General features: G+C 42.9%; 49 protein-coding genes and 1 other annotated feature (2 of these 50 running past the window's edge). Of the genes, 37 read left to right on the top strand and 12 right to left on the bottom strand.

The annotated features are described in order from the left end of the window. From MHH52_RS17615 to MHH52_RS17605, 3 genes are all read left to right on the top strand, one after another. Window positions 1-438 carry the 3' portion of an ATP-dependent Clp protease proteolytic subunit gene (locus tag MHH52_RS17615; protein ID WP_313639269.1) on the top strand. It extends 342 nt beyond the left edge of the window, so only the last 438 of its 780 coding nucleotides appear in the window; its start codon lies off the left edge, out of view; the stop codon is at window positions 436-438. Continuing rightward, on the top strand, window positions 435-647 hold the full coding sequence (locus MHH52_RS17610; RefSeq protein WP_313639268.1) for a YlzJ-like family protein: 213 nt from the start codon (window positions 435-437) through the stop codon (window positions 645-647). The genes MHH52_RS17615 and MHH52_RS17610 overlap by 4 nt, the downstream gene beginning before the upstream one ends. A gap of 78 nt (window positions 648-725) precedes the next feature. Beyond that, window positions 726-3,377: a DNA translocase FtsK 4TM domain-containing protein gene (locus MHH52_RS17605; protein ID WP_340003819.1), complete on the top strand. Its 2,652-nt coding sequence runs from the start codon at window positions 726-728 to the stop codon at window positions 3,375-3,377. Window positions 3,378-3,468: 91 nt separating this feature from the next. Here MHH52_RS17605 and MHH52_RS17600 read toward each other — a convergent pair whose 3' ends face one another. Beyond that, entirely contained in the window at window positions 3,469-4,098 is a 630-nt protein-coding gene (locus MHH52_RS17600; protein ID WP_340009717.1) for an ABC transporter substrate-binding protein, read from the bottom strand. A 133-nt stretch (window positions 4,099-4,231) separates the two neighbouring features. Here MHH52_RS17600 and sleB point away from each other — a divergent pair, with 133 nt between their 5' ends. The 18 genes from sleB to MHH52_RS17510 all read left to right on the top strand — a co-directional run bounded on the left by sleB (window position 4,232) and on the right by MHH52_RS17510 (window position 22,891). After that, a complete protein-coding gene (sleB, locus tag MHH52_RS17595) occupies window positions 4,232-5,098 on the top strand; it encodes a spore cortex-lytic enzyme (protein WP_340003818.1) in 867 nt (288 codons plus the stop codon). A gap of 191 nt (window positions 5,099-5,289) precedes the next feature. Beyond that, window positions 5,290-6,513: a pitrilysin family protein gene (locus MHH52_RS17590; RefSeq protein WP_340009715.1), complete on the top strand. Its 1,224-nt coding sequence runs from the start codon at window positions 5,290-5,292 to the stop codon at window positions 6,511-6,513. Between the two features lie 2 nt (window positions 6,514-6,515). Further along, the gene (locus MHH52_RS17585) at window positions 6,516-7,796 is read left to right on the top strand and encodes a pitrilysin family protein (protein WP_340003817.1); all 1,281 of its coding nucleotides are present in this window, start codon (window positions 6,516-6,518) and stop codon (window positions 7,794-7,796) included. Window positions 7,797-7,835: 39 nt separating this feature from the next. Further along, window positions 7,836-8,564, top strand: coding sequence for a 3-oxoacyl-ACP reductase FabG (gene fabG, locus MHH52_RS17580; RefSeq protein WP_340009713.1), 729 nt, complete (start codon window positions 7,836-7,838; stop codon window positions 8,562-8,564). Between the two features lie 141 nt (window positions 8,565-8,705). Next, window positions 8,706-8,969, top strand: a complete 264-nt coding sequence (locus tag MHH52_RS17575) for a DUF3243 domain-containing protein (RefSeq protein ID WP_313639262.1) — start codon at window positions 8,706-8,708, stop codon at window positions 8,967-8,969. Window positions 8,970-9,146: 177 nt separating this feature from the next. Further along, the gene (locus tag MHH52_RS17570) at window positions 9,147-9,914 is read left to right on the top strand and encodes a DUF3388 domain-containing protein (protein WP_313639261.1); all 768 of its coding nucleotides are present in this window, start codon (window positions 9,147-9,149) and stop codon (window positions 9,912-9,914) included. A 41-nt stretch (window positions 9,915-9,955) separates the two neighbouring features. Continuing rightward, on the top strand, window positions 9,956-10,918 hold the full coding sequence (locus MHH52_RS17565; protein ID WP_340003816.1) for a RodZ domain-containing protein: 963 nt from the start codon (window positions 9,956-9,958) through the stop codon (window positions 10,916-10,918). Between the two features lie 265 nt (window positions 10,919-11,183). Next, on the top strand, window positions 11,184-11,675 hold the full coding sequence (locus tag MHH52_RS17560; protein WP_313639259.1) for a YajQ family cyclic di-GMP-binding protein: 492 nt from the start codon (window positions 11,184-11,186) through the stop codon (window positions 11,673-11,675). A gap of 153 nt (window positions 11,676-11,828) precedes the next feature. Continuing rightward, entirely contained in the window at window positions 11,829-12,416 is a 588-nt protein-coding gene (gene pgsA / locus MHH52_RS17555; RefSeq protein WP_313639258.1) for a CDP-diacylglycerol--glycerol-3-phosphate 3-phosphatidyltransferase, read from the top strand. A gap of 109 nt (window positions 12,417-12,525) precedes the next feature. Next, window positions 12,526-13,812, top strand: a complete 1,287-nt coding sequence (locus tag MHH52_RS17550; RefSeq protein WP_340003815.1) for a competence/damage-inducible protein A — start codon at window positions 12,526-12,528, stop codon at window positions 13,810-13,812. 300 nt (window positions 13,813-14,112) lie between these two features. Beyond that, complete coding sequence (gene recA / locus MHH52_RS17545; protein WP_313639256.1) at window positions 14,113-15,174, top strand: recombinase RecA; 1,062 nt, start codon at window positions 14,113-14,115, stop codon at window positions 15,172-15,174. 109 nt (window positions 15,175-15,283) lie between these two features. Beyond that, window positions 15,284-16,015: a RecX family transcriptional regulator gene (locus tag MHH52_RS17540; RefSeq protein ID WP_340003814.1), complete on the top strand. Its 732-nt coding sequence runs from the start codon at window positions 15,284-15,286 to the stop codon at window positions 16,013-16,015. A 315-nt stretch (window positions 16,016-16,330) separates the two neighbouring features. After that, complete coding sequence (gene rny, locus MHH52_RS17535; protein WP_042128807.1) at window positions 16,331-17,872, top strand: ribonuclease Y; 1,542 nt, start codon at window positions 16,331-16,333, stop codon at window positions 17,870-17,872. Window positions 17,873-18,013: 141 nt separating this feature from the next. Continuing rightward, on the top strand, window positions 18,014-18,808 hold the full coding sequence (locus MHH52_RS17530) for a TIGR00282 family metallophosphoesterase (protein ID WP_313639885.1): 795 nt from the start codon (window positions 18,014-18,016) through the stop codon (window positions 18,806-18,808). A 200-nt stretch (window positions 18,809-19,008) separates the two neighbouring features. Beyond that, window positions 19,009-19,269: a stage V sporulation protein S gene (locus MHH52_RS17525; RefSeq protein WP_019910496.1), complete on the top strand. Its 261-nt coding sequence runs from the start codon at window positions 19,009-19,011 to the stop codon at window positions 19,267-19,269. 148 nt (window positions 19,270-19,417) lie between these two features. Then, window positions 19,418-20,383 carry a membrane dipeptidase gene (locus MHH52_RS17520; protein ID WP_340003813.1) on the top strand — a complete coding sequence of 322 codons (966 nt, stop codon included), beginning with the start codon at window positions 19,418-19,420 and terminating at the stop codon, window positions 20,381-20,383. Window positions 20,384-20,521: 138 nt separating this feature from the next. Further along, window positions 20,522-21,094, top strand: a complete 573-nt coding sequence (locus tag MHH52_RS17515) for a phosphate propanoyltransferase (protein ID WP_042128797.1) — start codon at window positions 20,522-20,524, stop codon at window positions 21,092-21,094. Between the two features lie 441 nt (window positions 21,095-21,535). Continuing rightward, window positions 21,536-22,891 carry a DEAD/DEAH box helicase gene (locus tag MHH52_RS17510; RefSeq protein ID WP_340003812.1) on the top strand — a complete coding sequence of 452 codons (1,356 nt, stop codon included), beginning with the start codon at window positions 21,536-21,538 and terminating at the stop codon, window positions 22,889-22,891. A 140-nt stretch (window positions 22,892-23,031) separates the two neighbouring features. Here the strand turns inward: MHH52_RS17510 and dapA are convergent, their stop codons facing one another. Beyond that, entirely contained in the window at window positions 23,032-23,928 is an 897-nt protein-coding gene (gene dapA / locus MHH52_RS17505; protein WP_340003811.1) for a 4-hydroxy-tetrahydrodipicolinate synthase, read from the bottom strand. A 121-nt stretch (window positions 23,929-24,049) separates the two neighbouring features. Between dapA and MHH52_RS17500 the strand changes: the two genes are divergently transcribed. Both MHH52_RS17500 and htpG read left to right on the top strand, forming a co-directional pair. Then, window positions 24,050-24,925 (top strand): LysR family transcriptional regulator, encoded by an 876-nt coding sequence (locus tag MHH52_RS17500; RefSeq protein WP_313639865.1) that lies wholly within the window; start codon window positions 24,050-24,052, stop codon window positions 24,923-24,925. Window positions 24,926-25,135: 210 nt separating this feature from the next. Then, the gene (htpG, locus tag MHH52_RS17495; RefSeq protein WP_340003810.1) at window positions 25,136-27,016 is read left to right on the top strand and encodes a molecular chaperone HtpG; all 1,881 of its coding nucleotides are present in this window, start codon (window positions 25,136-25,138) and stop codon (window positions 27,014-27,016) included. A gap of 58 nt (window positions 27,017-27,074) precedes the next feature. Here the strand turns inward: htpG and MHH52_RS17490 are convergent, their stop codons facing one another. Beyond that, window positions 27,075-27,539 carry a DUF4362 domain-containing protein gene (locus tag MHH52_RS17490; RefSeq protein ID WP_340003809.1) on the bottom strand — a complete coding sequence of 155 codons (465 nt, stop codon included), beginning with the start codon at window positions 27,537-27,539 and terminating at the stop codon, window positions 27,075-27,077. A 128-nt stretch (window positions 27,540-27,667) separates the two neighbouring features. Beyond that, window positions 27,668-27,929, top strand: a binding site (T-box leader). A gap of 43 nt (window positions 27,930-27,972) precedes the next feature. On the opposite strand from MHH52_RS17490, the gene metG reads away from it, so the two are divergent. Both metG and MHH52_RS17480 read left to right on the top strand, forming a co-directional pair. Next, window positions 27,973-29,619, top strand: coding sequence for a methionine--tRNA ligase (gene metG, locus MHH52_RS17485; RefSeq protein ID WP_340003808.1), 1,647 nt, complete (start codon window positions 27,973-27,975; stop codon window positions 29,617-29,619). Window positions 29,620-29,689: 70 nt separating this feature from the next. Next, window positions 29,690-29,836 (top strand): hypothetical protein, encoded by a 147-nt coding sequence (locus MHH52_RS17480; RefSeq protein ID WP_340003807.1) that lies wholly within the window; start codon window positions 29,690-29,692, stop codon window positions 29,834-29,836. A 257-nt stretch (window positions 29,837-30,093) separates the two neighbouring features. Here MHH52_RS17480 and MHH52_RS17475 read toward each other — a convergent pair whose 3' ends face one another. Together MHH52_RS17475 and MHH52_RS17470 are read right to left on the bottom strand one after the other, a co-directional pair. After that, a complete protein-coding gene (locus MHH52_RS17475) occupies window positions 30,094-32,541 on the bottom strand; it encodes a glycoside hydrolase (protein ID WP_340003806.1) in 2,448 nt (815 codons plus the stop codon). Window positions 32,542-32,569: 28 nt separating this feature from the next. Then, window positions 32,570-34,693 (bottom strand): DUF5054 domain-containing protein, encoded by a 2,124-nt coding sequence (locus MHH52_RS17470; RefSeq protein ID WP_340003805.1) that lies wholly within the window; start codon window positions 34,691-34,693, stop codon window positions 32,570-32,572. A gap of 155 nt (window positions 34,694-34,848) precedes the next feature. Between MHH52_RS17470 and MHH52_RS17465 the strand changes: the two genes are divergently transcribed. From MHH52_RS17465 to MHH52_RS17440, 6 genes are all read left to right on the top strand, one after another. Then, window positions 34,849-35,733: an AraC family transcriptional regulator gene (locus tag MHH52_RS17465; RefSeq protein ID WP_340003804.1), complete on the top strand. Its 885-nt coding sequence runs from the start codon at window positions 34,849-34,851 to the stop codon at window positions 35,731-35,733. A gap of 90 nt (window positions 35,734-35,823) precedes the next feature. After that, entirely contained in the window at window positions 35,824-36,498 is a 675-nt protein-coding gene (locus MHH52_RS17460) for a GntR family transcriptional regulator (RefSeq protein WP_340003803.1), read from the top strand. A gap of 132 nt (window positions 36,499-36,630) precedes the next feature. Further along, a complete protein-coding gene (locus MHH52_RS17455; protein WP_340003802.1) occupies window positions 36,631-37,707 on the top strand; it encodes a mannonate dehydratase in 1,077 nt (358 codons plus the stop codon). Between the two features lie 33 nt (window positions 37,708-37,740). Further along, window positions 37,741-38,397, top strand: coding sequence for an RraA family protein (locus MHH52_RS17450; protein ID WP_313639873.1), 657 nt, complete (start codon window positions 37,741-37,743; stop codon window positions 38,395-38,397). Window position 38,398: 1 nt separating this feature from the next. After that, entirely contained in the window at window positions 38,399-39,394 is a 996-nt protein-coding gene (locus MHH52_RS17445) for a DUF4432 family protein (RefSeq protein WP_340003801.1), read from the top strand. Window positions 39,395-39,411: 17 nt separating this feature from the next. Next, window positions 39,412-40,182 (top strand): glucose 1-dehydrogenase, encoded by a 771-nt coding sequence (locus MHH52_RS17440; protein WP_340003800.1) that lies wholly within the window; start codon window positions 39,412-39,414, stop codon window positions 40,180-40,182. An 81-nt stretch (window positions 40,183-40,263) separates the two neighbouring features. Here MHH52_RS17440 and MHH52_RS17435 read toward each other — a convergent pair whose 3' ends face one another. The 6 genes from MHH52_RS17435 to MHH52_RS17410 form a co-directional block, all read right to left on the bottom strand. Then, window positions 40,264-41,724: an ABC transporter substrate-binding protein gene (locus MHH52_RS17435; RefSeq protein WP_340003799.1), complete on the bottom strand. Its 1,461-nt coding sequence runs from the start codon at window positions 41,722-41,724 to the stop codon at window positions 40,264-40,266. Between the two features lie 51 nt (window positions 41,725-41,775). Further along, on the bottom strand, window positions 41,776-42,528 hold the full coding sequence (locus MHH52_RS17430) for a response regulator (protein WP_340003798.1): 753 nt from the start codon (window positions 42,526-42,528) through the stop codon (window positions 41,776-41,778). Continuing rightward, window positions 42,506-44,257, bottom strand: a complete 1,752-nt coding sequence (locus MHH52_RS17425; RefSeq protein WP_340003797.1) for a histidine kinase — start codon at window positions 44,255-44,257, stop codon at window positions 42,506-42,508. The genes MHH52_RS17430 and MHH52_RS17425 overlap by 23 nt, the downstream gene beginning before the upstream one ends. Window positions 44,258-44,395: 138 nt before the next feature. Further along, entirely contained in the window at window positions 44,396-45,895 is a 1,500-nt protein-coding gene (locus MHH52_RS17420) for an ABC transporter substrate-binding protein (RefSeq protein WP_313639879.1), read from the bottom strand. 69 nt (window positions 45,896-45,964) lie between these two features. After that, window positions 45,965-46,891 carry a carbohydrate ABC transporter permease gene (locus MHH52_RS17415; protein WP_313639880.1) on the bottom strand — a complete coding sequence of 309 codons (927 nt, stop codon included), beginning with the start codon at window positions 46,889-46,891 and terminating at the stop codon, window positions 45,965-45,967. Window positions 46,892-46,902: 11 nt separating this feature from the next. After that, a complete protein-coding gene (locus tag MHH52_RS17410; RefSeq protein WP_076286258.1) occupies window positions 46,903-47,853 on the bottom strand; it encodes an ABC transporter permease subunit in 951 nt (316 codons plus the stop codon). 507 nt (window positions 47,854-48,360) lie between these two features. Between MHH52_RS17410 and MHH52_RS17405 the strand changes: the two genes are divergently transcribed. The 3 genes from MHH52_RS17405 to MHH52_RS17395 are packed head-to-tail and all read left to right on the top strand — an operon-like array spanning window position 48,361 to window position 51,900. After that, window positions 48,361-49,308: an ABC transporter permease subunit gene (locus MHH52_RS17405; protein WP_149646179.1), complete on the top strand. Its 948-nt coding sequence runs from the start codon at window positions 48,361-48,363 to the stop codon at window positions 49,306-49,308. 16 nt (window positions 49,309-49,324) lie between these two features. Next, window positions 49,325-50,233, top strand: a complete 909-nt coding sequence (locus tag MHH52_RS17400) for a carbohydrate ABC transporter permease (protein ID WP_076286257.1) — start codon at window positions 49,325-49,327, stop codon at window positions 50,231-50,233. A 35-nt stretch (window positions 50,234-50,268) separates the two neighbouring features. Next, a complete protein-coding gene (locus MHH52_RS17395) occupies window positions 50,269-51,900 on the top strand; it encodes an extracellular solute-binding protein (RefSeq protein ID WP_340003796.1) in 1,632 nt (543 codons plus the stop codon). A gap of 93 nt (window positions 51,901-51,993) precedes the next feature. Here the strand turns inward: MHH52_RS17395 and MHH52_RS17390 are convergent, their stop codons facing one another. Continuing rightward, window positions 51,994-54,255, bottom strand: a complete 2,262-nt coding sequence (locus MHH52_RS17390; protein WP_340003795.1) for a helix-turn-helix domain-containing protein — start codon at window positions 54,253-54,255, stop codon at window positions 51,994-51,996. A gap of 212 nt (window positions 54,256-54,467) precedes the next feature. On the opposite strand from MHH52_RS17390, the gene MHH52_RS17385 reads away from it, so the two are divergent. The 3 genes in view from MHH52_RS17385 to MHH52_RS17375 are tightly spaced (at most 29 nt apart) and all read left to right on the top strand, a layout consistent with a single transcriptional unit that may run on beyond the window. Next, the gene (locus MHH52_RS17385; protein WP_340003794.1) at window positions 54,468-55,856 is read left to right on the top strand and encodes an alpha-L-fucosidase; all 1,389 of its coding nucleotides are present in this window, start codon (window positions 54,468-54,470) and stop codon (window positions 55,854-55,856) included. A 27-nt stretch (window positions 55,857-55,883) separates the two neighbouring features. Continuing rightward, the gene (locus MHH52_RS17380) at window positions 55,884-57,170 is read left to right on the top strand and encodes an alpha-L-fucosidase (protein ID WP_340003793.1); all 1,287 of its coding nucleotides are present in this window, start codon (window positions 55,884-55,886) and stop codon (window positions 57,168-57,170) included. Window positions 57,171-57,199: 29 nt separating this feature from the next. Beyond that, on the top strand, window positions 57,200-57,671 hold the 5' portion of the coding sequence (locus MHH52_RS17375) for a carbohydrate-binding family 9-like protein (RefSeq protein WP_340009712.1). The gene runs 554 nt beyond the window's last position; only the first 472 of its 1,026 coding nucleotides appear in the window; it begins with the start codon at window positions 57,200-57,202; the stop codon falls past the right edge of the window.

The raw sequence follows: 57,671 nt of genomic DNA, 5'->3' as shown, positions 1-57,671 counted from the left end.
ATCTCTTCGCTCTCTAAACCAACGGTAACGGTGGTCATTGGTGGGGGTCATAGTATTGGCGTTCCGATCGCAGTATCTTCAACTTATTCGATTATTGCGGAAAGTGCTACGATGACGATTCATCCGATTCGTATGAATGGTCTAGTAATCGGAGTACCACAGACGTTCGAATATATGGAGAAAATGCAGGAGCGTGTAGTTAAATTCGTTACCTCTCATTCACGTATTTCTGAAGAGCAGTTCCGGGACCTCATGTTTAAGACGGGTGAGCTCAATCGTGATATTGGAACAGCTGTCGGGGGACTCGATGCCGTAAAATTTGGCTTAATGGATGAGGTGGGGGGAATTGGAGCGGCTCTTGCACATCTTAATCGTATGATCGGTGGGGATTTCTCTGCAGCGCCTACAGCAACGATTTCAGGAGGGATTACCCAATGACACTTTATACAGTGATGTCGATGGAACAGGTGTGGGAGGGGGCGTTTAATAATTACGCTACAACGCGAGAAGTAAGTGTTCAAGGGATGCTGATGCAAGTTGAACCTATGGAGGAAGGACGCGCACGTATAGTGAGATTGCTGGATTGTCCATTGGAGCGTTATTTGGATCCGTCGTTCTCTCCTGGAGCGATAATTACGTTAACATAAAGATTCATTTTCTGACAAAAGAGAACATAGGTACGCCACGCCATTATATGGTATAATATTGTTCCGGGGGTGGCTGGCGTGGCTAAACGAAAAAAGAAAAAGAAAAAAGCGCTGCTCGGCAGCGTTTTAAAATATGAAATTTACGGAATTTTACTAATAACGATCTCCGTTATTGCTCTGTCCGGTGAAGCCGCGGTTGGGCGCTCACTTTCAAGTATGGCGGGTTATTTATTAGGGAGATTTTATTTTGTGTTGCCGCTTGTCGGCATTTTTTATGGTCTTATGGTTATGATACATCGAAGATGGCCTTCTTCTTGGAACAGTCGGCATACAGGCGTGCTTCTGCTTCTGCTGTCTATGTGCCTTATGAGCACTATTTCTGCAATGGAGCAGAAGCTTGGCCCGTTGTCCATGCTCCATCCAGGCAACGTGATGACACAAATACATAATGATCTTTCGGGATCTCTTTCACCTGGTGTTAACAATAGCAATGTCTACATGCTGGGTAAGGATATTAGTGGTGGATATGTCGGCGGATTGGAGTATGCTGCGCTGCTGTGGCTCTTTGGTAGTCTGGGAGCTAAGCTGCTCATGATCGTCATGCTTGCAATCAGCTTTATGTTAATTACAAACCTATCTTATGTGGAGATTATTACTCTTTTGCGAGTTCGTACGGTTAAGTTTGTGGAGGGGATTCGGCTCCATGCAGCAAATCGACCGAAGGCTGTCCCGGTAGCGGCGAGACCTTCCAGAACGACTGGATCATCAAGGGTGCGGCAAGTGCAACAGCCCGACGACGATGAAGATTATGTAGACGAGCAATCTTTGCCTAATCGCAAGCAACCCTTCCTTTTGAAAAAGATATCTGGATGGTTCTCGGGTTCAATACGTTCAGATGTTGGAGTTGATGAAGAAGATGAGGATCATGGTTCCATTTTGACAAGTGCTCCTAATGGGCCGATCATTTCGGGACTCGTAGCAGATAGTCGTATAACTCCGTTAGAAGATATTGATCATGATTTTGATGATGCTGATATGGATATGGAACCTGTGACTCCAATTATTCGCGACTTTTTTGAGCATATCCGCTCAGAAGGTCTGAATGCGGAGGATCGGGAGGAATGGAGTGAATTCTCTCCTGCGGCTCGTGGTGTTGCTGCCAAAACTCCTGTAGTTGGGGCTAATCCAGTTAGTCAACAGCCTTCAGATGATCTTGAGGAGAATGTGAACATAGACTTGGATGGGCTGCTAAGTGCCACTCCTGAAGGAGAGATAATCCCTGCTCCACCAGCACCACCTCCACCAAAGCCCTATAAGTTGCCATCTTTCCGTCTTCTAGCCAAACCTAACAACAGTGGTAAAGCTGGCGATCAGAATGATTATATGCAGACAGCCCGTAAGCTAGAAGCTACACTGGAGAGCTTCGGTGTAAGAGCGAAGGTGCTTGAAGTTGTTAGAGGACCAGCAGTTACTCGGTATGAGATTCAGCCGGATATTGGTGTTAAGGTTAGTCGGATTGTTAATCTGACGGATGACATTGCGCTTGCACTTGCAGCCAAAGATATTCGTATGGAAGCGCCAATTCCGGGTAAATCAGCCATTGGGATAGAGGTGCCGAATTCCGAAGTGTCTATTGTTACCATGCGTGAAGTTATGGAAACACAGATCTTTCAGGATGCTGAATCCAGATTATCTATTGCCTTTGGGCGTGATATTTCGGGACAGACGATTATCGGTAATTTAGCTAAGATGCCCCATCTGTTGGTGGCTGGTGCAACTGGTTCTGGTAAATCTGTGTGTATTAATGGGATTATAACGAGTATCTTATACAAAGCTAAACCTAATGAAGTCAAATTCCTTATGGTGGACCCGAAGATGGTGGAGCTGAATGTCTATAATGGGATTCCCCATCTCCTGGCTCCAGTCGTTACCGATCCGAAGCGGGCAAGTTTAGCTTTGAAGAAGATCGTTGTGGAAATGGAGAAAAGGTATGAACTCTTCTCCAAATCAGGAACGCGGAACATGGAAGGTTATAATAAGCTGATGGCAGAGAATCCAGCAGCTATACTTCCGTATATTGTTGTTATTGTGGACGAGCTTGCGGATTTGATGATGGTTGCTGCTAATGATGTTGAGGATGCTATTTGCCGGCTTGCACAGATGGCGCGGGCAGCAGGTATTCATCTAATTATCGCTACTCAACGTCCATCAGTAGATGTCATTACAGGTTTGATTAAGGCTAATATTCCATCTCGTATCGCTTTTGGTGTATCGTCCAATGTAGACTCTCGGACCATTCTGGATATGCCAGGTGCGGAGAAGCTGCTAGGTCGAGGGGACATGCTGTTCTTACCGATGGGAGCTTCTAAACCGATTCGTGTACAGGGTGCTTTTATGAGCGATGAGGAAGTTGAGACTATCGTTCAATATGTCAGCAGTCAAGGTGAAGCAGAATATGATGAGTCCATTGTGCCAGAGGTAGATGACACAATTACTGAGGATCAGGAACCGCAGGATGAATTATATGAGCAGGCCGTACAGATCGTGCTGGAAGCGAAGCAGGCTTCAGTCTCGCTACTCCAGCGCCGGATGAGGGTTGGTTACACCCGTGCAGCGCGTTTGATTGACTCTATGGAGGCCCGTGGGGTCATTGGGCCGTACGAGGGAAGCAAGCCGCGTGAGGTGCTCGTGTCTCTAGAGCAGTATCAGCATAACAAAATCAGTTCTTAAACTGGACAAGCCAATTCAAACCCTCAATAGACAGTAAAAAGAGATGGCCACTTTATTTAGTGGACCATCTCTTTTTATTATCTCAGCGGATTTATTTGACTCTTGGAGCGGCAAGCAAAGCTTCAACAATATAATCCAACTGCACATTAAGTGAATATATATCACTGTAATAACCTAATCCAAAATCAATTTCCATCAAACGACCTTCCTTCACGGCAGGGATATTGTTCCAAATTGGATTTTGGGTCAAATCAGCCATACCATCATAAGAGGAGCGGAATATATAATCACCGCTGTATTTGGCAAGGACTTCAAAGGATACGGATTCGCCATCAGCACCTGTCGCTGTATCTATTTTTTGTTGAATGATATCCGACGCTTTCATCCCTAAGTATTCATAAATGATTTGCGAACCACGTCCGAATTGCTTGCTCGCCACAACAGCCATACAATTGTCTTTTCCACCTTCCATGATGGAGATCGTGTGATTCACAGTATCAGCTTCCTGCAGCTTTTGTTTGCTTTCCTCTACTTTTTTGTGAAAATCAGTAAACAGATCTTTTACTTGATCCTCTTTGCCTACGATTTGTCCTATAAAGGACACCCGTTCTTCTGTTGTCATTTTTTCATATGGAACTAACACTGTAGGCGCAATTTGGTGAAGGGCTTCATAAGTTTCCTCTGAGGGTACGATGATAAGATCGGGATTAAGTGCAGTTATAGTTGATAATAATTCTCAATTATAATGGAAAGCTATTTCTTCTTTTTTAGTAATGCATAGGATGTACTGACAGTCGTCATAATAACTTTAGCCATCCATGCAGAACTTACAAAAGAAAGGTAGAGCGAACCCTATGAAGAAACAAAAGATGTGGATATTTGCTGCTTTAACTCTTGCACTTGCTGCCGCGCCGTTTGCAGGAACGTTTTTCAAGGGGAATGGCAATGTTCAGACCAAGCAAAGTGCTGCTGCGTCATTTGTCCACGAGTTAAATAAGCCTGATGAAGAAGCCTTGCCGGCTTTCAGCACGACACCCATTAAACTTGGGTCAACGGGTCAGGATGTCTATGAATTGCAGGGACGTTTAAAGCATTTGGGTTATTATGCCGGGAAAATAGACAGTCATTTTGGTCCGAAAACGAAGAATGCGGTAACCTGGTTTCAATGGAAATTCGGAATGAAGTCTGATGGCATTGTAGGTGCCAAAACCAAGCTGAAGTTGTATAACGCGACTAAGAACTGGAAGCCTACTGAGCCTTCTTCGGGAACGGGAAATAAGACAGCACAGAATAACACTAGCAATAAAACAAATACGACAGATAAATCGAATTCTCCAGGATTGTCTTCAGGTAATACGATGGGCTTATCGGAGAATGATCTGAAGATCATGGCCAATGCCGTGTATGGAGAAGCCAGAGGTGAGCCTTTCGAAGGTCAGGTTGCTGTGGCTGCGGTCATTTTAAACCGTGTAAAAGCACCTAGCTTCCCGAATACGCCGTCTGGCGTTATTTTTCAACCGGGAGCATTTACAGCTGTGGCCGATGGTCAGATCTATCTGGAGCCAAATGAGCAAGCACGTAAGGCAGTGCAGCAAGCGCTCAATGGTTGGGATCCTTCCGGAGGATGTTTGTATTACTTCAATCCTAAAACAGCGACCTCTAAATGGATTTGGACCCGTCCTCAGGTCAAGACGATTGGTCAGCATATTTTCTGTATGTAGAAAAGAAGGATAGAGAATTCAGAGAGCAACCGGGAAGAGGCTTCCGGTTGCTTCCTTACTTTGGAATGGTTTAGAATGGTTATTAATTCATAAACATGATATAGAGCAACTATCCACGCCGTAAAGGAGTTTTGGACTTGACTAATAATGTATTTCAACATGGCAACGTTGGAGGCTTGCGTATTCACGTGATGCCTACCAAGGCGTTCAAGACATACGCGATCTCACTTTATGCCGGTATCCCACTTGATGAGAATACGGTGACCTCTACAGCACTTGCTCCATTCGTGCTTCGCAGAGGTACCGCGACTTATCCGGAGACCACGCAATTCCGCGAGCGTTTGGAGGAACTGTACGGCGCTGGATTTGGGTTTGATATTTATAAAAGAGGCGATTATCAGATTGTTCAGTTCCGCATGGATACCATAAATGACTCTTTCGTACAAAGCCAGGAGAGTTTGCTTGAACAATCCTTTGCTTTCTTAGGTGAGGTGCTGACACGTCCATTGGTTGAAGACGGTAGCTTCCGACCTTCGTATGTTGCAACGGAGCGTGAAACAGTTCGCAAGAAGCTGGAGTCCATCGTTAATGACAAGATACGTTATGCTGCTGAACGTTGTATTGAGGAAATGTGCCGCAACGAGCCATACCGTCTTCACCCTCTGGGGCAAAGAGCGGATCTTGATCGCATTACCCCGAAAAGTTTGTATGAATCCTATAATTCTTGGCTGGATGAAGCCATTCTTGATCTCTATGTAGTGGGAGACACAACAGCTGAGGAAGTAGAAAAGCTGGTACAGCTTCATTTCGGTCGGGTTCAGTCCGAGGTGGGCTTATATAGCTCTAAGTTTATACCTGTATCCGTTAATGAGGTGCGGACGGTAGAAGAGAAGCTGGATGTCAATCAGGGCAAGTTGAACATGGGGCTGCGTACCTCTATTACTTATAAGGATGATACATACGCGTCCGCGCTTATGTACAACGGCATATTAGGAGGGTATCCACACTCTAAACTTTTCGTTAACGTACGTGAGAAGGAAAGCCTTGCATATTATGCTTCGTCTCGATATGACGGTCACAAGGGCATCGGAACGATTCAATCAGGCATCGAAGCGCAAAATTACGGCAAAGCCGTGGAAATTATTGAGAAGCAACTGGAAGAGATGAAAGCTGGCGACATCAGTGACTTGGAGCTAAGTCAGACCAAAGCCATGATCCGCAACCAGCTTTCCGAAATTCAGGATTCTGCGTTCGAGATGATCTCATTTGATTTCAACCGCCAGTTGTCAGGAAAAGAACGGACAGCGGATCAGCTTTTGCAACAGGTGGAACAAATTAGTGCTGAAGATGTAAAAGCCGCCGCCGAAACCGTTCAGTTGGATACGATTTATTTCTTGACAGGGAAGGAGGAATAACGATGGAACAGATTCATTACGATAGACTTCAAGAGACCATTTATCATGAGGTTATGGATAACGGGCTTCAGGTATATGTGCTGCCGAAACCAACATTCAAAAAAACCTATGCTACATTTGCTACTAAATACGGTTCCGTTGACAACCATTTTCATGTCGCAGGTGGAGAAGAGACCACTGTTCCTGATGGAATAGCTCACTTTTTAGAGCACAAGATGTTCGAAGAGCCGGAAGGAGATATTTTTGCTACCTTTGCTTCAAATGGTGCCTCGGCCAATGCCTTTACAAGCTTTGACCAGACGGTGTATCTTTTCTCAGCAACAGAGAATATAGAGACCAACCTTAGTACGCTCGTTGATTTTGTTCAGCGACCTTATTTTACAGACGAGAATGTTGAAAAGGAAAAAGGGATCATTGGTCAAGAAATCAATATGTATGCTGATAATCCGGACTGGCGCGTGTATTTTGGCCATATTGAAGCGATGTATTCGAAGCATCCTGTTCGGATTGACATTGCTGGTACGGTAGAATCGATTAGTACGATCACGAAGGAAACGCTGTACACTTGCTATAACGCTTTTTATCATCCTAGTAATATGCTGTTGTTCGTGGTTGGTGGTGTGGACCCGGAGAAGGTGTTCTCCTTGATTCGCAGTAACCAGAACGGAAAAACTTACGATAAGCAGGGTGAAATCAAACGTATTTTTGAGGATGAACCAGAACAAGTCGCTTCAAAACGCCTAGAAAGTAAACTTGCCGTCTCGATGCCAAAGATCATGTTTGGTTTCAAGGAAAAGGTAGATGGTCTAACTGGTGAAGCTGCTCTGAAACGCGACCTGACAACCAAGCTAATGCTTGATTTGTTGGTAGGTAGTAGCACTGCTTTGTATCAAAAACTATATGATGAGGAATTGATCTCAGACAGCTTTGGACATGAGTTTAATAGTTCTCCGCAGTATGCTTTTTCTGCAATGGGTGGGGACACTAAGGACCCGGATTTGCTTTTAAAACGAATTAAAGAGGAAATAGATCTGATCTTAAACTCTGGCTTTGCTGAGAAGGATTTCGAACGGGCACGGAAAAAGAAAATAGGCGGATACTTACGCATGCTGAACTCCCCTGAAAGTATCGCACATGAATTTACTCGTTACCAATTCCGCGGTGGTGACCTGTTTGAAGTTCTGCCTATTTACGAATCGATTACTTTAGCCGAAGTGAACGAGCGTTTACATGCCCATGTAGATTGGGAGCAGCTGGCTGTTTCGCTAGTGGTGAGTCCTTAGGTGGCACTTTTGGGAGAGAGTAGCAAACCATTAGGTGAAATGACGGTCCTTGTGACAGGGGGCAGCGGCGGGATCGGCGGGGCCATTGCAGAGCGGTTTGCCTCTGTAGGGATGAATATTGTTATTCATTACAAGCACTCACATGAAGCTGCTAATGATGTCGCTCGGCGTTGTATGGCCCTTGGAGCTAAGGTGATGACAGTAAATGCGGATATGAAGGATCGCAGTCAGATTGTACGTATGGCTGAAAAGCTTGAGAGTAATGGGATGCAGCCGGATATCCTTGTCAATAATGCCGGTAAATCGCATTACGGAATGCTGGCTGATGTGACCGAAGAAGAATGGGATGATATTATGTCCATTAACTTGAAGGGAACCTTTATGTGCAGTCAGATTTTTATGCCTTACATGGTGTCTCAGCGATACGGTCGAATCATCAACGTTTCTTCCGTATGGGGAATAACCGGAGCTTCTTGCGAGGTAGCATATTCGGCCAGTAAAGGTGGAGTGAATGCCTTTACAAAGGCTTTAGCCAAAGAGCTGGCTCCATCAGGCGTAACCGTTAACGCGGTAGCTCCAGGAGCGGTTAATACGAACATGTTGTCCAATTTACAAGCGGATGAAGTCCGTATGCTAGAGGATGAAATTCCAGCAGGACGTTTGGCTACTCCTAATGAAATATCTTCACTAATTTATTTTTTGGCTTTGCCTGAATCCGGGTATATTACTGGCCAAATTATTAGTCCGAACGGTGGATGGATTACTTGATGATTATGTTGATTGGAGAAAAGCTCCAGCATAAGAACTTAGCGTCTGAGACATATTATAAGTGTTGTTTTTAAATCTCACGTAAGGCGGCTTACAGCCTGTATGCAGGTGTTTGACCGTAACCATGAAGGAGGATTTAAGATGACACCAGACGCAAGCATACTCAAAAATTTCGACAGCTGGAAGAAGTTTTTAGGCAATCGGGTCGTACAGGCGGAGAAACTTGGGATGAGTGAAGACACGATCTCAAAGCTGGCTTTTGAAATCGGGGAATTTCTCGATCAAAAAGTTGATCCAGCAAACTCTCAAAACCGGGCGATTAAAGAGCTATGGGATGTCGGCAACGATGAAGAAAAGCAGACGATTGCTAAACTCATGGTCAGGCTGGCGAAAAACAACGCCTAAGCTTGCGGAAAAGCTCCCCTTGTGGGAGCTTTTCTGCAATTATTACAGGACTGACCTTGCCTTTCATTTTTATTTTATATATCATTAACATGACCCGTGTTTCAGACCGCTTTGTCTGAACGGCATTTTTTTGATGTATATCAAAGTGCAGGGAAAAGGAATCTATGAGGTGTACAAGTGGAATATAAACAATGGTATATGGAATACAAGATTCACAAGAACAGACCCGGTCTGCTTGGTGATATCGCTTCAATGTTAGGGATGCTAGAAGTCAACATTCTGACGATTAATGGCGTTGAAGGAAAAACTCGCGGAATGTTGCTGGAGACTAATGATGATGACAAAATAATGCTAATGGGCGAAATGCTCAAGAAAGTTGATAATATTACAGTTTCAGCTCTGCGGTCACCAAGACTTGTAGACAAGCTGGCTGTGCGCCATGGGCGATATATTGAACGGGATTCAGATGATCGGAAGACGTTTCGGTTTACCCGGGATGAGCTTGGTCTATTGGTCGATTTTCTCGGGGAACTGTTTAAAAAAGATGGAAATCAGGTAATAGGACTTCGAGGTATGCCCCGTGTAGGAAAGACGGAATCAATTATTGCTGGCAGTGTCTGCGCGATGAAGCGGTGGACATTTGTCTCTTCGACACTATTACGTCAGACGGTACGCAGTCAATTGGCAGAAGATGAGATGAATCCACATAATGTATTTATTATTGATGGTATAGTTAGTACAATTCGCTCTAATGAAAAGCATTATAATTTATTACAAAATGTTATGAGCATGCCAAGTACGAAAGTTATTGAGCATCCAGATATTTTCGTGCGGGAATCTGAGTACAGTTATGATGATTTTGATATTATTATCGAGCTTCGCAATAATCCAAATGAAGAAATATTGTACGAGTCATTCACGACGAGCTACAGTGATGATCTATAGAACACAAATGATGATTCATGAAACTTACAGGAGGTGATGGTATGTCGGAACTGGGCCGGCAATTGAAAGAGGCGCGTCTGCAAAAAGGGATGAGTCTTGACGATGTCCAGGAAGTAACGAAAATTCGCAAAAAGTATTTGGAAGCCATCGAGTCTGGAGACTATAAGGTGCTTCCAGGAAGTTTTTATGTTAGGGCGTTTATCAAAACGTACGCAGAGGCAGTAGGTATTAGTCCTGACGAACTGCTCGAGGAGCATGGAAATGTACCTGCACCTCCCGCAGATACGGCCATGGAGACGGTGATTCAAAAACGCAGCCGTAGACCAGAAACAGAACGGAATGCAAAATGGCTGCCAACGGTGCTAATGTGGACATTCCCAATATTGATTATTGTTGTGATTTACATTTATGCTTCTAGTTTGAACAAACCGGATCCTGCTCAGATTGATCAGACGAATCTGACGAATGAACAGCAGGACCCTACGACAGCACAAACATCCCCACCAGCTTCGGGAGGAGGAGTTGTGGCGCCAACTTCTTCGGCAGGTGAAGAGGCAACAACTGAGCCTACTGCAGAACCTACGCCAGTACCGACACCAACGCCTTCCCCGCAATCCATTACAGTTACACCGGATGGGAAGTCAGGTAAAACAACAAAATTCAAGGTTTCAGCTCCGTCTGGAAGCGAAGTTAAGGTTGAGATTTCTGCTACTGGGGTAAGCTGGCTTGAGGTATATAAAGGTGAGAACTCTAAAGGTGAGAAACTCTCATTTGGTAATACAGCGGCAGGAGATCGTATGAGCTTTGTTCTTGGAAGTGAAGGAATCTATATAAAATCTGGTTATTCACCAGCTACTGAGATTACTGTCAATGGACAAGTGCTTACAGATGAAAAGACTTCTTCCCGACTACTGCTTAAACTGGATGATGGCACTGGAAGTAAAGCCACTCAGAATGAAGGAACCACTGATACTGCCGGCCAGACTAATGGAACAGGCCAATAAGAAATACGGGGCATAGACTTTGGCTTTGCGGAGATCATAAGATTGTTTCCAGTGCTTAGCCAAAGTGAGGTGTACATTCTTATGATCGTTAGTTGGATTGTAGCTGGACTAGGGGTTATGATGAACAGAACTCATTTCGAAGGAAAAGCTCCACTTTGTGGGGCTGTTTTCTGTGTCGGGTGAGGTACATATTATCCAAAATTAGACTTAAGGGTACCATTCTTTTATAATAGTAGCAGACTAAAAGTACAAAGGACGTGGAATTATGAGTTCAGAAAGTTCATTTGATATTATATCTAAAATGGATATGCAGGAATTAACTAATGCTATCCACCAAACTGAGAAAGAAATTGACAACCGCTTTGACTTTAAGAACAGTAAAAGCAGTCTGAAGCTGGAGAAGGACGCACTTATTATCGCCTCTGAGGACGAATATAAGTTAAATGCTGTTATTGATATTTTACAATCGAAGATGGTGAAAAGAGGCATCACGCTGAAGAACTTGGACTTCGGAAAAGTAGAGCCAGCATCCCTGGGAAGTGTTCGTCAGCGCTTAGGACTTAAGCAAGGGATTGATCAGGAGAATGCGAAAAAGATTAATATCCTGATTCGTGACTCAAAATTGAAGGTGAAGAGCCAGATCCAAGGAGATCAGATCCGCGTAACCGGTAAGAGTCGCGACGATTTGCAGCAAATTATCCAGATTTTGCGTAAAGCTGATTTGCCGCTGGACCTGCAGTTCAACAACTTAAAATAGAATTTTGTACCCCGCAGTGCTCATCAGCACCATTATGCGGGGTGCTTTGTATTTTTTTTGACACTTATTTATAGCTATAATATACTTGCTTAAGTAGAAATAGATGAGCCTGACTCAGGCAATTTGTATGTACGATTTAGGGGAGGAACTTCAGTGAATTTGCCCAACCGCATCACGCTAGCACGTATTTGCCTGATCCCGATTATGATGTTTTTTTTACTGGTGGATTTCAATTTTTATCCAGAACCGATACATTGGGGCTCGTTTCAGCTATCTGTTAATCATTTGGTAGCCGCTGTGATCTTTTTGCTTGCAGCCAGCACGGATGGAATAGACGGCTACATAGCTAGGAAATATAATATGGTCACCAATCTCGGTAAACTCCTTGATCCGCTAGCGGACAAGCTGTTAGTTTCCGCAGTTCTGATTTCACTCGTGGAACTGGGCAGATGCGATTCATGGATCGCAATTGTTATCATTAGTCGTGAGTTTGCAGTAACCGGGCTTCGCCAGATAGCACTGTTAGAGGGAAAAGTGGTTGCCGCCAGTAAATGGGGTAAGATAAAGACGGTTGTACAAATTGTAGCGATCTCACTGCTGTTGTTGAACAATTTCCCGTTTCAATTCGTCAGTATTCCTGTAGACGATATTGCCATTTGGGCCGCAGCCTTGATCACTATTTACTCTGGGGTTGATTATTTTGTGAAGAATAAGGATCTGTTACAGCTGCATAATGCTTAAGTATTTTAGGTATCCATATATAGGAGAGGTAATAGGTGAAGTACCTATTACCTTTTTTAAACCCTAAAAGCAGTGTGTCTACATTATAACGAGGAGGCGAAAGTCAGGTATGAAAGCGGAGATTATTGCAGTAGGCACGGAGCTTTTGCTCGGTCAAATCGTGAATAGTAATGCCCAGTTTTTGTCTATAGAGCTAGCTGCTATTGGGATCGATGTATATTTTCAAACCGTAGTTGGTGATAACAGTAGTCGCCTGCAGCAAGCCATCGAGATCGCTCAAAGTAGAGCTGATGTTATCATTTTTACAGGTGGAATTGGTCCGACAGAGGATGACCTTACGAAAGACGCACTGGCTGCTGCTTTAGGTCGAACGCTCCATATAGATCGTTTGGCAATGGATCATGTGCAACGTTTCTTTGATGATCGAAAGATCGTAATGACGGAGAATAATCGTAAACAGGCACTTATAATTGAAGGAACAACACCTTTGCCAAATGAGATCGGTCTTGCTGTTGGCATTGCTTTTGAACATGAAAAGAAATATTATATTGTGCTTCCTGGTCCGCCTCGTGAGATGAAGCCGATGTTCGTAGATAATGCTGTACCGTGGCTTCAGCAGCACGCACTGACGACCGAAATGCCACTTTATTCTAAAATGCTTAAATTTGCTGGTATCGGAGAATCGCTGCTTGAGGATAAGCTCATTGATCTTATTCATAGTCAGACGGATCCAACAATAGCTCCATATGCTAAAGAGGGAGAGGTAACCGTCCGTATTTCGACAAAAGCGCCTTCCGAGCATGAAGCTTTCAAAAAGCTGGAGGTTCTGGAGAAACAAATCAAAGAGATTTTACCAGATCATTTGTATGCGAATATTGATGTGCCACTGGAGCAATTGATTGTGGATTGGATGGCGGATGCAGGTCTGACTTTAAGTGCGGCTGAGAGTTGCACCGGAGGTTTGCTGATGGAGAGTATAACCAACATCCCAGGCAGTGCTTCAATGTTTGCAGGAGGAATCGTCTGTTATTCGAACGACTTAAAGAAAAAACTTCTGAATGTGCCAAGTGCCTTTTTGGAGGGACCAGATGCTCCTGGGGCGGTTAGTCGTGAAGTTGCCGAGGTATTAGCTGATCAGGTGAGAATGATCGCGGACAGCGATTTCGGTTTATCTGTAACAGGTGTAGCAGGACCAGGGTATTCTGAACGTAAACCAGTTGGACTTGTATTTATTGGCCTAGCTGAACGGGGGCGTAAGACAGAGGTATATGAGCTTAATCTTAAAGGTACACGTGAAAATATCCGACTACGTACTGTTAAAGCTCTGCTGTATCGATTATGGCGCAGACTTGAGGAACGCAAGGTGGAGACACCTCTTGAGGGTTCAGACTTGTAATGGGAGATTAGCCCAGTTATAATTGAAACATACGGAAGAACCGTGGCACTGAGATTTCTTTGCTGCGGTTTTTTGTATATCTGCAGAGATTTTGATCACTATTTTCGGTTATGATCATAAGTCGTTGATGTCCGGTGAAGTGAAGAAATTAGTTAACTTCTATATCCGGAGGGAGGCTTACAATAAAAGGGATAATTAACGTCGAAGACAAAAAAAACGAATGTATGTTCGAAAAAAAGCTTGGCAAGACCTCAAAAACACGTTATTATATTATTATAAACAGTGAAGGAAGTGGTCTGATTGTCAGATCGTCGTGCAGCGCTTGATATGGCGCTTCGTCAAATAGAAAAACAATTTGGTAAAGGTTCGATCATGAAACTGGGAGAATCCACTCATATGCAAGTGGAAGTTGTACCTAGCGGATCTTTGGCACTTGATATTGCGTTAGGTATAGGCGGACTTCCAAAGGGACGTATTATTGAAGTGTACGGACCAGAATCCTCCGGTAAAACAACTGTTGCTCTTCATGCTATTGCAGAAGTGCAAAAACATGGAGGACAAGCCGCATTTATCGATGCTGAGCATGCGCTCGATCCGAAGTATGCACGTAACTTGGGCGTAAACATCGACGAATTGTTGCTTTCCCAACCGGATACGGGTGAACAGGCACTTGAGATTGCTGAAGCACTTGTTCGTAGTGGCGCTGTAGACATTATTGTCGTTGACTCCGTTGCCGCTTTGGTTCCTAAAGCCGAAATTGAAGGCGATATGGGTGACTCTCACGTCGGGTTGCAGGCTCGCTTGATGTCTCAAGCGCTTCGGAAGCTATCAGGTGCCATTAGCAAATCGAATACGATTGCTATCTTTATTAACCAGCTTCGTGAGAAAATTGGTGTTATGTTCGGTAACCCTGAGACAACTCCGGGTGGTCGGGCGCTGAAATTCTACTCTTCCGTACGGTTGGATGTACGTCGTGTCGAAAGTATTAAAATGGGTAACGACGTCGTAGGTAACCGCACAAAGATCAAGATTGTGAAGAATAAGGTAGCACCTCCATTTAAGCAAGCAGATGTTGATATCATGTATGGTGAAGGGATTTCCAGAGAAGGAAGTCTTGTAGATATCGGTACTGAAATGGACATCGTGAATAAGAGCGGTGCATGGTATTCCTATGAGGGCGAACGTCTGGGTCAAGGACGTGAGAATGCCAAACAGTTTTTGAAGGAACATCAAGATATTGCACTCATCATTGAGAACAAGATCCGTGAAGCAAGTAATTTGTCCACTATTGTTGCTGCACCGAATGAAGCAGAACTCATTGCAGAACAAGAAGAAGAAAAGCTGCTTCTCGAAATAGAATAATTTATTAAGAAATAGGACGCCCTGTGATTGATTGTTGCAGGGTGTCTTTTCTTAAAAGTGCAATGAATGAAAGAACACAACTGATATAGCTACGAGGTGACAAGCCACTATGGTAATACAACTGGATATGGATTTTGAATCTGAAGCGCAGGACGAACAGGTCCTATCTGATTTTCCTGATGGTGAACTTTTAGAAATTACTAAGGTAGAGCGTCAGAAGAAATCGGACCACCGTTATATCATACATTTCGGAGCCTATAACATGACTGTACACGAAGACGTCATGATTAAATATCGGATGATTACTGGAAATTCTTTTATGAAGGCTGATTTGGAGGAAATTGTTGTAGCTGATGAGCGTCAACGAGCTTATGTAGAAGGGCTTCGTTATCTAGAACGAAAGCCACGAACCGCTATGGAAATGACTCGCCGTTTACGTCAGAAGGAAATAGGGGAGACTATTATTGCGGAAGTGGTGCAACGGCTACAGCAGGAAAGATTTCTTGATGACCCCTTGTATGCTAAGCAGTGGGCGGAGCAACGCATTACGAACCAGCGAAAGGGGAAAATGTGGATCCGCCAAGAGCTACGTGAGAAAGGAATCGACAAAACCTTGATCTCGGAAGCACTGGAGAATGTTAGTCCTGAACAAGAACTAGAGAGTGCACTTCAGACTGGACGTAAGAAATGGAATCTCATCCGTGGTGAAGCCACAGATAAACGAAGAAAGACTGGAGCCTTCTTAATGCGGCGTGGATTTTCGGGCGATATGGTGCGACAAGTGATCAATACTTTACTTGAGGAAGACAATTATGAGGGTGAAGATGAGGAATTTTACTAGACTCACTGATTCTCTTGACATTAATGCGCATATCGACTCTCTTGACAATGTCTTTTTATAAATAATAAAATATAACATGAGTCGGCATAAAGTAAGAATCCTTTTTCCTTCCCAAAAAGGAGACTTTTTAAACGGTTCGCGTACAACTCATATGAAATGTAATCGCCGGATAAGGCGGGCAGTGTGCATGTGCAGCATGTGCAGTATGGCAATCGGTTATTTACCGGTTTTTTGTATGGTGATGAACGGATAGTTTAACAACTGCACAATTCCCAGGGATATACCTTGGAGAGGAACCAACGAGGAGGTGAACAGATGCAAGCATGGATCTGGGTCATTATCGTTCTCGTTGTAGCTGCATTATTCTTTGGGTTCGGTTATTTTATTCGTAAATCCCTTGCAGAAGCTAAAATTCAAAGCGCAGAAAGAGAAGCCGTAGTCATCGTGGAGAACGCGAAGAAAGACGCAGAGGCGCTGAAGAAAGAAACGGTATTGGAAGCTAAGGACGAAGTCCATAGAATCCGTACTGAAGCTGAGAAAGAAACTCGTGAACGTCGGAATGAAATCCAACGGCAAGAGAGACGTTTGCTGCAAAAGGAAGAATCTCTGGATAAAAAAATGGAATCGCTTGAAAGAAAAGAAGAACAAGTAGCTAACAAAGAGAAACGAATTGATGAAACCCAACAGCAAATTGATGTTATTTACAAAAACCAAGTCACTGAATTGGAACGTATTTCCAATTTGAGCATCGAAGATGCAAGAAGTATTATTCTTAGCAATGTTGAGCAAGAAGTTCGCCATGAAACGGCTCAAATGATCAAAGAAATTGAACAGCAGGCGAAAGAGGAAGCGGATAAGAAATCCCGCGAAATCATCACACTCGCTATCCAACGCTGTGCAGCTGATCACGTAGCGGAAACAACGGTTTCAGTTGTTACGTTACCGAACGAAGAGATGAAAGGTCGGATTATCGGTCGTGAAGGCCGTAATATTCGTGCATTGGAAACTCTTACAGGTATCGACCTCATTATTGATGATACGCCGGAAGCAGTTATTTTGTCGGGATTTGATCCAATCCGCCGTGAAGTGGCCCGTACGGCACTTGAGAAGCTAGTGGCTGATGGACGTATCCATCCCGCTCGGATTGAAGAGATGGTGGAGAAATCCCGCAAAGAAGTGGACGAACGGATTCGCGAATATGGTGAGCAAGCTACTTTCGAAGTGGGTGTTCACGGATTGCATCCAGATTTGATCAAGATTCTGGGTCGTCTGAAATTCCGTACGAGCTATGGTCAAAATGTATTGAAGCACTCCATGGAGGTTGCTTATTTAACTGGACTGATGGCCGGTGAGCTTGGGGAAGACATCGTGCTTGCAAAACGTGCAGGATTGCTCCATGATATCGGCAAAGCGCTGGATCATGAAGTAGAAGGATCGCACGTTGAGATCGGCGTTGAACTAGCGAAGAAATATAAGGAACATCCGGTTGTTATCAACAGTATCGCGTCTCATCATGGAGATTGCGAAGCTACCTCGGTTATTGCTATGTTGGTTGGTGCAGCTGATGCATTGTCGGCAGCAAGACCTGGCGCTCGCCGTGAAACACTGGAAACGTATATTAAACGTCTAGAAAAACTGGAAGAAATCTCAGAGTCGTTCGAAGGCGTTGAGAAATCATTTGCTATTCAGGCGGGCCGTGAGGTACGCGTGATGGTACAGCCAGAGAAGATTGACGATGCAGAGGCATTCCGTCTTGCTCGCGATATTACGAAAATGATTGAAAGTGAACTGGATTATCCAGGACATATCAAAGTTACCGTTATTCGTGAGACACGGGCTGTTGAATACGCTAAATAGGTGGAATATAAGGTTAAGGGATAAGATGTAACTTATACTTTCTTATATTTGATGAAAATTGGCCCCTAAGCGGGGCCTTTTTTCTTTCAATATGAGGTCTTATCCATTAGATATAGCGGTTAAGATTAGGGGGAGAGAATCATTAAAGTACTATTTATTGGAGATATCGTAGGTAATGTTGGCAGAAAGGCTCTTCGTGAGATGTTACCCTCATTAAAAAGTAAATATCAGCCACATATTATTATTGTTAATGGTGAAAATTCTGCTGCCGGTAGAGGGATCACCAAGGCGATCGCTAATGAATTTTTTAACTGGGGCGTTCACGGTATAACCATGGGGAATCACACATGGGACAACAAAGATATTTTTGAGTTTATCGACGACGAGGCTCGGATTATTCGTCCAGCCAATTTTCCGCCAGGAACACCAGGAAGAGGTTATACAGTTGTTAAAGGTAACGGTAAAGAACTGGCTATAGTAAATTTGCAAGGGCGGACGTTTTTACCCGCTATTGATTGTCCTTTCCGTGTTGGAGAAGAAATTGTTGAAGAACTTCGTAGAGATCATAAATGTATACTCGTTGATTTCCATGCAGAGGTCACTTCTGAGAAAATCGCCATGGGGTATTTCATGGATGGTCGCGCATCGATTGTAGTAGGGACACATACTCACGTTCAAACGAATGATGATGTTATTTTGCCAGGAGGAACTGCGTATTTGACCGATGCGGGAATGGTTGGTTCAAGCGAAGGAATTCTGGGTATGGAAAGAGATGCGGTACTTTATAAGTTCACTACTCAACTACCGGCACGATTTGTTGTCGATGAAGGCAAGTGGCAGCTTCACGGTTTATTTGCAGAAATAGATGAGAGTACTGGTGCGGCAACTCGTCTGGAGAAGATACGTCTTCGTGAAGATGAATGGGTTATGAGCTAAGAGTAGGATAGAGTGAAGTTTAATCCGGGTAATTTCGCCGAGTTAGGGTAAAGTGTGATATTTTTTATATCGGAAAAGAGTATCTTTTATACCATTTTTGGAAGACGTGGTCCGTAAAAAGAAGGAATTATTTCTTCTCTCGCGAATAACATCTAAAGTAGTGGAAGAACACCATTATTTTCCCAGGGGAGGTACTTACTATGGATGTATTAAAAGTATCAGCTAAATCCAATCCAAATTCCGTCGCCGGCGCATTAGCAGGTGTTCTTCGTGAACGTGGATCGGCTGAATTACAAGCTATTGGAGCTGGAGCACTGAATCAAGCAGTCAAAGCAGTTGCCATTGCCCGGGGATTTGTTGCACCAAGCGGAGTTGATTTGATCTGCATTCCTGCGTTCACAGACATCGTGATTGATGGAGAAGATCGAACCGCGATTAAACTGATTGTAGAACCCAGATAATAGACCTATAGAACGGATGAACCTGTTTACTTTTGTAAACGGGTTTTTTGCTTTTGATTTATAGTCTAACGTTTTTTTGCATAGTATCTGAAATAGGCATTTGGAAATGAAATGAACGGCTGGAACTGCGAGAAAGTGAGGTTGTAGAATGAGGGTTGATAAGCTTAAGGTAGCGGATTTCCATTGTGATGTGCTAAGCAAAATGCAAGCCTCTCCGGATATTAATTTTGACAATGATCCTCGATTAGATGTTACTGCAGAGCGGCTGGCTTCTGGTGGAGTGGAGTTGCAATGTTTTGCAATATATCTTTCAACTACCAGAGGTAAACCTAGCTTTGAACATGTTCTAGGGCAAATTGATCTCTTTAGACAAAAGATAGTGAACACAGATGGGCTTCAGTGGTTACGGTGGAAGGAGCAAGTGGGGAATCGATTAGTAGGCGCATCTCCACAAGCAATGCTCTCTCTGGAGGGCGTAGACGGCTTAGAAGGGAACTTGTTTTATGCTCAGCTCTGTTTCGAACTTGGAGTAAGGTTTCTTGGTGTGACTTGGAATTATGCGAACTGGGCAGCAGATGGTGTGCTAGAGAAGCGTAATGGTGGATTTACGGAAAAAGGGAGAAAGCTGATAGAATGTTGCAACGAAAGTGGAATGCTGCTGGATGTGTCGCATTTGTCGCAAGCGGGGTTCTGGGAGTTGGCTCATTTAAGCAATCGTCCGTTTATTGCCTCCCATTCGAATGCTGCAGCTATATGTGGGCATGTTAGAAATTTAAATGATGAACAGATTAAAGCTTTGATTGCAATGGATGGAAGAATGGGACTGACCTTTTATCCGTGGTTTGTAAGTGATGATGGAACAGCTCGTATTGAAGATTTGTTAAAGCATATTGAACATGTATGTAGCCTTGGTGGAGAGAAGCATATGATGTTTGGTTCTGATTTTGACGGGATTGATACTTGGGTAGAGAAGTTGGAGCACCCGGGAAAATACCCTGAACTTATAGAGCAGCTACTTCGTTATTATCCGGAGGATGCTGTAAAAGGCTGGATGTATGAGAATGCGTCATCTTATTTAGGCACAAACTTGCCCTCTCAGGTGTCTAAACCATGACAATCTTGTTCAAAAAACATAAATTGTCGAAAAAAAGGCCTTCGTTATGATGCAGGCCTTTTTATTTTGGGGTAATAAGATGTATAATGATTAATGGCTTGTACAGATACTAGAGAAAATACAAGGAGTGACTTTACTATGAGTAAGACTGTACCCGTAGGTGTGTCGGCTAGACATATTCACCTTACGCAGGAGCACGTGGAGGCTCTGTTTGGCCCAGGATATCAATTAACTGAGTTCAAACCACTTTCCCAACCAGGACAATTTGCAGCAAACGAACAAGTAGCAGTTATCGGTAGCAAAGGTAAATTTGACAAGGTAAGAATTTTGGGACCTGCTCGTCCGGCTTCCCAATTAGAAATTTCCCGTACTGACTCCTTCGCACTTGGCGTGAAAGCTCCAGTTCGCGAATCTGGAAATATTGAAGGAACACCTGGCATTACGCTTAAAGGACCTGCTGGTGAAGTTGAATTAGAACAAGGCGTTATCATCGCAGCTCGTCACATTCACTTCCACACTTCTGAAGCTGAAGCTTGGGGCATTGCGGATAAGCAATTGCTTAAAGTTCGTCTCGGTGGCGACCGCGGTCTCGTATTGGAGAACGTAATTGCTCGTGTATCCGACAGCTTCAAACTTGATATGCATATTGATACTGACGAAGCTAATGCTGCTGGTGCCAACAATGGCGACACTGCTGAAATCGTAGACTAGTCTTCATACGAATGATAAGAAGCGGGGGAGAAATCCTTCGCTTTTTTTATTTATCCTGCGGTCGAAAAAACTTTGCGTGTCTTATCTGCTTGAACGTATCGGAATGCATAGCTCTTATTGTCTTATATCCATACTGATTTGGGCTTCATTTTCATGAATAGCTGCAACTGAGTCCGATAGCGCGGTAAAAAGTCACGAATCCCCAAAATAAGGGCGTCTGAGTCCAATCACTCAATAAGAGATCCCCTCAGAAGAACACGAGAAGTATACTGCTGTTGTATGAGTATAGTGGATGTATGCTGAAATGGATTTTTAATGAAAATTGGTGTGATGATAAAGAATATCTATTATTACGTGACTAATTGTGTTATGATTATTGTTTATGACGTGACAAAAAGATTTATTGTTAAGAATATATGTATTAGAAATTAAGGAGACCCAATGACATTTAACGAACTGAATATTATGCCTGCGATTTTAAAGGCTTTAAGCAAAGAAAACTATACATCACCTACACCAATACAGGAACAATCGATTCCAGCTGTATTAGAGGGTAGAGATTTACTTGGATGCGCCCAAACGGGAACAGGAAAGACAGCTGCATTTTCCGTACCCATCATTCAATTATTGAGCGAGCAATCAAGTCCAAACAAAACCAATAATGTGCGACGCATTCGCTCGTTGATCTTAACACCTACAAGAGAACTAGCGATTCAAATAGCTGATAACATAAAGGCTTATAGCCAATACACAGATATCCGCTCTGCTGCCATTGTTGGCGGTGTGTCACAGAAAGTGCAGGAGCGTGCGCTGAATCAAGGTGCTGATATTCTTATTGCAACACCAGGTAGACTCATCGACTTAATTAATCAAAAACGTGTGGATTTGCAGTATGTCCAAATTCTTGTCTTAGATGAAGCTGACCGGATGCTAGATATGGGCTTTATCCATGATGTGAAGAGAATTATCGCCAAAATGCCTACGAAGAAACAAACACTGTTCTTCTCGGCAACGATGCCTACTGAAATTTCCAAATTGATCAAAACATTGCTTGTGAATCCAGTAAAAGTAGAAATCACACCTGTCTCATCTACTGCGGAGAGAATCAACCAATCAATCTATTTATTAGAGAACGGAAATAAGCAAAATCAATTGAATCTTTTGTTACAGGATAAATCCATCATTTCTGCTTTGGTGTTTACTCGGACTAAACGTGGTGCGGACCGTGTTACACGCGATCTAGCGAAGGTGAACATTTCTGCTCAAGCCATTCACGGCAATAAATCTCAGAATGATCGGCAGAATGCATTACGGAATTTTAAAAGTGGCGCAACCCGCGTTCTTGTAGCTACGGATATCGCTGCACGAGGAATTGATATTGATGAGCTATCTCACGTAATCAATTTCAATTTACCAAATATTCCAGAAACCTATGTGCACCGAATCGGTCGTACCGGTAGAGCGGGATTGAGCGGAACAGCAATATCTTTTTGCGAATCTGAAGAGCTTCCGTTCCTTAAAGATATCGAGAAATTGATCGGAAAATCGATTCCTGAAGTGAAGGATCATCCGTATCCGATGTCTCGCAAAACGCAAATGAAGACAGAACGATCTTCGAAACCGTCAGGTTCGAAATCAGTAGCTTCTAAACCATCGAATTCCAGACCATCAACAGCTAAACCATCAGCATCAAAATCAGTGGCATCTAAACCAGCCAAAGCAAAGCCTAAGTCTAACCCTCCATTGAAGCCAAAATCCGAGTGGTTCACAAAAGGAAGACAAACGAGCAGCAGATAAGTTGATTTTGAACGCTGAACGTTCTTAATAGTAAGGTCTCAAAACCGTCAGAGAATTCTGATGGTTTTTTTACTGAGAATTTACAACAAAAAACAGCCGCTAAACAGTTCCTCACTGAATAACGGCTGTTGTATTTTCTCTTATGCGGTCGCTTCGATCGTGCTGTCCTGAACATAGGAGCTGAGTTCTTGCTGAAGCGCTGTGCTGATGGAAGTCATAGGAAGGCGAAGCGTATCTGATGCGATTAGGCCATTCTGGCTAAGCATCCATTTGATTGGAGCGGGATTGGACTCCTTGAATAAGAGGCGGATGATTGGCAGCAGTTGTTCAAAGTTTTCTTTTGCCAAGTCTAATTGACCCGATTTGAAGGCTTCGTATATACGGACACATTCTGCAGGATAAACGTTCGCAGTAGCCAACATGCCTCCAGCTGCTCCGCAGCTAAGCATTTCATAAAAGAGTGAATCGTCGCCGCCAAGCACAGGTTTGGAACCCGTACGGACTAACTCGGTAACCATTTTAGTGCTGCCAGAGCAGTCTTTTAAACCGACAACATTATTCATTTCTAAGATTGTGCGTGCAGTATCTATGGTCATAGCGGTACCTGTACGACTTGGAATGTCATAAGCCATGATCGGAATGCCTACTTCTGCTGCTTTGCGGAAATGTGCAATGATGCCCTCTTGCGAAGGACGACTATAATAAGGGACGACTACTAGTGCGCAATCAGCTCCAAGGTTAGCTGCGATCTCAGTGCGTGCTACTGTAGAAGCTGTGTCATTGGTTCCTGTACCGACTACTAAGGGGATAGATGTAGATTGTAAAAGCTCACGGGAAGTGTTTACTAGAAGCTGCATTTCATTTACGGTTACAGTTGGCGATTCACCGGTGGTTCCATTAACGACCAGACCTTGTATGCTGTTGTTAATAATGTTCTTTACATAACGCTGGTACGAATCCAAATCAACTTCACCAGCAGCATTGAACGGGGTAACCACGGGGACATAAATTCCATAAATCTGTTGTTCTGTAAGCATAAATTATCGGCCTCCAAAATATTTTAATTCCTCTACATACACTTTACCATGGAATGTTGCATCGTCGTTAGCTATAATAAATGATGTGGATCATCAAAAATATTGATGTTAGGGTGAGGTTATGGATTTAACCTATTTACGAACATTCCGTGAGGTGGCTAAACGTCAGAGCTTTACACGTGCTGCTGAAGAGTTAGGTTACGCCCAGTCGAGTGTTACGATGCAAATACAGAAAATAGAGAAGGAATATGGAGTGCCTTTAATAGAAAGGCATGGTCGACAGCTGCGTCTTACCCCGCCTGGAGAAGAGCTTTTGAAGCTGTTCGTGGAGATTTTGGATCTGTATGATCGTTCTAAAGAAACCATCGCCCAGCAAATAGGAGGCACGCTAACCATTGGTACGATAGATTCTTTAGCTGCATTCTACTTGCCACCTTACCTACAGCAGTTAAGGACGAAATTCCCGAAACTTGATATCCATCTGCAAACTATGCAGGAAGCTAACCTTGTAGCCAAAATAAAAGATGGGGAAGTAGACATCGGCTTGATGCTCGATCGGACCACAGCTGATTCTTTACTGGAGCGTACAATTATCAGAGAGGAACCGCTTGTATTAATAGCACCAGTCAATCATGCGCTTGCTCAAAAGGATGTTGTAACTTTACAGGATCTGAATAATTGTGAATTGATTGTCTCTGAGGAAAGCTGTATTTACCGGAGTCTGTTCGAGAATTTGTTAAAAGAGCACGGTATTATATTCCGCATAGGTTTTGAGCTTTCGAATCTGGAGGCGATTAAACGTTGTGTCATGAATGGTCTTGGGATTGCATTATTGCCGAAAATTGTTGCAGAGGAAGAAATTGAGCGGGGGAACTTGGCCGAGCTGCCCTTCGCACATCCGGAAATTCACTTTGATCTGCAGCTTCTGATGCACCCTAAGAAATGGAAGTCTCAACCGTTGCAATTTCTAACCCAAATGCTACTTGCAAATCATTAGTTAACTCCCGTCAGGGGTGGATCGTTAATTAACGATGAAATTCTAAATTTGTATGCAAAAGATAGCATTATGTAAAGAAAATCGCTGTAAATATTGACATTCAAAATCAGTTTATGTTATATAAAAAGAAGAATTAGCACTCAACACATTGGAGTGCTAATCACTCTGTGTTGGACAAGATGGTTATTTTGAAAGGAGATCTATTTATTCATGGCCAAAAAAGAGTTTAAAGCCGAATCGAAAAGATTGCTGGAAATGATGATTAACTCCATTTATACACAACGGGAAATTTTCTTGCGCGAGCTAATTTCCAATGCAAGTGATGCGATTGATAAGATTTATTACAAAGCATTAGCCGATGAAGGCCTGGTCTTCAATAAAGAAGATTATTATATTAAAGTGACAGCCGATAAGGCGAACAGAACCTTGACGATTTCTGATACAGGTATCGGAATGACGCAAGAAGAGCTGGAGAATAACTTGGGAACGATCGCGAAGAGCGGATCCCTTGCTTTTAAGAAAGAGAACGAGGCTAAAGATGGACACAACATCATAGGTCAGTTCGGGGTTGGCTTCTATGCTGCGTTTATGGTGGCAGATGACGTTACAGTGATCAGTAAGGCGCTTGGTAGCGACGAGGCCTTTAAATGGGAGTCTAAGGGCGCTGATGGCTATACCCTCGAGCCTGTCGAGAAGGATTCTGTAGGTACTGATGTCATTTTGAAAATTAAAGAGAATACCGAAGAAGATCAATACGATGAATATTTGGAAGAATATCGCCTGAAATCCATCATCAAAAAATACTCTGACTTCATCCGTTTCCCAATTAAAATGGACGTGAAGGAGCAGAAACCAAAAGAAGGCACCGAGAACGAGTTCGAGGAAGTTGTTCAAGAGCAAACCGTGAACAGCATGGTGCCAATCTGGCGGAAGAACAAAAACGAGCTGACTACTGAAGATTACGATAACTTCTATGCTGAGAAACGTTACGGCTTCGACAAGCCGCTAAAACATATTCATATCAGTGCAGATGGTGCTGTCGTCTATAATGCGATTTTGTTCATCCCAGAAAATACTCCGTTTGACTATTACACTAAGGAATATGAGAAAGGTCTTGAACTCTATTCCAACGGCGTACTCATCATGAACAAATGTGCAGATCTGCTGCCTGATTACTTCAGCTTTGTAAAAGGTATGGTGGATTCAGAGGATCTTTCTCTGAATATTTCCAGAGAAATGCTCCAGCATGACCGTCAGCTGACCCTGATCGCTAAGAACATCAAGAACAAAGTGAAGGGTCAATTGCAAAGCTTGCTTAAGGATGAAAGAGAAAAATACGAGCTGTTCTATAAAGCTTTTGGCAGACAGCTCAAGTTCGGTGTGTACAACGATTACGGTATGCACAAAGACACGCTTCAAGATTTGCTAATGTTCTACTCCTCCACTGAGAAGAAGCTGGTTACGCTGGACGAGTACGTTTCAAGAATGCCAGAAGATCAAAAGTTCATCTACTATGCTTCCGGAGAGTCGATCGACAGAATCGAGAAGCTTCCACAAACCGAGCTTGTATCGGATAAAGGATATGAAATTCTCTACTTTACGGATGATATTGATGAATTCGCGATCAAGATGATTATGTCCTATAAGGAAAAAGAATTTAAATCGGTATCCAGCGGTGACCTAGGCATCGAAGCAGACGAGGCAGACAAGCCAACGGAAGCGGAAGAGAACGAGAACAAGGAACTTTTTGAAGCGATGAAGGACATCTTGTCCGGCAAAGTGAAGAATGTTAAAGCTTCCAAACGTTTGAAGACTCATCCAGTATGCCTCTCAGCAGAAGGCGAGCTGACGATCGAGATGGAGAAAATTCTAAAATCGATGCCGAATGGCCAAGAGGTTCAAGCGGATAAGGTACTCGAAATCAACATCCATCACGAAGTATTCCAGTCCTTGAAAGCAGCTGCTGAGAACGATAAAGAGAAGCTCGGTTTATACACGAACCTGTTGTACAACCAAGCCCTGCTGATCGAAGGATTGCAGGTTAGTGATCCTGTTCAATTCACGAATGATATCTGCAAAATCATGAAATAACTTAAAGCACTGAGACCATCCAATTGTACGATTGGGTGGTCTTTTTTATTAAACCAATTCATTTTGTTGTGCGCAGAAGGTAGTAATCTATTTCAGGATTTATATTTGTACAACCACTGATCGAATAAATAATTTCACCTTGTGTATTTTCTGTACTCCCCACCACGGAGCAGGTATCGGTTCTAACTCCTGTGTTGCTCCCACCAAATTCATCATTAGAAGTATCGTAGCTATAACTAATTAAGCTGCCATCAAACTTCAAATCCTTAAAAATGGGATCGCCCTCATCTGTGTAACTTGTAACGCGTATTTGGTCTGCTTTTTTGCTGGAGATATTGTTTATGAATTGCTCGAATTTGTCGAGGTTGTATATTTTTTCGATAGAAACAATATCCCCTCTACGGATGGCTTCTTCGGAAGTATAAGGTTCACTTTTGGGTACGGACCTGACTTCATTATCGGAACAACCCCATATCCCTGTTATTATTAGGAACGATAGTATAAGAATGCTTATTTTTTTCATTAAAAGCCCCCCTTTTAACTTATCTATATTAACAAGACGGGAAACAACAAAAAAATGTTACGAAGTGCTTGATCTTTCGCATTGACTTTACTCGACAAATTAAGTATTATTTCCAGTAACTTGAATATTAAAAAGCAAAGAAGAGAAAGAGTACCACGGCAATTCTTTCAACAGAGAGCTCCGGTCGCTGAAAAGGAGTAAAGAAAAACCTTGGGAATATGGTCTCAGAGCTGCGCATCGAAACCTTTTGGGTTGTAGGCTGCGCCGGAACCTGCATCCGTTACAGTGCTAGGGTATAAACGTTTATTAACGTCGTACCTGAAGAGGTAAATGTCATGAGGCATTTATAAAATTAGGTGGTAACACGTGAGTAGAACTCTCGTCCTTTGTGGATGGGAGTTTTTTTGTTGTCTAAAAAAGGAGGAGAAGGTTAATGAGTAATGTGTTTATAGGTGGTGCTTGGCCGTATGCGAATGGATCTTTACATCTTGGAAGATTATCAAGTGTGTTGCCTGGTGATGTGCTGGCACGCTATTTTCGGAGCAAGGGGGATAAAGTTTTATATGTGTCAGGCAGCGATTGTCATGGCACACCTGTAGCGGTTCAGGCTACAAAAGAAGGAATCACACCTGGAGCTTATGCCAGCCGGTATCACGAAGAATTTCTGAAATGTTTTGAACAGCTGGGATTTAGTTATGATCTATATACTCGAACGGATCAACAGCAGCATCATAAGGTCGTGCAAGAGTTGTTTATAGAGTTACTAAAGAATGGACATTTATATAAAAAAACTATAGCGCAATGTTACTGTGAGGTGGATCAGCGATTTTTGCCAGACAGATATGTGGAAGGGACTTGTCCGGTATGTGGCAAGCGGGCGCGGGGAGATCAATGCGATTATTGTTCTACGATTCTAGATCCTGCCGATTTATTAGACAGAGCCTGTAAATTATGTGGGAATACGCCTACAGAACGGCCGACAGAACATTATTATCTTAGCTTATCTAAATTTCAATCTGAATTAACGGAGTATGTAGACGAAGCAGTACACTGGAGGGAAAATGCAATAAAACTGACCAAACGATATTTGAAGGAGGAGCTTCAGGATCGGGCAGTAACCAGAGACTTATCTTGGGGCGTAGATATTCCTGTAGCTGGATTTGAAGATAAAAAGATTTATGTCTGGATTGAGGCAGTAAGTGGTTATTTATCAGCCAGCAAGCAGTGGGCCACACAATCGGGGGGGAGCTGGGAGGATTTTTGGTCAGAGGAACAAGAGGACATTACCGCTTATTATGTCCATGGTAAAGACAATATTCCTTTTCATACCTTGATATGGCCAGCCGTCTTATTAGGAGCCAGAGATCTGCATTTACCGGATCGGATTATATCCAGTGAATATTTAACCCTTGAAGGGCAGAAGTTCTCAACTAGCCGTAATTGGGCAGTCTGGGTACCTGATATTCTAGAGCGGTATCATCCTGACTCTATACGTTATTTCTTAATTGCCAACGGTCCTGAGAAGCGGGATACGGATTTTTCCTGGAGAGAGTTTATTTATAGTCATAATGGTGAGCTGCTTGGAGCATTTGGTAACTTTGTGAATCGCTCATTGGCTTTTGTAGAGAAGTTTTATGAAGGGATAGTGCCAAGTGGAAAGTTAGATAAGGTGTGGAGCGATAACATTGACCTCTTGTATCTGGAGTCAGGACGCCTCATTGAGGTCGGAGATTTGAAGGATGCGCTGGAGTATATTTTCTCTTATGTACGTAAGGCAAATCAGTATTTTGATCGGCAAAAACCTTGGATTCAGGTAAAAGAGGATCGGGATGCCTGTGATAATACAATATTTACTTGCGTGCAGATTATCGCTAATTTGGCGAATTTGCTGCATCCGTTTCTACCGTTTTCTTGTGAGAAGATCAGGGGATTCCTATCGCTTGAACTACCGAATTGGAAGCCCCGCTCGGTTCCCCCTTATCAACAGGTAACTGATTTGCAATTGTTGTTTGAACGAATTGATATAAGTCAAATTAAAGAAGAAGAGCAAAGATTAGAACAACAAAAAGTCAATAAATAGGAATGGTTAAGACAAGCTCCGGGCAGGATCCTTAACCCTTTCACGAACTCCAAAAAGAGGAGGTTTCCGAATGGATATTGAATGGATTAATGAGCATTACAAGGAAGCAAATAAAATATTGGTCTCTACCCGAGAAGTCTATGAATGGGCTGATTCTCTCTATCCTGACTTCTCAGGTGGACTAAGAGTTAACGTTGGGTATACGCAAGAGAGTTAATAGATTTATTATTTTCTACAGAGGTTACTAGAGAATGAACATTTATATAAAAACATCCCTGCTGATTAACCAATAAATTACATCACAGCATAGCAAAAAGGACGCCTTTTTTTGTGGAATCATTTGTACCATCAAATGACTCTGTAACAGAAAGAGGCGACCTCATGTGAAAGTCTAAAATGCTTCCAAATCTTATTCAATCCGTACTTCTCGAGGAAGACTTTGTGATTCGTCTAACTGATAAAATGATTATTCGCTTACTTACTTGTTCTCCATGCAAGGATACCCGCGTTCATACTCTTACAAGCCTCTAATGCGACTTCTGGCGTATTAAGCTCATCACCCCAAGCGATATAGTAACGGAATTCATAGAATCCACCTAGTGTCGCCTTAAAGTTCGTTTCCCAATAATTATTCATGGGCCATGAATAGAGATGGGCTGGATCATTCGCTAGTCCAGGGTGTCCGCTCAATAGTCGATCTTCATAGTCTAAGGAACCGAGCTGGATGAGCGGTGTATCTGGCATCGCAATGGCAACACCACGTGTGTCACGGACATAAGCTACACCTTCATCGACACAATAGAAATCTGCCAAGGACCCAGGCAATTGATCAATTCGTGGACGTAAGGCTGCGCCTGTCTTTTCTATCCAAAGCGCATCTTGCCCAGTAGCGGGAGCACTCCCAAACGGAAGTGAAATGTACACATTTTCTGGATCCCATACACTTTCCTTATGCATTCGTACGGCTACATCAGCACGTGCGCGATCAGCGTATACGGTGACGAGTAAGGAATAGTGACTGCAACCATTCACGCGATAGGTCAATTGAACTTTTCCATAAAGGGCACCATTTCCAACGATATTGACATCAACTAATGCTCCGACAGAGGTTATCGCATCAGCGCCTCTACGATTTCGTCCCATCTTACGACGTACATCATACATGCCAAATTCATTAGGTGCTTGTGTTACGTTGTAGACAGGGGAGAATGCATTGTGTTTCCGATCAGACCGTAGTAAATCTTGTTGACTGCTTTTGTCGAACCACTTCGTAATCCCTGCCCCAAGTTCCCATTCGATCCGAACGAAAGGTGACTCGATAAATTTCGGTGTCACATGTAGCTTCGGTGGAACAGGTGGAATAATATCCAGCATGCGATCGGATCCAACATAATCGGTGCGATACGCTGTTACGGGTGGATGCGCTTCGATTGCCTTGATCGTCAATTGGACCTTTTGATTCGGCTGCAAGGTTACTGGAATGGTAATGATGACCCCGCGGTGTGCCGTCACCATTTGCGCTTCATAGACAGTTCCAGTCACTTCATCGAGTACTTCAAAACCATTTTTCAGCTCTGTAATGTACCAGCCCTCCATAATTAATTGGGCATAATCGGTTTGGACAAAGTTATTTGGGTTATGCAACTCAAATTTCATAGGGCGATCTGGTCCTAATAGTGCATCTCCTTGTGCCTCAAGGATATCGTATAATGCGGTATGGGCAAGTGCACTCGCATTGGCGGCGTAAGCTTCTTTTCGACAGCCAAGCTCTTGTACGAACGGGTTCCAAGGTTCTGTCACAGAGGAATGGTACCCCCATGTATGTTCGGCGAATAAAGCCAACTCATATTCAATCGCTTCGAGCCGCTCTTGGGAAACAATTTCATGGGCAGGATCTAACTGCTTCACCTTCGTGTACACGCGTTGCGCCTCGCGGAAGATCTGAACATGCATCGGGGTAGTCGCTGAGCCATCTGTCCACCAATCGGGCCAATCTCCTCGGTAGGTCACGATTTCTTCCGGATGCTCGTTCGCATAGGCTCTTAAATCTGTAAAGAAATCATCCAGTGTCGCTGGTTGAATCAAGATCCGATCCCCATGCAACGCATTCCATTGGTTTACGAAATCCATTAATGCGGCATTCGGTGAGCCATTATCTGTAGGGAGCCCAGATACCATGACAGGTACTAACGGGAAGGTATAGCCATCTTCAACTAATTGCTCTAAATATCGATCAAATCGCGCTTCAGCGACTTCCAAGGACACGCCTTTTCGCACATCATGATCATCGCGAATCGTATAGGAACCTCCGATACCCGGAATTAAGCCGAGGTCATTTCCGAACATATAATGCTCGCCACTCCACGTTAGAATCCGATCACCTTTTGGGGTTTCCCACCAGAATGGAATTTGCTTCTTCCATAGTGGAAACATGGAGTGATGTGTATGAATACAGGTAATTAAATTCTCAATCCCTGCATCGGCCAAGACTTGACTATATCCCCAGCCAAAGCCAGTGATGTCCGCAGTCATAGCAGAACGTACCGGGAATTGAATCGATTGACCATAGTTGGTAATCCGTTGAATCATGACGGAGAGCATCTCTTGATTTAATTGCTCACCGAAATTGAGATAAGTTCCAGATAGACCGATATAGCCTTTTTGGACCGCTTGCGCGAATTCTTCTTGTTCTGTTGGCGTCGCTTTTAAAAGGAAGGATTCAACTGGCCAGAACGTTTCGCATACCCATTTATAGCCCTTCCAATCTAAGCGATCACCGCTTTCGATATCACGTACAATTTGTAACGCTTGGCGAATGTAATTGACATGATACTGGCGGATTTTCTCTTGACGTTCTGTGTAGCCAACATCCGTATGAGAATGTTGAATGACGTAAATTTTCCATGGTTTGTGGGTGGTCATTATAAAGCTCCTCTCAGGTATTTAATGATTAAAGATGAGATTGGAATTTCAGCTTGAAGCGGAATAACGCATCCTCTTCGTACCAAGCCTGGAAATTTGTCCCCCAGACATTATTGTGTAAATTGACATGCATCCCTCCAGTAAGTGAAGCAAACGTATGATCAAATTGCACAAGCCGTGGTTCTCCAGGAGATACGAGCGCGGCATCTAATGTCGTGATATCCACTTGACCGTCCGCTGCCGCATAATACATGCCCTGATCTACCGCATGCATATTACGATTTCCCCCTTTAACAACGTCTAGTGGGGAAGTGAGTTGTCCGATTTTATCAAGCTTCCATTGATTTGGATTATTGACGATCGGATTAAAGCTCATCCATGCTGCTTCTGGGAGGCGATATGCATCCTTATGGAACCATTGAAGCTTACATTCTACGGTAGTAGTGTGCTTCTTAAATATATATTCGATGGTCAATTCTCGTGGAGCGCCCATTCCTTCACTAGCTGCTCTAGGCATCTTTAATGTAGCGAGGACAACATCCTGTTCTTCCCCACATACCGCTTGCAAGGATAACAGTTTGGGCTTCGTCACGGTATGCGTTATCCATTCTTTCGTCAGATCCATACCTGGTTTCCCGAAATCTCCGGTTGCCCATACATGCGTATGTTTCCAGCGCACGTGATATTCACGGTACCAACGATCATAATCCGCTTGGGAGAAAGTCTCATAAGAGAATAATCCGATCGGGTTGTTCGGCCCAGCCCACTCTCGATTACGTTGGTCTAGTAAACTGATAATAGAACCGTTATCCTCAAACACGACCTCAAAGTCTCCTAAAGTATAGGATTGATCTGTGTGCAGGATTGTCACATCCGCATCAGCAATCTGTGGACGAACCGGTCGTAATGCGGCTAGAGCAGCTCGTGCTTCGATCTGACGTTCTGCGCTTAGTGCAGATACGGCACTTTCTAAATAATCTCGTTGCTCTTGCCAAGACTGCTCCATGAGACTAAATGAGCGGGCACTAAGCTTCTCCACGGCTTCCACGCCGAACATCTCGATCATTTCAGCGCGTGAATTTTTTTCGTAAAAACGATATTCAAGTGGGTTTAAGTTCACATCAACCTTGTCTCGCGCTCGTGCTTGATGGAAATCTTCCTTATCATAATGGATGTAATCTGCTAGATAACGCTTAATATCTACACCCCATGTATGCTCAGGAATCATAATTAATTCATAGCAGAAGTTGTAATATTCCTCGTCGGTTGCAGCAAGAGAACCTTCTAGTAGCCACTTGCTCTTTAAGCGAAGTAATTCACGATAACAAGCTAATTTGTAGGGGTCTGTCGAAGATCCATGGATCCAGCTGTCCCCAATTTCTTCTTCGACGATCGGTAACGTATCACGAATGGCCCATACCTTCTCCGCATACTGATCCAACGTGGACGCTCTGATATTCGCATGTGGATAGGCCTCACGTAGTTGAGCAAATTCCGCTTTAATTTGTTCAACGGTGGAAGGACCATGATTATCATGTGTATGAGCAAAGTATAAAACATCATTCAAGCCTTCTGTTTTGAAGGTCGTTCCATAATCTTTACTATATTGAACGACGATTTCAGAACCATCTGGATTTCTCCACAAAAACATCTCAGGTACATGAGGAACATGGCTTGAGGGGTTTACACCTAAATGAAGATACTTCATCCCCGCCTTGGCCATATGTGTAATCAGCGCACGTGTATGACCAGGTACATCCGTCATTTTGGCTGCAATGGTGTGGATACCAAAGCGTTGGTCAAGACGTGTAGCCATTTGAATACCGTAATCTAGTAGCTCGGCATCGTATAATTCGGTATAGGTCGTGAAAGGGAGACCATGCCATCTTAAATAGCCTTTAGCAATAGCTTCCTCTACTTGCTGTTTCTCCTCGGTTGTTCCATGTTTGAGTAAGTGATGAATTAACCAAGAACCCGTTGTCCAAATAAAAGAACCTTGATCAGGATGTTCATCAAAGTACTGTGCTGTTGTGATCGCACTCGGGAAAAATAGTTTCATATATCGATCAGTAACATGTTTCGCGAGATCGGTATAACCGATATCTAAATGTGTCTTGAATACGACATGGATCTGTGGTGCATTGTGTGGCACGCTTATCACTCCTTATTCAGGTTTACGACTTCAGTTTAAAACAATTTATATCATTTGACTTTTCAATTTGTATCTAATAGGATCAGAAACATAAATGAACAAATATACGATTCGGAATGAGCTAATATGATCACAAGAGAGGCAGCGTGTACACGATGACAGACGCTATAAAGAGTGAACGCTGGGTATATTTTATCGATTGGGAAGATGGTCCTGCAGCCCATGTTAAAGATCTGATCCTTCTGGGATACGACCATTTTAGTAGAGCCATGCCTTTGACAAATCACGTGCACGAAGATGCTTATGAGTTTGTATTTATAGAGCAAGGAACCGCAGTGTGGGAAGTTAATGGACAATTTCACCCAACGAGCGCACAGCATACCATTCATACACGACCTGGTGAACGTCACCGTGCTAGCTTTGATTATATTGGGCCATGTACGATCTGGTGGATCATCGTTCGTGATCCGCTTCAGCATGCGAATTGGTTCGGACTGGATGATGCTGAACGTCAAGTATTTGCACAATGGATACAACGCTGTCCTCGTATTCAGTTGGTTAGCAAGGAAATCGTAGATTATTTCAAAAGGGTCAAGCAGTTAATTAACCAGCAGGATACAGAGCTTGTGGAATTTCAGATCCGTCATGGAGTTCTGGAAATTTTACAACGCATTTTGCATCACACACCGCTCAATGCTCTATCGCATGATATGCACGCGTATACGCTGGAGCTTAAGACAAGACTGGAACAGAATCCATCTGAACGCTGTACGATTGGACAGCTTGCCTCGGAGATTGGTTTAAGTGAGTCGCACTTTTATCGTGTATTTCGTGAAACGAACGGACAATCACCAACAGCGTTTATGGATCGGATTCGAATGGACTGTGCTTGTCATATGTTAGAGGAATCGAAGCTGAGTATAACAGACATTGCCATGGAGCTTGGGTTTAAGACGAGCCAACATTTCGCGACGGTCTTCAAGAAATTAATTGGCGTAACGCCGAAGGCATGGCGCACACATTCGAAAGTCTGTAATTAAGTATTGAATTTCTGTAAGCTGCAGCTTATAATGAACTCGAATCTAAAATCTGATATTTCAGTTTGAACCTGAATCAAATGGAGTTGTCCTATGAATGTAAAGATTGAACGACTAGATTTAAATGAGCAAGTGTACCAAATTTTGAAGAATCAAATCCTTACGCGGGAATATAAAGGTGGTGCACGACTGGATCTCAATGATTTAAGCGAGAAGATGGGGGTTAGTAAAACTCCTGTGAAGCTTGCGATTCATCGTTTGGCGAATGATGGACTTATTGAAGTCGTATCACGGTCAGGTACCTATGTAAGTCAATTAACGAGTGGGCGAATCGCTGAAGTGATGGATGCTCGCATCATGATTGAGAAATGGTGCATGGAACACCTATCGAAGGAAGATCGTGAGCAGCTTGTTACGCAATTGACAGAGTTTGTGGAGCGTGCCAGAACCCATTTGAATAGTTCCCAATTTTTGTATCAACAATTTCTAGAGGCAGATGTTCTGTTTCATAAAGCAATTGTGACGATGAGCCATAATCAGTTAATTCTAAATCAATATGAGCTCTTGAATAGCTTTCTGTATATTTCACGTATATTTCATTTCCAGAACTTACATCGATCTAATGAAGGTTTACTAGAGCATGAACAGATTATTGAGGAAATAAAGCATGATCGTCTGGAACAAGCGACTCATTTACTCGTATCGCACTTAGAGAAGAGTAAGCAATATATGATGTTTCTAATAAAAGAGAATGGTGGCGCTATCTAAACTGATTTATTTTCCCCGCACAAACGCTATTCGCCCTTAAAAAAAGCGACGTAGTCGTTTATGCATGTTTAAGCTGATATTTCAGATTTTAGTTTAGGCAATCTAACGAACAATATGTAAAGGAGTAAAGACATGCGATTAGGTATTGGTTTATATCGTCATATGTTACATACAGATTATTATCGATTTGCGAAACAGGCAGGCTGTGAGGCGGTTGTTGTCCATCTCGTAAATTATTATGGAGATATTGATGATGAGGGACTTCCTTCAACGGATGGGCAACGAAATTATGGTGTAGCACGCTTAAATGACCCGATCTGGGAATATGAGAATCTTGTGAAATTAAAAGAAGAGCTTAATCAAGAAGGACTTGAGTTCGCAGCGATTGAAAATTTTAATCCATCGGATTGGTATGATGTGTTACTTGCTGGCCCAAAACGCGACGAACAAATTGAACATATTAAGCAGATCATACGGAATGTAGGCCGGGCAGGGGTCCCTGTAATCGGATATAACTTCAGTATTGCTGGTGTGTGGGGACATATTCAAAAGCCATCTGCACGAGGAGGAGCGCTAACATCCACGTTTCATCCCGAGAGTAATGAGTTAGATAATCCAATCCCTCTGGGTCAGGTGTGGAATATGACGTATGATGCGAGTTTATTAGATAAAGGATATCTCCCACCAACCTCGGAGCAAGAAATCTGGGATCGGTTGGCCTATTTTCTAGAACGTGTTCTGCCTGTTGCGGAAGAAGCTGGGGTCAAATTAGCATTACACCCAGATGATCCGCCGATGCCTCAAATCCGCCAACATGCTCGATTAGTGAATGAACCTGATAAATATCAGAAAATGATAGACCTTGTTCCTAGCCAAAGTAATTCGATTGAGTTCTGTATGGGCTCTATTCAAGAAATGGTGAGCGGAAATGTGTATGAAGCGATTGACCAATATGCTTCACAGGATAAAATTTCATATGTTCATTTTCGTAATGTAAAGGGGAAGGTGCCTCATTACACAGAGGTTTTTGTCGATGAAGGTGATATCGATATGTTGAAAGCATTACGTTTATTGAAGAAGCATCAGTTTAAAGGTGTACTCATACCCGATCATACGCCATTAATGACTTGCGATGCGCCTTGGCATGCAGGGATGGCGTATGCGTTAGGTTATATGCGTGCCATTATGCGTCAAGTTGAACAAGAATAAGAGCATGAATATTATAGAAAAGGGATGAATCATATGAAAAATCAAGCCTATTTAGATCAATTGCAAGAAAAGCTATATTCTGCCGTCATATCTGATATTTTGGATAGCCTAGAGCTACGAAACCAGGCACTACCACAGCATATTCGTCCCCTAGACCCGGATATGGTTGTATGCGGTTACGCCAAAACGGTTCAAGTAGCAGACGTCTCTCGTAAACCGGCTCAAGCCTATAAGAAGCAAATTGAAGTGCTAGATGGTATACAACCTGGTGAAGTTTTTGTTGGTGATGTCGGGGGTTCCGAGCGATCTGCTTTCTTCGGTGAGTTAATGTCGACTGCGACGATGGTCGCTGGCGGGAGAGGTGCTGTTATTGATGGTTTGTGCCGTGATGTAAAGAAAATCAAACAATTAGGGTTCCCTGTATTTGTAAAGGGGACGCGTCCAACCGATTCTTATGCCCGCAATGAGGTGATTGATTTTGATGTGCCGATCAAAATTGGTGACGTACAGATTCAGCCAGGTGATCTTATTTTCGGAGATATAGATGGTATTGTTGTCGTACCGAAGGAAGTCGAGGATGAAGTGATTGCAAAAGCATTCGAGAAGGTGAACGGGGAGAATATGGTTCGTGAGCATATTTTGCAGGGGATGAAAGTATCCGAGGTGTTCGAGAAGTTCGGAATCCTGTAAGATGGACATTCGAACCATTTCAAGCCCTGGTCAGATGGACGTCTTACAAGTCGTGGGTAATGGATTGATCGTAGAGTTTCTGCCAGAGAAAGGTGGAGATATTTATAAAATATGTATTGATCAAACCAATATATTATGGGAAAGCCCTTGGGGAATCTCCAAGCTAGGGAATCGCATTGATTTCTGTCATACGTCTAAGGAGCGCTGGTTACAAGGCTACCCTGGGGGCTGGCAAATTTTATTCCCCAATGCAGGAGAAGAGAGCTATAACTATGGAGTTATGCATAACTTCCACGGAGAGGCTTGTCAGATACCCTGGGCATATAAGCTTGGAGAAGTAACGGATACAAAGGTTCAGATCATATTTTCCACACGACTCTATAAATCACCCTATGCGATGGAACGAATTGTAACGATAGACGAAGTAGAACAATGTATTGGGTTGAAGGAATCCGTTATGAATCAGGGGCAGCAAGATTTGTATGCCGAATGGGGACAGCATATCGCGTTCGGTGCGCCATTCATTGGACCTGGAACACGGCTTGAAGTACCTGCGAGATCGGTCGAATCGTATGAGCGGGATTCGGAATTATCTCGTTTGAAGAAAGGTGTGTTTTCATGGCCGATCGAAGATCTTGCTTGTGATCTTGGTCAAGTTCCTTCAGGTAAAGCCACAGATTTTGCGATTCTAAAAGAGTTGACGATGGGATGCTATACGATAATAAATGATAAAATAGATTTACGTGTACGTGTAGAATGGGATGTAGAGATGATGCCAAACCTGTGGTTGTGGCAAGAATTTAACGGTCTTCAAAACTATCCATTCTATGGGGCCTGTTATGTCATGGGCGTAGAACCGAATTCGGCTTCACATGAAGCGGGGTTGCAGGAATCGATCCAACGTGGTGAAGCCATTGAGATCAAGGCGCAGCAGACAAAGACCTTTGCATTGACATTATCATGGAGTAGCTTGATGAATGGAAGTCATACGACGTAGTGTAAGGAGATGTTCCTATGTTTGACGATTTACAGGGAAAGGTGTTTGTTGTCACAGGTGCAGCGCAAGGTATTGGTAGAGGGATTGCGCTTCGCTTGGGCAAAGAAAAATGCAAAGTCGTTATCAATTTTGCTAGTGATCAAAGTAAAGTTTTAGCCGAGGAAGCGATTGCGCTTATTGAAGCTTCAGGCGGACAAGGTATTGCGTGCCAAGGGGATGTAGGACAAGTCGATACTGCCAAAAAATTAGTTGATGTGGCGGTAGGTCATTTCGGAACATTACATGGAATTGTTAATAATGCAGGGGTACAGTCCCAATATCCATCGGAGCAATTACCAGTAGATGAGTGGAATCGGATCATGGATGTGAATCTGCGCGGAACATTCCTAGGATGCCAAGAAACGATCAAATATCTCCTGAAGAAAGATATGCAGGGAAGTATTGTGAATGTATCCAGCGTGCATCAACAGATTCCTAAGCCCCAATATGTACATTATGCTTCGTCCAAAGGTGGATTAAAGCTATTAACGGAATCATTAGCACGTGAATATGCCGATCGAGGAATTCGGATTAATGCCGTTGCTCCTGGAGCAATTGATACGCCTATGAACGGTAAATTACTCAGTGATCCGCAGATTACTGAGCAAATATTGAACAAAATTCCTTCACGGCAAATTGGAAGACCAGAACAAATTGCTGCTCCTGTAGCTTGGTTGCTGTCTCAAGAAGCAAGCTATGTGACGGGAGTTACGATATTTGCTGATGGTGGAATGGTCCTGTATCCGTAAAGTATTTGATGAATATGGATGTGTAAAAACCCCATGAAGCATTTCATGGGGTTTTTGCATGAATCTATGAAAGGATAAAACTTACTTGGATTGATGCTTCTGCCAAGTATTTAACTGCGCTTGAATGGCTTTGCGTACGTCGTCAATACCTGCTTCGTGCAACTCTTGATTGAATTTGGGCAGAAAGGTATCTACATCGACGCTGCCGGTCATGAGAATCGGATAATATTTATTCCAGACGATTTCGATCTCATCGACTTGCTCAGATAGCGAGGAAAGGTCTGGATTAAAGCCGAGTACTTTAGATTCTACCACTTTAGCATTGTACGCTCTGTATTGTTCCCATTTATCCGGCGGATCAGGATATTTTCCGCCAAGTGTTTTTAAGATAAACCAATTGCCTTGTGTATACTGTATCCCGGTATAATTTGGTGAAACGAGGATAACCTGGCCCTCTTTATTTAAATTGTAATGGACTCCTTCGATCCCATAGTTGAATAAATTACGTAACTCGGGATCGGTATTTAATAAATTTAGAAATTTAATACTTTCCTCGGGATGCTTCGTATTTGCATTTACAGTCATCATACCGCCAAGAACGGATTCTGTCGTTGCCACTTCTGGCGTTACCGGATGAGCGACCACTTGATACCCCAGATCCTTACTCCAAACACTGTCGGATAGCGGGCCTCCGCTTGCGGATTTCCAGAAAACCTTTAACCCGCGCTGAAGTGAACTTGGTTCACGCAAGGCCGCATCTTTATTAATGAAGCCAAGTTGATAGTATCGTCGAACGGTCTTTAAAATTTGTTTGGCTACATCCGTTTCGAAAATATTGACGATCGAAGCATTTGATTGTGTCGATTGAATCATTAATGGAATTTTATAGTTCGTTATATATTCATATCCATACATCTTAAAGAAATTATGAGCATCCCGGTTAAATTCCATGGGCAAGTAATCGGGCTCATTCATTTGAATCATACGTAACAGTGGCTCTAGCGATTCTAGCGTGTTGTATTTCGTAATATCAATATGATATTTCTTTACAAGGTCAGCGGGATACATCCAATGCTCAACTACGGCTAATTCTTTATTCGTCGGTATGCCGTAAATGCTGCCATCAGCTAATCGGACACCTTTCCAAAAGATTGGATCAATTGCATCATACATGTCCTTGCCTTGGTTCATTAAATAGTCATTCAGCTTCAACCACTTTCCCTGTTTTGCATACGTAGAGTAGTCCGGCGCAAAGGCAATATCAAAGGGGGTATCTGATGAAATAATTGTATTTAATCGGCTAGCGTATTCTTGCCAGCCAATTTTGTTATAGGTGATCGTAATGCCGATTTTACGCAAAAGGACCTCATTTATTTTGTCATTCACCTTACGTAGATCTTTGTCCGGCTCGCCGATCGTATAATAAATAAGGTTAACGGGCATTTCATTATTAGATATTGGAGCCTTTGTATGTTTGGTGCAACCGATTAATTGAATGATGAGTAATAGAAAAAGGCCAAAAATAAACCAACGTTTATACATGACATGCATCTCCTTGACTCGTTCTTGGTAGCAAATCGTTGTCTAACTTTTTTAGCGCAGATCGGAAGGAGATTTTCCGTAATAGCTATGGAAATGTGTGTAGAAATAATTCATGTTATTATATCCGACTGAACATGCGATCCAATGGATTTTCTCATTCGTGGTCTGGATAAGCTCTTTAGCACGTTGCATGCGATAAAGCATTAAATATTCGGAAAGCTTCATATTCGTTTCTTTAATGAACAATTGCCCAAGATAGGTGCTATTCATTTGAAAACGATCGGCGACAGATTTTAAGGTAATATTCTGATTGAAATCTTCTCTAACCATGAGCAAAATGCGATTTACTAGCTTCGATAACGAATCGTAAGGAACACCCATGACTGGATCCAAGTGAGCAGTGCTACTCTGTGGATCCCCAATGCTACCATGAAGATCGTCAACAATTATTTTCTCGATAACCTGCTGGAGCTTTTCTTTCTCTAATGGCTTTAATAAATAATCTTTGACGCCACAGCGGATTGCTTGTTGAGCGTATTTAAAATCACTATACCCGCTCATAATTATATATTTCGTAGGAAGTTGAACTTCATTGAGCTGTCGAATGGCATCATAACCAAGATTTTTACCAATACATACATCAAAAATAGCGATATCAGGAATTAATTGTACGGCTCTAGATACGGCAGCATCCGTCGAATCACAGGTTTCAACATAATCAAATCCATAGTGCTTCCAATCTAGAATTCGTTTCATGCCTTCTAAAATTTGTGGCTCGTCATCAACTATTAACAGTTTGTACATCTCTAGTCACCTCTTTAGAAATCTGTACAGAAATCCTTACGCCTGCTTCATCATTGTTCTCAATGTGTATTGAAAAACCCTTATCATAGTAAAAGTTCAATCTCGCATAAACATTATATAAGCCAATACTCTTGGTCGACATTTCATGTTTACTGGACAGTATTCGTCGTATATCGGCTAAGCGATCTTCCTCAATCCACACCCCGTTATCTATAAATTCCAATCTGTAGTAATGCTCATCTTCGCTACCCTTGACGACAAATAAATTAAATTCTTTCTTTTTGTCAAAGCCATGAATGAAGAAGTTCTCCGCCAAAGGCTGCATCCAAAATTTAATGGTGGGTACATTGAGTAACGAATCTTCCATATCAATCTGGTAATAAAAGTGGTCAGGATACTTGAACTCCATAATTTTTAAATATTTTTGCAGTAGCTCTAACTCGCTTCCAATGGAGATAATGTTCTCTTTTTTTACCATTTCGCGATAAAGGGCACCTAAGGTAGCAATCGCGTCAGCTGTATGCGCATCTTGATTGACTAATGCGGTAGAGCGAATGACCTCCAAGGTGTTATATAGAAAATGAGGATTAATTTGATGCTGTAGCGCTTTCATTTCAGCTTCTTGCTGTTTCAATTTCAGTAAATATTCATTACGAATATGTTTATCTAACTTGTGAATCATGTCATCCACTTCACGTGCAATCATACCATATTCATTTCGACGATAGCGTGCAGGTTTGTTTGGAGTGAAGTTCGCTGTCTTCACGCGTTTTATTGACTGAATAATACGGTGCAGGAATCGTGCGTCATCTCGCAGGTTATAGACAACAAGTAATAGAACACAGATCATGGCGGTTAGAATAACTAGAAATAATAAAATGAGCGTAGACGCATGCTGCTGTACCAATACCCTTAATTTGATGGTGCTAACAAACGTATAATTAAATTTGTTGGATGGAAAAGTGACATAGAAAATGGGAGACATCCAGTTTTTTAGTATTACACCATGCGTATTTTTATTGGCAATGGCCTGCTGAATAATCTGCTCAGACATTGGATTGTCGTTGCCGATCAGATACACTTCTCCTGATGCATTAATAGCTGCTGCATGACCAAGCTGATAATTATTAACGATGCTGAAAATTTGCTCACTGCTAATTTGAAAGCGAATTTCGGCGGAACCCTCCGCAAGCTGAAGCAATTTTTTGCGATATACAAATCCCCGTTGAATGTTCTCTGCAAACATAAGATCATCATTGGATAGACCAAACTGGAAGTGGGGAATGCCATTACTATTAAAGTCTATAACATTGCCTTGCTTCACTGTATGAACACTAATTTGTGTAATATCTCCTTGCGCCCAATTGTACAGATAAGTTTTCACATCTTCAGGAAAAGAGATAAGCGGTCGTTGATTGAATGTACTGTTCTTTAATCGTTTAGTAAGATACTCATCAATGGTTGGACTCAGAAAATAGCTAGCATCGTTCATCAAATCTTGATTTGAATAAATACGCTGCATATAAGCTTCAATACGATCTGCGTCATTCTGTAAGTTGTTCTCTGTGCGAGAAAAGGCATTTGCAGCCTCGATGCGGGCATTACCAACGGACTGATTGATGACGATGGCACTGGTTAGTGCCCCTAACGTCAGTCCGATTAACAGAATGAATATCACATAGGTCCAAAATTTACTACGATAAATTTTAATGCGTAGAAACGTATTCATGTGGCACCTCAATACATGTTGGTTGTAATTGAATATAGTACAAAAGGATCTATTTAATCAAATACAACTTGCCTATTCTACAACAAAAGCACATGGTATAGTTGTCAAACTATACCATGTGTCGTATTGGTGTATGGCTTACTTGAAATAATTATCGATTTCTTCCTGCGCTTTTTGGATAATTTTATCCAGCCCGGCTTTTTTCAATTCGGCTAACATTTTTGGTACAATCTTCTCTGGGTCAGAAGCACCTGTTAGCAATTCGTATTTATATTTATCAAATGTAGACTGTGCGTTCGCAACTTCTGTCTGAATTTCGCTGACATCGAGTGCGAAGCCTAGAACAGTGGATGCTACAGCTTGTTCATTTAATTTCTTCACTTGGTCCCATTGATCTTCAGGTGCGCCTTTGGTTATAGCCATATTGAAGAAGGTACCTTGTGAGTAAGCAGCGAGCGGCCATGTATCCGTTGTGCGCTCGATAACGTTATCTTTACCATCTACATATTTGAAATCAACGCCTTCTTCACCAAATGCTAGCATATTACGGAGCTTTGAATCTGTGTTTACTAATTGCAGATATTTCAAAGCTTCTTTTTTGTACTTGGAATTCGCAGAGATTGCGTTTAAGGAGCCTTGAATTGTACTTGTCGTATAAAGTGGACCAAATGTTTTGTGCATAACAAATTTTTCTACGCCCGCATTGATTTGCATCGCGATCTCTGCACCTGGGAAGGCTTGTTGCGTACCAAATGGGTTATATTTTTCTTTTTCTGTTTTGGTTGGAGCATCTGGATTGATGATTCCATCCTGATACCATTTATGAAGCAATTTTAAATTTGCCATGACATCAGGCTGTTCGAAAACAGAGATCACCTTGCGAGAAGGATCATCTACTTTTACACCTACAGGGAAGAAGCCTAATGTTAAATCATCATAGTTGTTGAAGAATCCCGAGAAGGCTTCACTTTGAATAAGTCGTAGTGGGTAGAAGCTCTTGCCTTCACCAGCTTTTATATCATGAAGTGGCTTATCTAAATCTTGCATCGATGTAATGTTCTGGTAATCGATGTTGTATTTCTGTACGAGCTTGTCATCATAGCTCCAATATTGAGAAACAGATGAGTCTTTATAGGTTGGAACTGCGTAGTATTTCCCGCCAACTTTTGTGCCATCCCATACTTCGGACGGAATGGATTTGTACAGATCAGGGGCTTCGCTTTGGACTAAATCCGTGATGTCCGTAAGAGCGCCCATCGCGACTTGTTTACTGTACTTCGTGTTATTCGTGAACATCATGTCGAATGGTTCACCTGTGTTCACAATGGTGTTTATCTTCGTATCCCATTCGCCCCAGCTGGCTACGCGAAGATCGACTTTTACCCCGATTTTCTCCGCAGTATATTCATTCATCTTGTCAATCGCTTTACTATAGTTCGCAGGAAGTGGCGTATTACCGATCTGCCACCATACCAGGGTCGGAATATCCTTTTTACCTGCTGCTTCTGTTGATGTAGAGTTCTTTGATGGTTCATTCGTCGATGAAGCCGAGTTGTTGGAACTACCGCATGCTGCTAAGGCGGATCCCATTAATGTCAGAATACAGAGTGTTGAGGCAATCTTGAAGATTTTCTTCACTTTAACTCCCCCTATGGATTGGTTGTTTGCTATATCATAAACCAGTATAAATTTGGCTTACTTCGTAATTTAGCCTTTGACTGCACCGACTGTCAGACCAGAAATGAAATATCTCTGGAAGAATGGATATGCACAAGCAACAGGCAAGATGATGAGGATGGCGACCGCCATACGCGCGGACTCTTTAGGCATTTTCGCGATGAGCTCTGCAGAACTAACGCCCATACTTGAAGCATTTCTGGCAAGTGCATCGGCATTGGTCATTAGATTGTTAAGCAACGCCTGTAACGAGTAGAGATTCGGGTTATCAATATACAACATGGATTGGAACCAGTCGTTCCAATAGCTGAAGCATAGGAACAATCCTATCGTTGCGAGAACAGGTAGCGATATAGGCAATATGATCGAGAAGAAGATCCTAATTTGATTAGCACCATCAATTTCTGCCGATTCGATTACACCATCTGGAATCGTGCTTGTGAAAAAGGTTTTACAAATAATGACGTTAAAGGATGAGACTGCAAGCGGTAAGATCAGAGCCCAGAAACTATCCTTCAGCCCTAGTAAGTTTGCATTGATGAAATAACTGGATACGAGACCACCATTGAAAACCATCGGAATGAATACGATCCAAGTCAGAAAGCTTTTTAACTTGTATGACGGGCGTGAAATAACATAACCCATCGATGTTGTAAGAAGGACGCCAAGTACAGTACCTACTACAGTGACAAGGGTCGAGGTGCCTAGAGCACGTAGAATCATCGTTCCTTGCTTGGCAATAAAACTGTAAGCTTCAAAAGAAAAATCGGCTGGAAAGATACTGTAGCCAACGTCTCGGATATAAGATTCATTGGTTAATGAAATCGATAATACGACGATAACAGGCACAACACAGGCAAGTGCGATGACCAGAAAAATGGAGTTAAATAGGATGTTAATTCCTTTACTTGTTCGATTAAACTTATCAAGCCCGGATTCATAGGTTTTTGTTGCCATGTTCTTACCTCCTAAATCATTGCGCTATCTGGATCAATCTTCTTCACAATCCAGTTGGCGGACAGAATCGTAATACATCCCAAGACGGATTGAACAAATGCAGCAGCAGATGCCATACCGATCGTTGCGCTTTTCAGTTGCTTATAGACGAGGACATCAACGGTCGTGGCCACATTATATAAGGAGTTAGAATCACGCGTGACCTGGAAGAAGAGACCGAAGTCGGTATAGAATATCCGTCCGACCGACAGGATGAACATCATCACGATCACCAGTTTGAGTAAAGGTAGTGTGATGAAGCGAGTCTGTTGCCAAATTGAGGCTCCATCAATGACAGCGGCTTCATAATACGAACTATCGATCGCTGTAATGGTAGCGAGATAGATAATCATGCCATAGCCGATACCTTTCCATATATTTAATAGAACGAGAATGTAAGGCCAATACTCAGGCTGCATGTACCAATTCACGGGATCATGTCCGATGTTGCCGAGAAATTGATTCAGGATCCCTTTGTCAAAGCTGAAGAATGCCCAACCGACTGCAGAGATGACGACCCAAGAGAGGAAATAAGGGAGGAACATCATCGTTTGATACACTTTGCTGGCTTTGCGATTATGGAGTAATCCAATCATGATCGCGAACAACACTGGGAGTACGATGCCCGTAATAATAAAAATGATGTTATACCCAATCGTATTGCGGATAATAATCCAGGCATCATTGGATTTAAATAAAAATTCGAAGTTTTTAAAACCGACCCAAGGACTATTTACTACATTGCTAATAAAGCCCCCAGAAATTTTGAACTGCTTGAAAGCGATGATAATGCCGAACATAGGTAAGTAACAGAACAGAATGTACCAAATAGTTGTGGGAATGGCTAACAGTGTTAACTCAAAATCTTGTTTCCTCCAAGTAAAGCGCTTTCTACGCTTCAGTTGTTCAGGTTTTGCGCTCATCTCGTTCACTCCTTCATGTATGTCATTTGTAACTTCACACGCTCTTGAAACCGCTTTATGCAAGTTCATTGTATAAGAGCAATGCGATAATCATCCAGATAACAAACATGATTTATTAGTCAACAAACGTTAGATTATGTGTGAATTGACTTGTACTACGCAAAAAAAACACATGCTGCGGAGATTTACATACATTGCCCTGTGTGCAGCGGTGTGAGCATTGTAATACAACGAAATGATCAACGAGAAAGCACAAGAATGACATACTGTCATGATGCCCACATAGCGTTGTGACGCGGTTATTCCCGCACTACAACACGTAATTTTTGACAAGCGAGAATGACATATTTACGATTGGGTCAATTGTTTATATTGTAAATGTAAGCGCTAACAACAATGCGATAGATAACAATGCAACAGATAATGATGCTCACTCGATGATCTGAGTGTTCTCATCATTACCTACAAGGAGGGGATGTCGCGATGCATGAAACGGAAAGCGTACACATGCGAACTGTGAATTCAGAACCGAAAGAAAAGCGTAAGGGCAGAAACGAGACATGGAAGAAGATTTGGCAGAATTGGGAGCTTTACATTTTTATCGCACCCGCATTCTTTTACTTCCTCATTTTCAGCTATGGACCGATGTATGGGATTCAGATTGCTTTTAAGAATTACATACCGTCAAAAGGCTATTTTGGCAGTGAGTGGGTAGGCTTTGATCATTTCATTCGATTTTTTAACTCGTATTATTTCTGGGATTTGCTGTGGAACACGCTCAGTATTAGCTTGTATGAATTAGCCATTGGATTCCCAATCCCAATTATTCTGGCGCTTGCGTTTAACGAAGTGAAGGATGGCTTCTTCAAGCGACTTGTTCAGACCGTTACTTATGCTCCTCATTTTATTTCTGTCGTTGTTATGGCGGGGATGATTATTACCTTCTTGTCTCCATCGAACGGAATGATTATTCATGCCATTGAAGGCTTAGGCTTTAGTGCACCGCAGTTTCTGACAAGCCCTGGTTGGTTTAAGACGATGTATGTATTCTCAGGCGTGTGGCAGAGTGCGGGGTGGGGGACGATTATTTATTTGGCGGCACTTTCGGGTGTAGACCCAGGCTTGCATGAAGCGGCAATTATTGACGGAGCCTCTCGCTTCCAGCGTGTTCGCCACATCAATATTCCAACGCTTATACCGACCATGACCATTCTATTAATTCTGAATATGGGTGGCTTGTTAAGTGTAGGTTTTGAAAAAATATTACTTCTGCAAAATTCATTGAATATGTCAAGCTCTGACGTGATTTCAACCTTTGTCTATCGATCTGGTCTTGTCGATGCGCAATATAGCTTCTCAACAGCCGTTGGTTTATTTAACTCCATTGTGAATTGCATCCTGCTTATTACGGTGAATCAAATTGTCCGCCGTACGAGCGAGAACAGTCTATGGTAGAAGGAGGTTGGAATTTATGGTATCAGGTATAAAGCTATCTAAGCGAGATCGAATATTTCTAATTTGCACCTATACGTATGTGACAATTGCATTGTTGTTAGTCGCATATCCCATCTTATATATTATTAGCGCATCCATCAGTGATCCGAAGATGGTTGCTTCCGGTGAAATGTGGCTTCTTCCAAAAGGTATTACCTTTAAGGGGTATGAAATTGTATTTCAGAACTCGAAGATTTGGACGGGGTATGGAAATACGATTTTGTATACATTGCTAGGCACAACGATTAACTTGGTCGTTACGATGCCAGCGGCATATGCACTCAGTCGTAAGGACTTTGTAGGCCGTGGGTTTTTCATGGGGATGTTCATGGTAACGATGTTCATTGGAGGGGGTCTCGTCCCTACATACATGTTGGTAAAAGGGCTAGGCATGGTCAACACGATGTGGGCACTAGTACTTCCTGGCGCAGCGTCAATCTGGAATATTATTGTCTCTCGTACCTTCTTCGCGAACTCCATTCCAGCTGAGCTTCAAGATGCGGCTCAAATCGATGGTGCGACGAATATTCGCTTATTCCTGCGGATTGTTCTCCCGTTATCGATGCCAATTATCGCAGTTATGGCCTTATTCTACGGGGTAGGGCATTGGAACAGCTATTTCGGCGCCATGATCTACTTGAATGATGATGCGAAGTATCCATTGCAGCTTGTGCTTCGTCAGATTCTCGTGCTTCAGGAAATGCAATCGCAAGTAGGTGGCATTATCGATGCGACAGCTGCTGCAGCCCAGAACAACAAGGCAGAAATTGCTTCACTTGTCAAGTATGGGGTCATTATCGTATCTACGCTTCCGATTATTGTTGTCTATCCATTCTTACAACGTTATTTCGTGCAAGGTGTCATGATTGGCTCTGTTAAGGGTTGATCTTAAGATACAAATAACAAAGGGGAGGTTTTTGTATGACGATTTATCGTAAAGCTGGACTCATGTTGTTAGTTCTTTCCATGTCAATGTCTATTCTTACTGCATGTGGATCAAGTAGCGATAAGGGGACAGCAAGCACAGAAGGCACAGAAGGCACAGAAGGCTCAGACACAGCCACAGAGGTTCATAAGACGGGCTTTCCTATCGTGGATAAACCGATTGAGCTATCCATTATGGCACCGGATATAGGACGTCAGGATTGGAACAAGATGCCTGTTATTCAGGAATACGAGAAGATGACGAATATCAAGTTAAAGCTTCAAAACGCCCCACAAGACAGCTTTGAGACGAAAAAGAATTTAGTATTTGCAAGCGGTACGCTTCCCGATATTTTCTATGCGGCGGATCTAAAAGGATCGGATCAAGTTACTTACGGAAGTCAAGGATTGTTGCTACCTTTAGAAAAATACATTGATGAGGGCTATGCACCAAATTTGAAAAAAATTCTTGATGCTAATCCGGATATTCGCAAATCAATGACAACACCGGATGGACATATCTATGCATTACGTAATATTCAACCATCTGCAGTATGGTACCGTGGACCGATGTGGTATAACGGCAAGTTCTTGAAGAAATTCGGTATGGAGAACAAATTGCCACAGACAACAGAAGAGCTATACACCTATTTGAAGAAGGTAAAAGAGGAAGATGCGAACGGTAACGGTAAAGATGATGAGATCCCTCTAGCCTCTGTGAAATTAGATGATTTACGGATGTTCTTCTTCGGATTTTGGGGCATGTACAATGAGGATATCTACACAGATAAGGATAATAAAGTACACTTTCCACAAGCTGAACCAGGCTACAAAGAATACTTAACTTTCTTGAATCGCTTGTGGAACGAGAAGTTACTGGATCATGAGACATTCTCACAAACCAATGATCAGAAGGTAGCGAAAGGTAAAAATAATCAAGTGGCCTTATTCTCCGATTATTTCCCATACTTCACGCTTGGTGGTGAACCGAGTGAAGATAACCCGATGATGCAGCCTGTATCTAGTGATATTGCTGGAACACCTGTATATGGCAAGCATCCTGGTATTAATACAATCGGCGGTTTCGCGATTTCAAATACGAATCCGAATCCTGAGGCAAGTATGCGTTGGATTGATTACCAATTTAGCGAAGAAGGGTATTCCTTCTGGACGTATGGACCTGAAGGAACGATGTTCAAATACAAGGATAAAGCAACGGGTGAAAAAGAATGGCTGCCTGTTCCAGATGGCAAGGATCGTGAAGAATACCGCGGTACCATCACGCCAAACTATGGTATTAATACACCAGGCGCATACGAGAACAGCTATGTGCTAGGACTTCGTACTAGCTTTGATGACTGGATTGACAAAGAAACAGCTACCAAGCTTACACCTATTGCAAAGGCTCCCTTCCCATCGGTATTCCTGACGGTAGACCAACAGACGGAAATCAAAACACTCCGTTCCGATTTGGATAAATACGTGAAGGAAATGGAAGCGAAATTTGTTACAGGCGCAGAGCCATTATCCAATTGGGACAAATATATCGCTCAAATGAAAAAAATGGGGTATGAGAAGCTCGTATCGACGTACCAACAAGCATACGATACATGGGCTGCTGGCAAATAATTTGTGAAGCTTATACATTCTCATATTTTGAAAAACTTCCCGGTCATGCTAGGCATGACCGGGAAGTTATGATGAACCCTAAGCGAGGAAGGATTATACGGTATCGTTAGGCTCAGTATTGGGATGATTACTATTCATCTGTCGATACTGGCCCGGGGTATAACCGGTTTCCTTTTTGAATTTTCGAATAAAGTTTGGTGTGTCGAGGTAGCCGACGCGCTGGATAATATCTTTTAACGGATCACTTGTTATTACGAGCTGTTCCTTGACCTTATCTAATCGTTTTTGCCAAATATATTGGACGAAGTTGATGCCGACCTTATCCTTGAATGAACGACTGAGATGGGAAGGTGAAATCGTAAACGCAGCAGAAACAGATTCAAGGCTAAGTGAATGATCAATATAGTGCTGGTCGATAAAAGCAACGATATGATCCATGAGTGAATGTTCTTCTTTTTTATGCGTCTGCTCTACCTGTGTACAAATCTGAGTGGCTAAACGGTAGAAATTCTGCTCTATAAGATGGACGGGACCATTCATGAAATGGGGAGAAGCATACTGCATCATGTTATCCATCTTTAGCTCAACTGCAGTTTTGAGCATGGTATTCAGCAGGTCGAACAATACGCATCGCATCAGCAGGGTAGATCGTTGTTTATTATCAAGCCCATGGATGGCTGTGTGAATAATTTGTTTGGCGACTTCGTAGTTGCCCTGCTTCAAGCTTTGTGCAAGCTTTAATAGCTCGCTACTAGGGAGTAACACCGTTTGATCATGGGCACTGGATAGCTTTTCAAAGTACACGGTGGTTCCATGCTCGGTCGATTTACGCAATTCGAAGGCGGAGCAAGCCTCAATAAAGGATTGATTAAGCTGCTGAGGACTCTCATAACACTTACCTACGCCGATCATCGGGTGGATATCCATCATGCCTAGCGTATATTCACGGATCGCATCCACGATGTGAACGATTTGTGCAGCGAGCGCCTCATCATCTTCGAGCTGTAAGCTCACAATGAGTGCGAGCTGATCCAATTGCGGGAGCTCTACACCGTATACTTGTGCAGCAAGCGCTGAAAATTCAATATACGCAAGCTTGAGATGTACTTCTTGTCGCGCCTGAAGATGCTGCTGTTCTAAGTCATCCCAGCCCATCATCATGACAAAATGATGACTTTGGTCAAAGTGCAGATGAAAGGTATCGAATATTTCAGGCGTCATCATTTGTGCATGCCCATGCTTTAATAGCATGGAGAGAACATGGTTGCGTGCATAGGGCTCTTGGAGATCAACCTTGGAGCTATACTGCTGTAATGTTGTTCGTATATACTCGAGCTCATTTCCGGAGGCCGGTGTATCTGTTTTTTTGTTCGTGAAGCGAACGAGCTCAGCAATCGGAAGATATTGCATCCGAGCGAATAATAGAGCGATGGCCGTTCCTACAATGGCGATCACAATGAATAAAATAATGATGAAGCTCCGAACATTAAGCACGCTACTGAAAAATTGATTACTCGCCATTAAAGTCACATATGACCAGCCATTGACATCCGATGTGACGGAAATAACCGAATGATCTTCGTTGTTTATCGATAGATTATGTATGCCGGGTGGAAGCTCTGATAACCGTTGGATATCCTGTTGGCTAGCTGTATCTCCATGGCCACTATAGGATAAAACACGTCCATGATTATCAAAAATATACGTTAATCCTCGATAGTTACCGAGAACGGAATCGATCAGATATGCCAACTCTTTCTCTTTAATGAGGTACATGACAGAAGCATATGGATCTGAGGTGTTGGGAATGATCGGCAGGATATAGGTTAATACAGATTGCTCGAGTGGTGAATTTTGATTCAGCATGTTCGTAAGTCGAATGGATGGAAATTTGGACGAGTTTAAAGCAGTCACAAGTTCATCATTCTTCCAGCTTCCAAACTGATAGGAGCTACGAAATACATCCAGGCTATACATGCCATGGTTGGAATAAATATTAGGGTCATGATGATAGTACAGAAATATATCCTCCACAATGGAATTGGAAGATTTGTAGCTATCTAGTGCCGCTATCGCGTCACGACTTTCATAAGGATCCAGAATGCGATAATGAGCGAGACGAGCGTCGTATGACATCCGTGACGCCATATCTCTTAAATCATTCATGCGTCCATCAACAACCGTTTTAATTTGGGTGAGCTGATTAAAGTGAGCGTTTTCAATCTCCTTTTGTAAATTATCGGTAGCATTTCGGTAAATGAAAACGATTACAAATATGAGCGGAATAAGAAGGATAAGTAGATACGAACCGGTGAATTTCAGAAACAATTTCGATTTGAAATAGTTATAGTTCAACGTGAATTCCCCTTTTCATGGCATATACATGGAGATGTTCCTATCAAGCTATGAATATAGCAAAATATAGATCGGCGCTTGAATACTTATTTATTTTCCATAATAGGATGTTTATAACGGATGTTTACTTTTATGTCAAATTTATTTTAAAAATATATCGTATCCAATCAATAGAATCGCAGCCTCAGAAGAGCTGCATGGAGGTCGTGCAAATGAGTGACGCTAATGTTGTCGAGGAGCAAATTGTTGTTGAAGGAGTACACAATTACAGCACAGAGGAGGAGTACGTTAAGCCGGAGGATTCGCAGCTATTAGATCAGCTGGAATGGTTCAAAGATCAGAAGCTGGGCTTGATGATGCACTGGGGACCTTATTCGCAGCTTGGACTTGTTGAATCGTGGGCGCTTAGTGATAAGGATGGAGATTGGTCACGGGATGATATTGATTGGGGGGTTGATTCGGCGGAGCTGAAGCGGCAATATTTCGGGCTGAATAAAACCTTTAATCCGCTCCGTTTCCAACCTGAGAAATGGGCAGAGGTTGCGGCAGAAGGTGGCTTTAAATATTTGAACTTCACAACGAAGCATCACGATGGCTTCTGTATGTGGGATACGCAGACAACAGATTATCGCATCACGGGTAAGGATTGTCCTTTCCATACACATAAGTACGCGGATATTTGTAAGAACGTATTTGATGCTTTTCGGGCCAAGGGACTTGGGATCTCTGCCTACTTCTCCAAAGCGGATTGGCACACACCAACATACTGGGCCCCAGGTATGGAGACGGGGACGTTCATGAATCGAGGTCCTTCGTATCCAACACAAGATTATCCATGGCTATGGGAGCAATTCGTACAGTACACACATGATCAGATTATGGAATTGATGACGAAATATGGTCGGATTGAAATGCTCTGGTTGGATGCGGGATGGGTATGTCCACAGAATAAGAATAATCCACAGGACATTCGGTTGGGTGAAGTGGTGGAAAAGGCGCGTCAGCATCAGCCATGGTTGCTAAGTGCAGACCGTACCGTTGGCGGACCTTATGAGAATGTCGTTACACCAGAGCAAACCTTGCCCGCGCGTCCCCTGCATATCCCGTGGGAAAGCTGTATTACGATGGGGACTGCGTTCTCTTATCGGTATGAGGATCATTACAAGACGACACGTCAATTAATTCATTTGCTCGTTGAAGTTGTAGCCAAAGGCGGTAACCTGGCACTTAATGTCGCACCACAACCAGATGGCCGCTTGTCACCAACAGCGATGGATCGGATGAAAGGAATGGGCAGTTGGCTCAAAGTCCATGGTGAGGCGATTTATGGAACACGCATATGTGCGCCTTACTCTGCTGGAAATACACATTTCACGAAAAAAGGCGATGTCATCTATGCTATTCATCTGTACTCAAAAGAGCAGGAACCGGTGAGCAGAGAGATTTGTATTCCACTCGAGCAGGCTGTGACGCAAGTGGATCTTGTTGGTGGGCAGGAAAATGTAGCATTCGAGCGTTCAACATCGGGATTGATCGTTCATTTACCAGAGAGCGAGCTTACGGGAGTTGCCCCAATTGCACATGTATTTCGCATAAAATAACGAGTTGAACTAAAGGAGGAAGAGCAGATGCAACAATGGTTTACGGACGCAAAGCTAGGGATTTTCATTCACTATGGGATTTATGCGGTGCAAGGAGTAGCGGAATCCTGGTCATTTTATAACGGAAAAATGTCGCGCGAGGAGTACATGAAGCAGTTGGATGGCTTTACAGCGTCCAAATTCGATGCGAAGCACTGGGCAGATATCATTGCGAGGTCAGGCGCGAAATATGCTGTACTTACAACCAAACATCATGATGGTGTTGCATTGTTTGATACGCAGTACAGTGATTTGAGCGTCATGAAGGCGACACCGGCCAAGCGCGATATTGTAAAAGAATGGTCCGACGCGATCCGTGAACGTGGTCTACATGTAGGCATGTATTATTCCTTAATTGACTGGTCTCATCCGGACTATCCTTCCGTATTCGAGAATGGTGAGGTACCCGCGGATTTGAGTCAGGTGAATCGTTTCTCAAGTCCGGTAGATGGCATACAGGATGAAGAGACATGGCAGAAATTTTTGGCGTTTAACAATAATCAGCTACGTGAAATATTGACGAATTACGGTACTGTTGATCTGTTATGGTTCGATGGTGACTGGGAGCGCAGTGCAGAACAGTGGGGGCTGCCAGCATTCAAGGAATATTTGAGATCCTTGTCTCCGAATGTGATTATCAATTCGCGTTTGCAGGGGCATGGCGATTATAAGACACCAGAGCAAGGCATTCCCATTACTCGCCCAGAAGGGGCTTGGGAATTCTGTACGACCATCAATACATCTTGGGGTTATGCCCATGACGATCATAAATATAAATCCTTGAACCAAATGATTCGCATGTTCTGCGATTGCATCAGTATGGGTGGCAATATGCTGCTGGATATTGGTCCGATGGAGGATGGCATGATTGAACCAAGACAGGAGGAAATTCTTCTGGGACTAGGCGACTGGATTCGTGCACACGAAGAGGCAATCTACGGTACGCAGGATGGGATTATGACACGCTATTATCTGGGTGGGAGTACCTTATCCGCGGACAAGAAGACATTATATTTATTCGTCTACGATGCGCCGAAGGAGAATATCTGTCTCAAGGGACTATGCAATCCGATCAAGAAAATTACAGTACTACACTCGGGCAAAGAACTGACCCACGATATTCATGGCGGTGTACCCTGGTTCGATATTCCGGGAACGACATGGATTCATATGACACCAGAGGATATGCATGAACAGGTAAGCGTGCTTAAGCTGGAATTTGATGAAGAGGTTACGATGTACGGTGGCGCTGGCGCTGTTGTTACGCATAACTAAATGCCGAACGTAAGGAGAGGACAACGATGATGAATCGAAGTGGAGTTCCAGAACCGCAAGTTGTGACATATGCGCCTAAGCATTATATATGCAGACGAGCGCCGGAGTCGCTTCTCTTGGATGGGAAGCTAGATAAGCCCTTTTGGCAGCATGCAACATGGACGGATGATTTCGTAGATATTGAAGGGGACCTGCGCCCGCTACCCGCGAAGCAGACACGTGTAAAGATGTTATGGGATGATGAGTATTTTTACTTTGGTGCAGAGCTGATGGAGGATCAGATCTGGGGCACGCTGACAGAACGTGATTCCGTTATTTTCTATGATAATGATTTTGAGATCTTTATCGATCCAACAGGGGCTTCACATCAATATTACGAGTTTGAGATTAACGCTTTGAACACGGTGTGGGACTTACTGCTTGTGAAACCATATCGTGACGGGGGACCTCCGATTAACGGATGGGATATCCAAGGTCTGAAAACAGCTGTTCATATCGAGG

Origin of the sequence: Paenibacillus sp. FSL K6-0276, assembly GCF_037977235.1 — a bacterium.
In the GTDB taxonomy this organism is placed as follows: domain Bacteria; phylum Bacillota; class Bacilli; order Paenibacillales; family Paenibacillaceae; genus Paenibacillus_AQ.
The sequence above is the reverse complement of the archived record's forward strand: the minus strand, read 5'-3'. Positions and strand labels throughout refer to the sequence as shown.

Coding starts and splice junctions, on each gene's coding strand:
- rny (WP_042128807.1), top strand. CDS start 16,331: ATGCAAGCATGGATCTGGGTCATTATCGTTCTCGTTGTAGCTGCATTA.
- MHH52_RS17445 (WP_340003801.1), top strand. CDS start 38,399: ATGGACATTCGAACCATTTCAAGCCCTGGTCAGATGGACGTCTTACAA.
- MHH52_RS17610 (WP_313639268.1), top strand. CDS start 435: ATGACACTTTATACAGTGATGTCGATGGAACAGGTGTGGGAGGGGGCG.
- MHH52_RS17540 (WP_340003814.1), top strand. CDS start 15,284: ATGGTAATACAACTGGATATGGATTTTGAATCTGAAGCGCAGGACGAA.
- MHH52_RS17405 (WP_149646179.1), top strand. CDS start 48,361: ATGCGAACTGTGAATTCAGAACCGAAAGAAAAGCGTAAGGGCAGAAAC.
- MHH52_RS17560 (WP_313639259.1), top strand. CDS start 11,184: ATGAGTTCAGAAAGTTCATTTGATATTATATCTAAAATGGATATGCAG.
- MHH52_RS17440 (WP_340003800.1), top strand. CDS start 39,412: ATGTTTGACGATTTACAGGGAAAGGTGTTTGTTGTCACAGGTGCAGCG.
- metG (WP_340003808.1), top strand. CDS start 27,973: ATGAGTAATGTGTTTATAGGTGGTGCTTGGCCGTATGCGAATGGATCT.
- MHH52_RS17500 (WP_313639865.1), top strand. CDS start 24,050: ATGGATTTAACCTATTTACGAACATTCCGTGAGGTGGCTAAACGTCAG.
- MHH52_RS17585 (WP_340003817.1), top strand. CDS start 6,516: ATGGAACAGATTCATTACGATAGACTTCAAGAGACCATTTATCATGAG.
- dapA (WP_340003811.1), bottom strand. CDS start 23,928: ATGCTTACAGAACAACAGATTTATGGAATTTATGTCCCCGTGGTTACC.
- MHH52_RS17520 (WP_340003813.1), top strand. CDS start 19,418: ATGAGGGTTGATAAGCTTAAGGTAGCGGATTTCCATTGTGATGTGCTA.
- MHH52_RS17510 (WP_340003812.1), top strand. CDS start 21,536: ATGACATTTAACGAACTGAATATTATGCCTGCGATTTTAAAGGCTTTA.
- MHH52_RS17490 (WP_340003809.1), bottom strand. CDS start 27,539: ATGAAAAAAATAAGCATTCTTATACTATCGTTCCTAATAATAACAGGG.
- MHH52_RS17460 (WP_340003803.1), top strand. CDS start 35,824: ATGAATGTAAAGATTGAACGACTAGATTTAAATGAGCAAGTGTACCAA.
- MHH52_RS17435 (WP_340003799.1), bottom strand. CDS start 41,724: ATGTATAAACGTTGGTTTATTTTTGGCCTTTTTCTATTACTCATCATT.
- fabG (WP_340009713.1), top strand. CDS start 7,836: ATGACGGTCCTTGTGACAGGGGGCAGCGGCGGGATCGGCGGGGCCATT.
- MHH52_RS17425 (WP_340003797.1), bottom strand. CDS start 44,257: ATGAATACGTTTCTACGCATTAAAATTTATCGTAGTAAATTTTGGACC.
- MHH52_RS17475 (WP_340003806.1), bottom strand. CDS start 32,541: ATGACCACCCACAAACCATGGAAAATTTACGTCATTCAACATTCTCAT.
- MHH52_RS17410 (WP_076286258.1), bottom strand. CDS start 47,853: ATGAGCGCAAAACCTGAACAACTGAAGCGTAGAAAGCGCTTTACTTGG.
- MHH52_RS17515 (WP_042128797.1), top strand. CDS start 20,522: ATGAGTAAGACTGTACCCGTAGGTGTGTCGGCTAGACATATTCACCTT.
- MHH52_RS17400 (WP_076286257.1), top strand. CDS start 49,325: ATGGTATCAGGTATAAAGCTATCTAAGCGAGATCGAATATTTCTAATT.
- htpG (WP_340003810.1), top strand. CDS start 25,136: ATGGCCAAAAAAGAGTTTAAAGCCGAATCGAAAAGATTGCTGGAAATG.
- MHH52_RS17480 (WP_340003807.1), top strand. CDS start 29,690: ATGGATATTGAATGGATTAATGAGCATTACAAGGAAGCAAATAAAATA.
- MHH52_RS17395 (WP_340003796.1), top strand. CDS start 50,269: ATGACGATTTATCGTAAAGCTGGACTCATGTTGTTAGTTCTTTCCATG.
- MHH52_RS17415 (WP_313639880.1), bottom strand. CDS start 46,891: ATGGCAACAAAAACCTATGAATCCGGGCTTGATAAGTTTAATCGAACA.
- MHH52_RS17550 (WP_340003815.1), top strand. CDS start 12,526: ATGAAAGCGGAGATTATTGCAGTAGGCACGGAGCTTTTGCTCGGTCAA.
- MHH52_RS17430 (WP_340003798.1), bottom strand. CDS start 42,528: ATGTACAAACTGTTAATAGTTGATGACGAGCCACAAATTTTAGAAGGC.
- MHH52_RS17385 (WP_340003794.1), top strand. CDS start 54,468: ATGAGTGACGCTAATGTTGTCGAGGAGCAAATTGTTGTTGAAGGAGTA.
- MHH52_RS17455 (WP_340003802.1), top strand. CDS start 36,631: ATGCGATTAGGTATTGGTTTATATCGTCATATGTTACATACAGATTAT.
- MHH52_RS17565 (WP_340003816.1), top strand. CDS start 9,956: ATGTCGGAACTGGGCCGGCAATTGAAAGAGGCGCGTCTGCAAAAAGGG.
- MHH52_RS17465 (WP_340003804.1), top strand. CDS start 34,849: ATGACAGACGCTATAAAGAGTGAACGCTGGGTATATTTTATCGATTGG.
- sleB (WP_340003818.1), top strand. CDS start 4,232: ATGAAGAAACAAAAGATGTGGATATTTGCTGCTTTAACTCTTGCACTT.
- MHH52_RS17575 (WP_313639262.1), top strand. CDS start 8,706: ATGACACCAGACGCAAGCATACTCAAAAATTTCGACAGCTGGAAGAAG.
- MHH52_RS17450 (WP_313639873.1), top strand. CDS start 37,741: ATGAAAAATCAAGCCTATTTAGATCAATTGCAAGAAAAGCTATATTCT.
- MHH52_RS17380 (WP_340003793.1), top strand. CDS start 55,884: ATGCAACAATGGTTTACGGACGCAAAGCTAGGGATTTTCATTCACTAT.
- MHH52_RS17525 (WP_019910496.1), top strand. CDS start 19,009: ATGGATGTATTAAAAGTATCAGCTAAATCCAATCCAAATTCCGTCGCC.
- MHH52_RS17590 (WP_340009715.1), top strand. CDS start 5,290: ATGCCTACCAAGGCGTTCAAGACATACGCGATCTCACTTTATGCCGGT.